The organism is Rhizobium bangladeshense (assembly GCF_017357245.1).
Classification (GTDB): domain Bacteria; phylum Pseudomonadota; class Alphaproteobacteria; order Rhizobiales; family Rhizobiaceae; genus Rhizobium; species Rhizobium bangladeshense.
Genome location: NZ_CP071613.1, coordinates 1 through 55,676 on the forward strand (window position 1 = coordinate 1; position 55,676 = coordinate 55,676).

Annotated in this window: 58 protein-coding genes and 1 pseudogene (1 of these 59 running past the window's edge); 41 read left to right on the forward strand and 18 right to left on the reverse strand. The window is 60.2% G+C overall.

What is annotated here, in order from left to right; translation table 11 throughout:
- From repA to repC, 3 genes are all read left to right on the forward strand, one after another.
- Entirely contained in the window at positions 1-1,194 is a 1,194-nt protein-coding gene (repA, locus tag J2J98_RS20960) for a plasmid partitioning protein RepA (protein ID WP_064709541.1), read from the forward strand.
- 1 nt (position 1,195) lies between these two features.
- A complete protein-coding gene (gene repB, locus J2J98_RS20965) occupies positions 1,196-2,197 on the forward strand; it encodes a plasmid partitioning protein RepB (protein WP_207603344.1) in 1,002 nt (333 codons plus the stop codon).
- 153 nt (positions 2,198-2,350) lie between these two features.
- The gene (gene repC / locus J2J98_RS20970) at positions 2,351-3,655 is read left to right on the forward strand and encodes a plasmid replication protein RepC (RefSeq protein WP_207603345.1); all 1,305 of its coding nucleotides are present in this window, start codon (positions 2,351-2,353) and stop codon (positions 3,653-3,655) included.
- 117 nt (positions 3,656-3,772) lie between these two features.
- Here repC and J2J98_RS20975 read toward each other — a convergent pair whose 3' ends face one another.
- A complete protein-coding gene (locus J2J98_RS20975; RefSeq protein WP_064709538.1) occupies positions 3,773-4,786 on the reverse strand; it encodes a substrate-binding domain-containing protein in 1,014 nt (337 codons plus the stop codon).
- Between the two features lie 268 nt (positions 4,787-5,054).
- Between J2J98_RS20975 and J2J98_RS20980 the strand changes: the two genes are divergently transcribed.
- The 6 genes from J2J98_RS20980 to J2J98_RS21005 all read left to right on the forward strand — a co-directional run bounded on the left by J2J98_RS20980 (position 5,055) and on the right by J2J98_RS21005 (position 11,152).
- Positions 5,055-6,317, forward strand: a complete 1,263-nt coding sequence (locus tag J2J98_RS20980) for an ABC transporter substrate-binding protein (RefSeq protein WP_138396605.1) — start codon at positions 5,055-5,057, stop codon at positions 6,315-6,317.
- Between the two features lie 70 nt (positions 6,318-6,387).
- Positions 6,388-7,374: a carbohydrate ABC transporter permease gene (locus J2J98_RS20985; RefSeq protein ID WP_138396604.1), complete on the forward strand. Its 987-nt coding sequence runs from the start codon at positions 6,388-6,390 to the stop codon at positions 7,372-7,374.
- Positions 7,374-8,204: a carbohydrate ABC transporter permease gene (locus J2J98_RS20990; RefSeq protein WP_207603346.1), complete on the forward strand. Its 831-nt coding sequence runs from the start codon at positions 7,374-7,376 to the stop codon at positions 8,202-8,204. Before J2J98_RS20985 ends, J2J98_RS20990 begins: the two co-directional genes overlap by 1 nt.
- 11 nt (positions 8,205-8,215) lie before the next feature.
- A complete protein-coding gene (locus tag J2J98_RS20995; protein ID WP_138396602.1) occupies positions 8,216-9,241 on the forward strand; it encodes an ABC transporter ATP-binding protein in 1,026 nt (341 codons plus the stop codon).
- A gap of 61 nt (positions 9,242-9,302) precedes the next feature.
- Positions 9,303-10,088 carry a ThuA domain-containing protein gene (locus J2J98_RS21000; RefSeq protein WP_207603347.1) on the forward strand — a complete coding sequence of 262 codons (786 nt, stop codon included), beginning with the start codon at positions 9,303-9,305 and terminating at the stop codon, positions 10,086-10,088.
- Between the two features lie 26 nt (positions 10,089-10,114).
- On the forward strand, positions 10,115-11,152 hold the full coding sequence (locus J2J98_RS21005; protein WP_064709532.1) for a Gfo/Idh/MocA family protein: 1,038 nt from the start codon (positions 10,115-10,117) through the stop codon (positions 11,150-11,152).
- Between the two features lie 28 nt (positions 11,153-11,180).
- Here the strand turns inward: J2J98_RS21005 and J2J98_RS21010 are convergent, their stop codons facing one another.
- From J2J98_RS21010 to J2J98_RS21030, 5 genes are all read right to left on the reverse strand, one after another.
- Positions 11,181-11,573 (reverse strand): DUF4112 domain-containing protein, encoded by a 393-nt coding sequence (locus J2J98_RS21010; protein ID WP_138396907.1) that lies wholly within the window; start codon positions 11,571-11,573, stop codon positions 11,181-11,183.
- A 158-nt stretch (positions 11,574-11,731) separates the two neighbouring features.
- Complete coding sequence (locus tag J2J98_RS21015; RefSeq protein WP_207603348.1) at positions 11,732-12,805, reverse strand: alcohol dehydrogenase family protein; 1,074 nt, start codon at positions 12,803-12,805, stop codon at positions 11,732-11,734.
- Positions 12,806-12,818: 13 nt separating this feature from the next.
- Positions 12,819-14,198, reverse strand: a complete 1,380-nt coding sequence (locus J2J98_RS21020) for an aspartate aminotransferase family protein (protein WP_064709529.1) — start codon at positions 14,196-14,198, stop codon at positions 12,819-12,821.
- Between the two features lie 26 nt (positions 14,199-14,224).
- A complete protein-coding gene (locus J2J98_RS21025) occupies positions 14,225-15,721 on the reverse strand; it encodes an NAD-dependent succinate-semialdehyde dehydrogenase (protein WP_207603349.1) in 1,497 nt (498 codons plus the stop codon).
- Between the two features lie 119 nt (positions 15,722-15,840).
- On the reverse strand, positions 15,841-16,338 hold the full coding sequence (locus J2J98_RS21030) for an Lrp/AsnC family transcriptional regulator (RefSeq protein WP_207603350.1): 498 nt from the start codon (positions 16,336-16,338) through the stop codon (positions 15,841-15,843).
- 97 nt (positions 16,339-16,435) lie between these two features.
- On the opposite strand from J2J98_RS21030, the gene ehuR reads away from it, so the two are divergent.
- From ehuR to doeB, 10 genes are all read left to right on the forward strand, one after another.
- Positions 16,436-17,821 (forward strand): MocR-like ectoine utilization transcription factor EhuR, encoded by a 1,386-nt coding sequence (gene ehuR / locus J2J98_RS21035; RefSeq protein WP_138396911.1) that lies wholly within the window; start codon positions 16,436-16,438, stop codon positions 17,819-17,821.
- A 122-nt stretch (positions 17,822-17,943) separates the two neighbouring features.
- Positions 17,944-18,729 (forward strand): ectoine/hydroxyectoine ABC transporter ATP-binding protein EhuA, encoded by a 786-nt coding sequence (gene ehuA, locus J2J98_RS21040; protein ID WP_138396912.1) that lies wholly within the window; start codon positions 17,944-17,946, stop codon positions 18,727-18,729.
- Positions 18,730-18,784: 55 nt separating this feature from the next.
- Positions 18,785-19,633, forward strand: a complete 849-nt coding sequence (ehuB, locus tag J2J98_RS21045; RefSeq protein WP_138396913.1) for an ectoine/hydroxyectoine ABC transporter substrate-binding protein EhuB — start codon at positions 18,785-18,787, stop codon at positions 19,631-19,633.
- Positions 19,634-19,711: 78 nt separating this feature from the next.
- Positions 19,712-20,371, forward strand: a complete 660-nt coding sequence (gene ehuC / locus J2J98_RS21050; RefSeq protein ID WP_207603351.1) for an ectoine/hydroxyectoine ABC transporter permease subunit EhuC — start codon at positions 19,712-19,714, stop codon at positions 20,369-20,371.
- Positions 20,372-20,375: 4 nt separating this feature from the next.
- Positions 20,376-21,035, forward strand: coding sequence for an ectoine/hydroxyectoine ABC transporter permease subunit EhuD (gene ehuD, locus J2J98_RS21055; RefSeq protein ID WP_207603352.1), 660 nt, complete (start codon positions 20,376-20,378; stop codon positions 21,033-21,035).
- A gap of 1 nt (position 21,036) precedes the next feature.
- Positions 21,037-21,816, forward strand: a complete 780-nt coding sequence (eutA, locus tag J2J98_RS21060) for an ectoine utilization protein EutA (protein WP_064709522.1) — start codon at positions 21,037-21,039, stop codon at positions 21,814-21,816.
- Between the two features lie 4 nt (positions 21,817-21,820).
- Positions 21,821-22,822: a hydroxyectoine utilization dehydratase EutB gene (gene eutB, locus J2J98_RS21065; RefSeq protein ID WP_207603353.1), complete on the forward strand. Its 1,002-nt coding sequence runs from the start codon at positions 21,821-21,823 to the stop codon at positions 22,820-22,822.
- Complete coding sequence (eutC, locus tag J2J98_RS21070) at positions 22,819-23,811, forward strand: ectoine utilization protein EutC (protein WP_207603354.1); 993 nt, start codon at positions 22,819-22,821, stop codon at positions 23,809-23,811. The genes eutB and eutC overlap by 4 nt, the downstream gene beginning before the upstream one ends.
- A 32-nt stretch (positions 23,812-23,843) precedes the next feature.
- On the forward strand, positions 23,844-25,025 hold the full coding sequence (gene doeA / locus J2J98_RS21075) for an ectoine hydrolase DoeA (protein ID WP_207603355.1): 1,182 nt from the start codon (positions 23,844-23,846) through the stop codon (positions 25,023-25,025).
- 7 nt (positions 25,026-25,032) lie between these two features.
- Positions 25,033-26,040 (forward strand): N(2)-acetyl-L-2,4-diaminobutanoate deacetylase DoeB, encoded by a 1,008-nt coding sequence (doeB, locus tag J2J98_RS21080; RefSeq protein WP_138396919.1) that lies wholly within the window; start codon positions 25,033-25,035, stop codon positions 26,038-26,040.
- A gap of 44 nt (positions 26,041-26,084) precedes the next feature.
- Here doeB and J2J98_RS21085 read toward each other — a convergent pair whose 3' ends face one another.
- Entirely contained in the window at positions 26,085-27,902 is a 1,818-nt protein-coding gene (locus J2J98_RS21085; RefSeq protein WP_207603356.1) for a methyl-accepting chemotaxis protein, read from the reverse strand.
- Positions 27,903-28,154: 252 nt separating this feature from the next.
- On the opposite strand from J2J98_RS21085, the gene J2J98_RS21090 reads away from it, so the two are divergent.
- Together J2J98_RS21090 and J2J98_RS21095 are read left to right on the forward strand one after the other, a co-directional pair.
- Positions 28,155-28,403, forward strand: a complete 249-nt coding sequence (locus J2J98_RS21090; protein ID WP_064709517.1) for a hypothetical protein — start codon at positions 28,155-28,157, stop codon at positions 28,401-28,403.
- Positions 28,400-28,813 (forward strand): type II toxin-antitoxin system VapC family toxin, encoded by a 414-nt coding sequence (locus tag J2J98_RS21095; protein WP_207603357.1) that lies wholly within the window; start codon positions 28,400-28,402, stop codon positions 28,811-28,813. Before J2J98_RS21090 ends, J2J98_RS21095 begins: the two co-directional genes overlap by 4 nt.
- 207 nt (positions 28,814-29,020) lie before the next feature.
- Here J2J98_RS21095 and J2J98_RS30690 read toward each other — a convergent pair whose 3' ends face one another.
- Complete coding sequence (locus J2J98_RS30690; protein WP_259664998.1) at positions 29,021-29,146, reverse strand: hypothetical protein; 126 nt, start codon at positions 29,144-29,146, stop codon at positions 29,021-29,023.
- A 234-nt stretch (positions 29,147-29,380) separates the two neighbouring features.
- On the opposite strand from J2J98_RS30690, the gene J2J98_RS21100 reads away from it, so the two are divergent.
- From J2J98_RS21100 to J2J98_RS21145, 10 genes are all read left to right on the forward strand, one after another.
- Entirely contained in the window at positions 29,381-30,028 is a 648-nt protein-coding gene (locus tag J2J98_RS21100) for a TetR/AcrR family transcriptional regulator (protein ID WP_207603358.1), read from the forward strand.
- Positions 30,029-30,452: 424 nt separating this feature from the next.
- Entirely contained in the window at positions 30,453-31,289 is an 837-nt protein-coding gene (locus J2J98_RS21105; RefSeq protein ID WP_207603359.1) for a transporter substrate-binding protein, read from the forward strand.
- A 163-nt stretch (positions 31,290-31,452) separates the two neighbouring features.
- Positions 31,453-32,115, forward strand: a complete 663-nt coding sequence (locus J2J98_RS21110) for an amino acid ABC transporter permease (protein WP_207603498.1) — start codon at positions 31,453-31,455, stop codon at positions 32,113-32,115.
- Between the two features lie 4 nt (positions 32,116-32,119).
- Complete coding sequence (locus J2J98_RS21115; RefSeq protein ID WP_207603360.1) at positions 32,120-32,779, forward strand: amino acid ABC transporter permease; 660 nt, start codon at positions 32,120-32,122, stop codon at positions 32,777-32,779.
- A 12-nt stretch (positions 32,780-32,791) separates the two neighbouring features.
- On the forward strand, positions 32,792-33,562 hold the full coding sequence (locus J2J98_RS21120) for an amino acid ABC transporter ATP-binding protein (RefSeq protein ID WP_207603361.1): 771 nt from the start codon (positions 32,792-32,794) through the stop codon (positions 33,560-33,562).
- A 249-nt stretch (positions 33,563-33,811) separates the two neighbouring features.
- Positions 33,812-34,561 carry a GntR family transcriptional regulator gene (locus J2J98_RS21125; protein ID WP_064713201.1) on the forward strand — a complete coding sequence of 250 codons (750 nt, stop codon included), beginning with the start codon at positions 33,812-33,814 and terminating at the stop codon, positions 34,559-34,561.
- Positions 34,562-34,565: 4 nt separating this feature from the next.
- Positions 34,566-35,351 carry a transporter substrate-binding domain-containing protein gene (locus J2J98_RS21130; RefSeq protein WP_207603362.1) on the forward strand — a complete coding sequence of 262 codons (786 nt, stop codon included), beginning with the start codon at positions 34,566-34,568 and terminating at the stop codon, positions 35,349-35,351.
- A 77-nt stretch (positions 35,352-35,428) separates the two neighbouring features.
- The gene (locus J2J98_RS21135) at positions 35,429-36,100 is read left to right on the forward strand and encodes an amino acid ABC transporter permease (RefSeq protein ID WP_207603363.1); all 672 of its coding nucleotides are present in this window, start codon (positions 35,429-35,431) and stop codon (positions 36,098-36,100) included.
- Positions 36,097-36,756 (forward strand): amino acid ABC transporter permease, encoded by a 660-nt coding sequence (locus J2J98_RS21140; protein ID WP_138396928.1) that lies wholly within the window; start codon positions 36,097-36,099, stop codon positions 36,754-36,756. The genes J2J98_RS21135 and J2J98_RS21140 overlap by 4 nt, the downstream gene beginning before the upstream one ends.
- A complete protein-coding gene (locus tag J2J98_RS21145) occupies positions 36,734-37,459 on the forward strand; it encodes an amino acid ABC transporter ATP-binding protein (protein ID WP_138396929.1) in 726 nt (241 codons plus the stop codon). Before J2J98_RS21140 ends, J2J98_RS21145 begins: the two co-directional genes overlap by 23 nt.
- A 61-nt stretch (positions 37,460-37,520) precedes the next feature.
- Here the strand turns inward: J2J98_RS21145 and J2J98_RS30415 are convergent, their stop codons facing one another.
- The 4 genes from J2J98_RS30415 to J2J98_RS30695 all read right to left on the reverse strand — a co-directional run bounded on the left by J2J98_RS30415 (position 37,521) and on the right by J2J98_RS30695 (position 40,093).
- Positions 37,521-38,009, reverse strand: coding sequence for a cupin (locus tag J2J98_RS30415; protein ID WP_138396930.1), 489 nt, complete (start codon positions 38,007-38,009; stop codon positions 37,521-37,523).
- Between the two features lie 270 nt (positions 38,010-38,279).
- A complete protein-coding gene (locus tag J2J98_RS21150; protein ID WP_207603364.1) occupies positions 38,280-38,942 on the reverse strand; it encodes a ZinT family metal-binding protein in 663 nt (220 codons plus the stop codon).
- Positions 38,943-39,150: 208 nt separating this feature from the next.
- The gene (locus J2J98_RS21155; protein WP_207603365.1) at positions 39,151-39,744 is read right to left on the reverse strand and encodes a TetR/AcrR family transcriptional regulator; all 594 of its coding nucleotides are present in this window, start codon (positions 39,742-39,744) and stop codon (positions 39,151-39,153) included.
- A gap of 226 nt (positions 39,745-39,970) precedes the next feature.
- Positions 39,971-40,093 (reverse strand): hypothetical protein, encoded by a 123-nt coding sequence (locus J2J98_RS30695; protein WP_259663932.1) that lies wholly within the window; start codon positions 40,091-40,093, stop codon positions 39,971-39,973.
- A gap of 203 nt (positions 40,094-40,296) precedes the next feature.
- Here J2J98_RS30695 and J2J98_RS21160 point away from each other — a divergent pair, with 203 nt between their 5' ends.
- On the forward strand, positions 40,297-40,689 hold the full coding sequence (locus J2J98_RS21160; RefSeq protein ID WP_207603366.1) for a nuclear transport factor 2 family protein: 393 nt from the start codon (positions 40,297-40,299) through the stop codon (positions 40,687-40,689).
- A gap of 132 nt (positions 40,690-40,821) precedes the next feature.
- Here the strand turns inward: J2J98_RS21160 and J2J98_RS21165 are convergent, their stop codons facing one another.
- On the reverse strand, positions 40,822-41,556 hold the full coding sequence (locus J2J98_RS21165) for a PspA/IM30 family protein (protein ID WP_138396933.1): 735 nt from the start codon (positions 41,554-41,556) through the stop codon (positions 40,822-40,824).
- Positions 41,553-41,999 (reverse strand): YjfI family protein, encoded by a 447-nt coding sequence (locus tag J2J98_RS21170; RefSeq protein WP_138396934.1) that lies wholly within the window; start codon positions 41,997-41,999, stop codon positions 41,553-41,555. Before J2J98_RS21170 ends, J2J98_RS21165 begins: the two co-directional genes overlap by 4 nt.
- A 100-nt stretch (positions 42,000-42,099) precedes the next feature.
- Here J2J98_RS21170 and J2J98_RS21175 point away from each other — a divergent pair, with 100 nt between their 5' ends.
- The 8 genes and pseudogenes from J2J98_RS21175 to J2J98_RS21210 all read left to right on the forward strand — a co-directional run.
- On the forward strand, positions 42,100-43,155 hold the full coding sequence (locus tag J2J98_RS21175; RefSeq protein WP_138396935.1) for an ion channel: 1,056 nt from the start codon (positions 42,100-42,102) through the stop codon (positions 43,153-43,155).
- Positions 43,152-43,811 (forward strand): DUF2491 family protein, encoded by a 660-nt coding sequence (locus J2J98_RS21180; RefSeq protein ID WP_207603367.1) that lies wholly within the window; start codon positions 43,152-43,154, stop codon positions 43,809-43,811. The genes J2J98_RS21175 and J2J98_RS21180 overlap by 4 nt, the downstream gene beginning before the upstream one ends.
- A 33-nt stretch (positions 43,812-43,844) precedes the next feature.
- On the forward strand, positions 43,845-44,246 hold the full coding sequence (locus J2J98_RS21185; protein WP_138396937.1) for a DUF350 domain-containing protein: 402 nt from the start codon (positions 43,845-43,847) through the stop codon (positions 44,244-44,246).
- Between the two features lie 11 nt (positions 44,247-44,257).
- Positions 44,258-44,851, forward strand: a complete 594-nt coding sequence (locus J2J98_RS21190; RefSeq protein WP_207603368.1) for a DUF1190 domain-containing protein — start codon at positions 44,258-44,260, stop codon at positions 44,849-44,851.
- A gap of 1 nt (position 44,852) precedes the next feature.
- Entirely contained in the window at positions 44,853-46,010 is a 1,158-nt protein-coding gene (locus J2J98_RS21195; RefSeq protein WP_207603369.1) for a glutathionylspermidine synthase family protein, read from the forward strand.
- Positions 46,011-46,208: 198 nt separating this feature from the next.
- On the forward strand, positions 46,209-46,712 hold the full coding sequence (locus J2J98_RS21200) for an arsenate reductase/protein-tyrosine-phosphatase family protein (RefSeq protein WP_138396940.1): 504 nt from the start codon (positions 46,209-46,211) through the stop codon (positions 46,710-46,712).
- A 312-nt stretch (positions 46,713-47,024) separates the two neighbouring features.
- Positions 47,025-48,917, forward strand: a complete 1,893-nt coding sequence (locus tag J2J98_RS21205) for a PhoX family protein (protein WP_207603370.1) — start codon at positions 47,025-47,027, stop codon at positions 48,915-48,917.
- 478 nt (positions 48,918-49,395) lie between these two features.
- Positions 49,396-49,649 (forward strand): annotated as a pseudogene (locus tag J2J98_RS21210) (PAS domain-containing protein); the annotation flags it as partial.
- A 117-nt stretch (positions 49,650-49,766) separates the two neighbouring features.
- On the opposite strand, the gene J2J98_RS21215 reads toward J2J98_RS21210, so the two are convergent.
- The gene (locus J2J98_RS21215; RefSeq protein WP_207603499.1) at positions 49,767-51,704 is read right to left on the reverse strand and encodes a methyl-accepting chemotaxis protein; all 1,938 of its coding nucleotides are present in this window, start codon (positions 51,702-51,704) and stop codon (positions 49,767-49,769) included.
- A gap of 554 nt (positions 51,705-52,258) precedes the next feature.
- Between J2J98_RS21215 and J2J98_RS21220 the strand changes: the two genes are divergently transcribed.
- Positions 52,259-53,023, forward strand: coding sequence for a DNA polymerase III subunit epsilon (locus J2J98_RS21220; protein ID WP_207603371.1), 765 nt, complete (start codon positions 52,259-52,261; stop codon positions 53,021-53,023).
- Between the two features lie 279 nt (positions 53,024-53,302).
- On the opposite strand, the gene J2J98_RS21225 is transcribed toward J2J98_RS21220, so the two are convergent.
- The 3 genes from J2J98_RS21225 to J2J98_RS21235 form a co-directional block, all read right to left on the reverse strand.
- Entirely contained in the window at positions 53,303-54,181 is an 879-nt protein-coding gene (locus J2J98_RS21225) for a sugar phosphate isomerase/epimerase family protein (protein WP_207603372.1), read from the reverse strand.
- Positions 54,182-54,755: 574 nt separating this feature from the next.
- Entirely contained in the window at positions 54,756-54,896 is a 141-nt protein-coding gene (locus J2J98_RS21230) for a hypothetical protein (RefSeq protein ID WP_167358991.1), read from the reverse strand.
- Between the two features lie 343 nt (positions 54,897-55,239).
- A protein-coding gene (locus J2J98_RS21235; RefSeq protein ID WP_246569442.1) for a hypothetical protein crosses the window boundary here: on the reverse strand, positions 55,240-55,676 show its 3' portion. Its footprint extends 82 nt past the window's final position; 437 of the gene's 519 nt are visible here — the last part of the coding sequence; the start codon falls outside the window, past its right edge; its stop codon occupies positions 55,240-55,242.

Genomic DNA, 55,676 nt, shown 5'->3' on the forward strand with positions numbered 1-55,676 from the left:
ATGCAGCCGAGTCTTGCTCTCCAAGACGATCAAGAGCATCTCCCGTCGCTTCTGGCAACAGATGCGAAGGAGTTGTCCTATCAACTCCAGCAGCATCAGGCAAAAATCTTTCCCCCGCTTTCCCAGAAGACGATCAGGACCTTCTCGCCTGCGGAAGCCGCAGCTTTCATCGGCATCGGCGAAGGCTATCTCAGGCAGGTGGCGGCAGACGGCCATGGCCCGGATCCGCTGGCAAATGGACGCCGACTCTATAGTGCAACCGACATGGACCGGATCCGCCGCGTCCTCGACGAGCGTAATGGCACGCCGAAATATGTGCCGGCCCGCAGGCCGGGCGAGAAGCTGCAGATCGTCTCCGTGATGAATTTCAAGGGCGGCTCGGGCAAGACCACGACCGCGGCCCATCTCGCGCAATTCATGGCGCTCCGGGGCTATCGTGTGCTCGCCGTCGACCTCGACCCCCAGGCGTCCTTGTCCGCGCTGTTCGGCCACCAGCCGGAGTTCGACGTCGGTGAAGGCGAAACGATCTATGGCGCGATCCGCTATGACGATCCGCGCCCCATAGCCGACATCGTGCGCGCCACCTACACGCCGAACCTGCATCTCATTCCCGGAAATCTCGAGCTGATGGAATTCGAGCACGAGACTCCGAAGGCGATGGCTTCGGGCACGGCGGAGACGATGTTCTTCGCCCGTATCGGCGAGGTCTTGACCGACATCGAAAGCCTCTATGACGTAGTGGTCATCGACTGCCCGCCGCAGCTTGGCTTCCTTACGATGTCGGCGCTCTGCGCGGCGACTTCGGTCCTAATCACGGTTCATCCGCAGATGCTAGATGTCATGTCGATGTCGCAGTTCCTGACCATGACAAGCGAATTGATGACGGTTGTGGAGAAGGCCGGGGGGCGCACCAGCTACGACTGGATGCGCTATCTTGTAACGCGGTTCGAACCGAACGACGGCCCGCAAAGTCAGATGACCGGCTTCATGCGGGCGATCTTCGGCAATCGCATGCTGCACAACGCGATGGTGAAGTCGACGGCGGTCGCCGACGCCGGCGTGACCAAGCAGACACTCTACGAAGTCGAGCGGTCGCAGTTCACACGTGGAACCTATGATCGGGCGCTTGAGTCGCTGAACCTCGTCAATGGTGAGATCGAAGCGCATATTCGCTCCACTTGGGGAAGGAGATAAGATGGCGCGCAAGAACCTCATCGAAGTTTCCGCACCGAGCCCGGCACGGGTGGAAGCGGTCGCGCCGCGCGACACTCGTCCGATTGCCGGCTTCGTGCCGCAGGAGCGCAGCGGCGGACCGGTTGGCGGCATCACCAAGACGCTCGGCAACATCACTGAAAAGATGGAACGCGCCAGCGAACTGGAACGGCAGCTTGCTGCTGGCCAGATGATCGTCGAGCTCGATCCCGGACTGATCGACGCTTCCTTCGTCAGCGATCGCCTGGCGATCGACGCGGCTGAACTCGCCGAGCTGGTCGAGCAGATCCGCGAGCATGGGCAGCAAGTCCCGATCCTCGTGCGTCCGCATCCGGAAGCCAAAGGCCGCTATCAGGTCGCCTATGGCCATCGCCGCCTGGCGGCGACGAGAGAGATCGGCGTCAAGGTGCGCGCGGTCGTCCGCGATCTGACTGACGGCCAGCTTGTCGTCAGCCAGGGGCAGGAAAACAGCGCCCGGACCAATCTCTCCTATATCGAGCGCGCGCTCTTTGCGTCGCGGCTCGAGGAACGCGGCTTCGGCCGCGACGTCATCATGGCGGCGCTAAGCGTCGACAAGGCGGCGCTGTCGAGGATGCTGATCGTCATACGGCAGGTTCCCTTGACGCTCATCAACGCCATCGGCGCGGCACCTGAGATCGGCAGGCGGCGATGGCTGGAATTTGGCGAGCAGCTGGAAAATGCGGATGTCGACAAGATCATTGCGGAGTTGTCCGCGGACGACACGCGCAAAATTTCGAGCGATGAGCGGTTTCACCGGGCGTTTGTCCTGGCAACGAAGAAGGCCGCGGCACAGAAGCCGACAATCGTCAAATCCGAGGTCGACGGCGTGCCGGTGACAGTCAAGAAAACGGCCTCTGGTGCCACCTTCGTCTTCGACAGCAAGAGCGCACCCGGCTTCGATCAATTCGTCCAGGAACGGCTGCAGGGGCTGTTTCAGGAGTTCAACAAGCACAGAGGAGCGTAGCGCGCAAAAGAAAAAGGCCCCCAACGACGCCGTCGTGGAAGCCCTTCTCAGATCCTAAGCACATCGAGAATCGCATTTCCACGAATCACAGTCAAGCGTCTTAGGCACCAAATTGGTGGATGGTTTTCTTTTGCCTGAACGAAGGTGAAGGCAATGGAGAGTGGATATGTGACGACGCCCTTTGGGCGGCGGCCGATGACGCTCGGCATGCTGGCGAACCAGCAACGGGCCGAGACAATCGAGCCGGGGATGAGACGCAGCAAGTGGAAATTGTTCAGGGCAATTTGCGAGGCGCGGCCGGCACTCGGCGTGACCGATCGAGCGCTGACGGTGCTCGATGCGCTTCTGACCTTCTACCCCAATGACGAAATTTCCGAGGAAAACGGCCTCATCGTCTTTCCCTCGAACGCGCAGCTTTCGCTTCGCGCGCGCGGAATGACGCCGGCGACGCTTAGGCGGCATCTTGCCGCGCTGGTCGAGGCCGGCTTGATCCTGCGCAAGGACAGCCCGAACGGAAAGCGCTATGCGCGCCGCGACAGGGAAGGAGCGATTGGCGAGGCCTTCGGCTTCAGCGTCGCTCCGCTGCTCGCACGTGCGGTTGAAATCGAAAGCCTGGCAGCCCAAGCCGTCGCCGACCGAGAGTTGCTGAGGGCGACCAGGGAGCGCCTGACGATCTGTCGGCGGGATATCTCCAAGCTGATTTCGGCAGCCATCGACGAAGCGGTTCCCGGCGACTGGGAGCAGATGACGATGATGTTTCGCGCACTTGTCGCCAGGATTCCACGTGTGGCAAGCGTCGAGGAGCTGACGGCACTGCTCGATGAGATGGGGTTGTTGCGCGACGAAGCTGTCAACCTGCTGGAAAGACATATTAAAACAGAAAAAATCGACGGCAATGAGTCTCAAATTGAGCGTCACAAACAGAATTCAAATCCCGACTCCACATCTGAACTTGAACCGAGCTTCGAAACGAAGCAGGGCGAAAAGGCAGTGCTCGACAAAGATCCGAATGCCGGGCCGCTTGGCGAGGCAAGACGTGAGCAGGCGAGGACGTCTACAGGAATGGGCAGCAAGGCTGCGGGCAGGACCGCTTCGCCGGCCGGCAATAGCCTGAAATCTTTCCCGCTCGGCCTCGTCCTCCAGGCTTGCCCTGGAATCGTAGACTATGGGCCGGGCGGAACGATCGGCAGCTGGCGAGACCTGATGTCGGCCGCCGTCATTGTGCGCTCGATGCTCGGCATCAGTCCTTCGGCCTACGAGGAAGCTTGTGTGGGCATGGGACCGGAGAACGCTGCGACAGTCATCGCCTGCATCCTGGAAAGGGGAGGGCATATCAATTCGCCCGGTGGTTATCTCCGCGATTTGACTCGCAGGACCGAAAAGGGCGAGTTCGCGATCGGCCCGATGCTGATGGCGCTTGTGCGGGCCAATGGTGGGCCAAGACGCTATGCCGGCTGATGGGTCGACGGCAGTGGTGTGGCTGCAGCATCCGGAAATGTTGTTCCAACTGGCGGCTTGGCGAATGGCTTCGGCTCAGGAAGTGGTCGCTACGACAGGCGTCAATGGGCTACTTGGTCAGCGCGGCGCTGTGGTGCTTTCCCGCAGGATCAGCTCGACCGGCCACAATTCGTGGATCTCGTCTGCGGCCCGCCCAGCGATAAGCTGGAGCGTTAGCTCAGCGCAGCGCGTTCCCGCCGCACGCATGGAGGATCGCGTGGTCGAGAGCGACGGCACCATGTTTTCGGCCGTCAGATAAGGGAAGACGTCGTCGTGGGCGATAACGGAAACGTCCTGTCCCACCGTCATCCCAAGCGAACGAACGGCGCGGTAGACACCAAGCGCTGTCATGGTGGAACCGGCAACGATGGCGGTTGGTGCATTCGTACTCTCGAGAAAAGAGCGGGCATGGCGAAAGCCGCTCTCGTCGGAGAATTTATCGCAGACCATCAGGTTGGGATCGGCGGTGAGCCCACGCTCCTGATGGGCTATGCGAAATCCCTGCTCGCGATGGATCGAATAGGTCTTGCCCCTCAGGCCATTGATCATGGCAACGCGGCGGTGCCCGAGATCGAGCAGGTGTTCGGTGGCTCGGCGCACGGCACCTTCATTGTCGATGTCGAGCCAGGCATGAACGTGCTCGGTCTCGGAGCGGCCGTGGACCAGGAAAGGCACGCCGAGGCTGTTCAGCATCTCGATCCGTGGGTCCCTGGGGCGTGGCGAATGAATGATCACTGCATCCACCCGGCGGCTTTCGACCAGGCGTCGATAGGCCTGGATCTCGTCGTCATCATTGTGTGCGGTAATAGGTGTGATGAGAATATCCGTATCGGCCGTTTCCAGGCGCTGCGCCATCCCAGACACGAATTCAGCGAAATGAATTTCTCCCGAACGTCCCATCATAACGCCTATCGCTCCGGCTCGTCCGGTCTTTAGGCGCACGGCATTGATATCGGGACGATAGCCGAGCCGCATTGCTTCGCTAGCAACCCGTGCGCGCGTGGCTTCGCTCACCTCCGGATAGCCGCTGAGTGCACGGCTGACCGTTGTCGGAGAAAGCCCTAGCTGCTTTGCAAATTCACGAAGTTTCATCGGTGTCTTCTTTGTCCGGGAAATCAATGGACGATGCGTTGGCGATACGCAACGGGCAAGTGCCAATTCGATGCAAATTGAAAACGATTTAAATTTTTTACTTTTAAATTTGAGCTACAGAGCTGAAAATCACGCCTTAAGCGTGGTCCCAGGATCAATTCCCGTCATTCACCTGCAACTCTAAAGAGCTGATTTGGTGTCTTGACGCCGCAAATGGCTTCTGTAATGGTCCGTTTGCCAAATCGATTTCAATTTCTGGGAGGAGATTATGAATAAGTTTGCTCTGGCTATATCCGCGCTTGGCGTCGCTATCGCTGCCGGCCAGGTCCATGCCGCTGAAATTTCGTTTGCCGCCAATACCACGGGGAAAAACGTCGAATTCCTGAACAAGCAGCTCGCAATTTTTGAGAAGAACACCGGCAATCAGGTCAAGCTCGTCACCATGCCATCGTCAAGCAGCGAGCAGTTCTCCCAATATCGCTTATGGCTTGCGGCCGGAAACAAGGACATCGACGTCTATCAGACCGACGTCATCTGGGCGCCACAGCTCGCCGACCAGTTCATCGATCTCAAGGAGTCCACCAAGGACGTGGTCGACCAGTTTTTCCCGTCCATCATAGCCTCGCAGACTGTCGGTGGCCGCCTCGTGGCGCTGCCGTTGTTTACCGATGCGCCGGCGCTGTTTTACCGAAAGGACCTGCTTGAGAAATATGGCAAGCAGCCGCCGAAGACCTGGGACGAGATGGCCGCAACCGCCAAGGAGATCCAGGATAAGGAACGGCAGACCGGACAGAAGGATGTCTGGGGCTACGTCTTCCAGGGCAATTCCTACGAAGGGCTTACCTGCAACGCGCTGGAATGGGTGAAGTCGTCGGGCGGCGGCCAGATCGTCGAGCCCGACGGAATGATCTCGATCAACAACGAGAAGGCAGCGGCAGCGCTTGAACGCGCCAAGGGATGGATCGGCACGATCTCGCCGCCCGGCGTGCTCGCCTATCAGGAAGAAGAATCGCGTGGTGTCTGGCAGACCGGCAACGCTGTCTTCATGCGCAACTGGCCCTATGCCTATTCCCTCGGCAATGGCGCCGACAGCGCCGTGAAGGGCAGGTTCGACGTGATGACGCTGCCGGTTGCGGCCGCCGGCGACAAGCCGTCCTCGACGCTCGGCGGCTGGAACCTGGCGGTTTCGAAATATTCCGAAAAGCAGGAAGCAGCGATCGCCCTCGTAAAATTCCTGACGTCGAAGGACGTTCAAAAGGCCCGTGCCATTGAGCTGTCCAATCTGCCGACACTGACCGACCTTTATGACGACAAGGATGTTGCAGCCGCACAACCCTTCATGCCGAACTGGAAGCCCATCTTCCAGGACGCGGTGCCGCGTCCTTCGGCGACAGCCAAGGTAAAGTACAACGAAGTTTCCTCGAAGTTCTGGACGGCAGTGCATAACACACTGTCCGGCAGCGGCTCAGCCGCCGAAAACCTCGAGCTTCTCGAAGCCGACCTGACGACCCTCAAGGGCGACGCCTGGTGAGTATCGGGACCGGCGGCCCTTCAGGTCGTCGGTCCAGTCTCCGCGCGGCTGAACAGGGGATAGGCTTTTCATGACTGAAATCGTAGTTCCACAAGCAGTTGAACCCAGGGTTTCCAACCTCAGAGCCTCTACGGAACTGCGATCTGAGCGCATCCGATCGGCCTGGGTGTTCCTCGCGCCGACACTGTTGATCCTGGCAATCGTCGCCGGCTGGCCGCTCTTCAGAACGATTTATTTCAGCTTTACCAATGCGTCACTCAACGACCTTGGCAATGCGCAATTCGTCGGCTTCGCCAATTATCTGTCGTGGGTGACACTGAAGAGCGGAAAGACCGTCTATCGCGGGCTGCTCGCCGACCCAGTCTGGTGGAATGCCGTCTGGAACACGGCTAAATTCACTCTCCTTTCGGTCGCGATCGAAACCATGCTCGGCTTGATCGTCGCGCTGGTGCTGAACGCGCAGTTCGTCGGGCGGGGAATCGTTCGGGCCGCAATCCTTATCCCTTGGGCGATCCCGACCATCGTATCGGCCAAGATGTGGGCCTGGATGCTCAACGACCAGTTCGGCATTCTCAACGATGTTCTGCTCGGCTTGGGCCTGATCAGCGAGAAGATCGCCTGGACCGCCAATCCGGAAACGGCGATGATCGCCGTGCTGATCGTTGACGTCTGGAAAACGACACCCTTCATGGCGCTTCTGATCCTTGCCGGGCTGCAGATGGTTCCGGGAGACATCTACGAAGCGGCCAAAATTGATGGCGTCAATCCGATCAAGGTCTTCTGGCGTCTGACGCTGCCGCTGATCCGGCCTGCCATCATGGTTGCCGTGATCTTCCGGATGCTGGATGCGATGCGCATCTTCGACCTGATCTATGTACTGACGCCCAACAATGCGCAGACGAAGACCATGTCGGTCATGGCGCGCGAGAACCTGTTCGACTTCGACAAGTTCGCCTATGGCGCTACCGCGTCGACGGTGCTTTTCCTCATCATCGCTTCCGTCACCATCCTTTATATCTGGCTCGGCCGCGTCAGGCTCGGCGGGGAGGAACGCTGATGCTGCTTTCGCTCACCAAGAATACGCTCTTCTACCTGCTCGTCACGATCATCGTCATCATTGCGGTATTTCCGTTCTATTACGCGATCCTCACGAGCCTGAAGACTGGGACGGCCCTTTTCAAAGTCGATTACTGGCCGACCTCGATCTTTTTCCGCAACTATGCTTCCGTGATGGGCCAGGGCGGCTTCGTCCGCAGTCTTGCGAATTCCGCGATGATCGCCTGCGTCGTGGTCTCAGCTTCGCTGTTGCTTTCGATTACCGCTTCGTTCGCTTTGGCCCGGGTGCACTTCCGCGGACGGGCGTTGTTGATGCTGACCATCCTCTCGGTCTCGATGTTTCCCCAGATTGCCGTGCTTGCGGGACTGTTCGAACTCATTCGCTGGATCGGCATCTTCAACACGCCCTTCGCGCTGATCTTTTCCTACATGATCTTCACGCTGCCGTTCACGGTCTGGGTGTTGACGACCTTCATGCGGGAGTTGCCGATCGAAATCGAGGAGGCGGCGATCGTCGATGGTGCATCGCCATGGGTAATTGTCACCCAGGTGTTCATGCCGTTGATGTGGCCGGCGCTGGTGACGACCGGACTGCTCGCCTTCATCACAGCCTGGAACGAGTTTCTTTTTGCGCTGACGTTCACATCCTCCGATACGCAGCGAACTGTCCCGGTCGCCATCGCCCTGCTTTCGGGCAACAGCGAATTCGAAATCCCCTGGGGCAACATCATGGCGGCTTCGGTGATCGTCACCGTGCCGGTTGTCGTGCTTGTTTTGATATTCCAGCGCCGGATCATCTCGGGGCTGACCGCCGGCGGCGTGAAGGGTTGAAGGAGTAGGACATGGCAGAAATCCGATTGGAAAATATCCGCAAGAGCTTCGGCGCCTTCGAGGTGATCAAGGGCGTAACGATGGACATCCGCCGAGGCGAGTTCATGGTGTTCGTCGGGCCTTCGGGATGCGGCAAGTCCACGCTGCTGCGGCTGATCTCCGGCCTCGAGGACATTAGCTCGGGAACCCTTTCCTTCGACAACGAGACCGTGAACCGGCACGCGCCCTCTAAGCGAGGGATCGCCATGGTGTTCCAGTCCTACGCGCTCTACCCGCATATGACGGTGTTCGACAACATGGCTTTCGGCATGAAACTTTCCGGGAGCAACAGAGACGAATGCCGCCAACGCGTCGAACAGGCCGCCGGCATGCTGCAGCTCTCATCCTACCTGGACCGCCTGCCGCGACAGCTTTCCGGCGGACAGCGTCAGCGCGTCGCCATCGGCCGGGCGATCGTACGCGATCCCAAGGTCTTTCTTTTCGACGAGCCGCTGTCCAATCTCGATGCGGCGCTTCGCGTCGCGACGCGGCTTGAGATCGCCAAGCTTCATCGCAGCATGCACGGCACGACGATGATCTATGTGACGCATGATCAGGTCGAGGCAATGACGCTGGCCGACCGGATCTGCGTGTTGAGGGACGGCGTCGTCGAACAGATCGGCACCCCGCTGGAGCTTTACGAAAGCCCGAATTCGGTCTTCGTCGCCGGCTTCATCGGTTCGCCAAAAATGAACTTTCTGTCTGGCGGGCTGGCACAGCCCTATGACAGCCATACGATCGGTGTACGTGCGGAGCATGTTTGCATCACAGCCGAGTCGCCGGTTTGGAGCGGCACGGTCATCCATTCGGAAATCCTCGGCTCCGATAGCTTCGTTTACTTGGATATCGGGGCCGATGAGCCGCTTGTCGTGCGGGAAGCCGGTGTCTCCCGTCATGAGCCGGGCCAGACACTTGGCCTGGCGCCACTTGCCGGCCACATCCACCGTTTCGACCGGTCCGGCCGGGCGCTCGAACGTGAATCCATGCGGGCTGCTTGATCTTCCAAGCATCGATGTCTTTCCCAGGCTCGATCCGCTTCTAATATAAGGAGAAAACGACATGACCATACGCACCGTTGTGTGGGGAGAGAATATTCACGAGAATACCAATGCGATCGTCCGGGGCATCTATCCCGAGGGCATGCATACGACGATCGCGAATGCGCTGAATAAGGATCCCGGCATCTCGGCGACGACGGCGACGCTGCAGGAGCCGGAACACGGGCTGAGCGAGGCCCGTCTTGCGCAAACCGATGTGCTGACCTGGTGGGGCCACAAGGATCACGGCGCGGTCTCCGATGCCGTCGTCGAGCGCGTCGCCAAGCGCGTCTGGGAAGGCATGGGCCTTCTCGTGCTGCATTCCGGCCATTTCTCCAAGATCTTCAAGCGGCTGATGGGCACGCCCTGTGCGCTGAAATGGCGTGAGGCGGGCGAGCGCGAGCGGCTGTGGACGATCAACCCGCGCCATCCGATCGCCGCCGGCATCGGCGAGCATTTCGAGCTCGAGAACGAGGAAATGTATGGCGAGCAGTTCTCAGTGCCGGAGCCGCTCGAAACGGTGTTCATCTCCTGGTTCCAGGGCGGGGAGGTGTTCCGCTCGGGCCTGACCTGGCGCCGCGGCGCCGGCAACATCTTCTATTTCCGTCCCGGCCACGAGACCTATCCGACCTATCACGACGCCACCATCCAGAAGGTGCTGATCAATGGCGTCAAGTGGGCCTATAACCCTGAGGGCGCGTTGACCGGCATTACCGACGCTCCAAATGTGCCGGTAGAAAAGGCACTGGAGCCGATCGCCGAACGCGGCCCGAGACTGCACCAGGCCGGCGAAGCCGGTTACCGCTGAATTCGACAAAGACCATGAGGACAGAAATGCGCTTGATCATTCTCGGAACCGGAGGATGGGCAAATACCCACGCCATGAATTTCTCGGAAATCGCCGGCGTCAAAATTGTCGCTGCCGTCGATACGGACGAGGTCCGGCTGCGGGCCTTCGCGCTCAGGCATGGTATCCCGCTCACTTTCACATCGCTCGATGACGCCCTTGCTTGGGGGGAGTTTGACGCTGTCACCAATGTCACGCCGGATCGCGCGCATTATTCCACAACAATGAAGATACTCGGCGCTGGCAAGCATGTGCTCTGCGAGAAGCCACTGGCGGTCAACTACCGCGAGGCCAAAGAGATGGCCGACGCCGCGGCGGCCTCCGGCAAGGTCACGATGGTAAACCTTACCTATCGTAATGTGGCGCCGCTGCAGGCAGCGCGAAGAATGGTACTGGACGGGCGTCTCGGCGCGATCCGCCACTTCGAAGCGTCCTATCTCCAAAGTTGGTTGGTGTCCAAGGCCTGGGGCGACTGGACCAAAGAGTCGCAATGGCTTTGGCGGCTGTCGACAAAGCATGGCTCCAATGGCGTGCTGGGCGATGTCGGTATTCACATTCTCGACTTCGCGGTCTTTGCGGCAGGAAGCGACGTCAAGGCGGCGGCATCGCATCTTAAGGTTTTCGACAAGAGCCCGGGGAATCGGATCGGGGAATATGACCTCGACGCAAATGACAGCTTCCTGATGATGGCCGAACTCGAAAATGGTGCGGCTGGCGTCATCCATGCAACGCGCTGGGCGACCGGCCATCTGAACGAACTGCGCCTGCGCTTGCATGGCGACAAGGGCGCACTGGAGGTGGTGCATACGCCTGAAGGTTCGACACTCAGGGTCTGTGAAGGCGCCGATGCCGACAAGGCGATCTGGCGCAAGATCGAGGTTGAGCCGGTCATCACCAATTTTGAGCGGTTTGCAAACGCCGTGCAAAAAGGGGAGCCGGATGAGCCGGGTTTCGGCCATGCCGCCAAGCTGCAATTTGTTCTTGATCACGCAGTCAAGACGGCGGGCGCCCTGACTGAGCTTTAGCCCGGTTATTGTTAGGGCGGCCGGCTCGTCAGATATGCCGGTTCAGCTCGTCCTCGCTGATGCCGAAATGCTCGAGGATGATGCCGACGTTCCGGCGGTGAGACTTGAAATAGACGTCGAACAGATCGCCGACCAGCGGAACCGTGCCGCAGGCGGCGTCGACGCCGAGATTGACCGCCATGCGGGCGAGCTTATGGGCGGGAAGGCCGAGACGCCTCGCTTCGTCGATGATGAAAAGGCCGATAAGGGAACCGGCAACGTCGCCGACGGCCGGGATGAGGCCGAGAACCGAGTCTGCGCCGATTCTTACGCCGAAAGGCAACCTGACCGCGGTATCCATAAGCCGAGCGACGGCGGCAGCGCGGCGAATTCTGACGAGTTCAGCAGAGGTGGGGTATCTCGTTGTATTGGAAACTGGCATCAGCGGCCTTGCTGCGCGACGGATCGCTGCGCCTCATTCATGACTGCAGGAAAGGCTCCCATCATCCGGCGCAACGAGGGCCTGAGACAATCGAAACGGTCTTTCATGGCCGTGAAACGCCGCAAGCCGAATAAGGTTCGCTGGCGGCGCGAGGGAAATCATCCCTCGTCGGGTACAACGACCAGTTTGCCTACGAAATTCTTCGCCATGAATTCGGTCTGTGCCCGGTGGAAATCCGACAGCGGATAAACGCCGCCGACGAGAGGTCGGATTTTGCGGCTCTCGATATAGCCGATGAGCCGGCGGAAATCGGCGCGGCTCCCCTGGCTCGATCCGTGCAGCTCGAGCTGCTTCAGATACATGGTCCGCAGATCCAGCTGGACGACGGGGCCGGCGATGGCCCCGGCCGTGGTATAGCGGCCTTCCGGACGCAGAACCTTCAGAAGATCGTTGAACAGCGGTCCGCCGACCAGATCGGCGACGACGTCGATCGGCTGGCCACGACCTGCGGAATGGACGGCTTCGACAAGATCGCCCTTGCCCCGGGTCACAACCGCTTCCGCGCCTACATCGATCATTGCCGCCTCCTTGCCGGGACCTGCGACCGCGATCGGGATGGCGCCGCGAGCGCGGGCGAGCTGGATGATCGCTGAACCGACGCCGCCCGAGGCGCCGGTGACGAGAACGCGCTCGCCGGCGACAAGCCTTGCCCGCTCCAGCATCCGTTCGCCTGTGAGATAGGCGCAGCAGAAGGTGGCGAGCTCGACCTCGCTCAGATCGGTCGCCACGACATGGGCATTCTCGGCCGGAAGAGCCATATATTCGGCGTAGCCCCCATCCCGCCCGTGGCCCATGTAATCGATGTCGGCAAGACTGTCGTCGTCGCGATTATAGATCGAGAAGTCGACCATGACGCGTTCGCCGATGCGTCCGGGCTCAACGCCCGCGCCGACGCCGACGATATGGCCGACGGTATCGGTGCCCTGGATGCGAGGGAATGTCAGCGTATTGCCTTGCCTGCGCCAGGTGGAGACAGCGGAAGGGTCGTCCTCTGTACCGTAGGCTCCTTCGCGCACCCAGACATCGGTATTGTTCATGCCGCAGGCCGTGACACGGATCAGCACCTCGCCCTGCGCTGGCTTCGGGACCGGGACGTCCCTGTCGTAGACGAGCTTTTCCAAGCCGCCATGGCCGGTGAGCAATACCGCCGCCATCTTTTCCGGGATCGTCATGCGGCTCTTCTCCTCAGATGGTTTTGAAAACACTTTTAATGGCGTCCGCTGCCGCCTTGACGACGACGTCTGCTTCTTCGCGGGTGAGGCAGAGCGGTGGAGCGAAGCCGAGAATATCGCCCTGCGGCATGGCGCGGCCGATGACGCCGCGGTCGAGAAGGGCGGAAGCGACCTGCGGACCGATTTTGCGGCCGGCATCGAAGAATTTTCGGTCGTCCCTGTCCTCGACGAATTCGATTGCCGCCATCAGCCCATCACCGCGGACTTCGCCGACGTTGCGATGGCTGCCAACCGCCTCTTGCAGTTGCGACCGGAAATAACTGCCGGTCTTGCCGGCATTTTCGACGATGCCGAGTTCGTCGATCAGTTCCAGATTGGCGATGCCCGCGGCGGCGCAGATCGGGTGGGCGGAATAGGTCCAGCCATGACCGATTGCGCCAAGCTGATCGGAGCCCTGCACCAGCACCTGCCACATCTTGGTCGAGACGATAGTGCCGGAAAGCGGAGCATAGGCTGAGGTGAGGCCTTTGGCGATGGTGATCAGGTCCGGCTTCATGCCGTAGTGATCCGAACCGAACATCGTGCCCAGACGGCCGAAGCCGGTGACGACCTCGTCGGCGAGAAGCAGGACGTCGTATTTGTCGAGCACTGCCTGGATTTTCTGCCAATAGCCTTTAGGGGGCGGAACGATGCCGCCGGTGCCGAGGATCGGTTCGCCAACGAAGGCGGCGATGGTATCTGGCCCCTCGGTTAGAATCATCTCCTCCAGTCTGTCGGCGCAATATTGCGAGAATTGCTCCTCACTCATCGACCGATCGGGCCGGCGGAAATAATAGGGCGCTTCGGTGTGGAGGATCGGGGCGCGCGGCAGATCGAAGGCATTGTGAAAAAGCGCAAGACCGGTGAGGCTGCCGGTCATGACGCCGGAGCCGTGATAACCGCGCCAGCGCGAGATGATCTTCTTCTTTTCCGGCCGGCCGAGAATGTTGTTGAAGTACCAGATCAGCTTGATGTTGGTCTCGTTGGCGTCCGAGCCGGAGAGGCCGAAATAGACGCGGCTCATGCCGGCGGGTGCGCGGTCGATAATCATTTTCGCAAGCGTAATCGACGCTTCCGTGCCGTGGCCGACATAGGCATGGTAATAGGCGAGGTTCTTCGCCTGTTCCGCAATAGCGTCAGCGATCTCCTGGCGGCCGTAGCCGACATTGACGCAATAAAGTCCGGCAAAGGCGTCGAGGCTTTTGCGGCCGCTCGTGTCTGTGATGTAGACGCCTTCGCCCCCGGCGACGACGCGCGTCGGTGTCTCACCGCGGGCGTGCGTGCCCATGTGGGTCGAGGGATGAAAAAAGTGGTCGCGGTCCCAGGCGGTGAGTTCGTTGCTTTTGTCGAGCATGTCCTATCCTCTTTTGAAACGGGCGCTCAGGCGGCAGTGTCGATGCAGAGATATTTGAGCTCGGTGAAAGCCTCGAGCCCGTGACGTGAGCCTTCACGGCCGAGACCGGACTGCTTCCAGCCGCCGAATGGGATGGGGCCACCGGTGATCTTCACGCGATTGATCGCCACCATGCCATATTCCAGCGCGCGGCCGAGGCGCATCTGGCGCGCGCCATTCTCGGTGACGACATAAGCAACGAGGCCATATTCGGTATCGTTGGCACGGCCGACGACCTCTTCTTCCGTGCCGAAGGTGGCAAGCGCCGCCACAGGCCCGAAGGTCTCCTCGCGCATGATCAGAGCATCCGCTGGCACATCCGTCAAAAGCGTCGGCTGATAAAAGAGCGGGCCGGCCTCATGGCGGCTGCCGCCGACAACGAGCCGCGCGCCACGCGCCAAGGCGTCGGCGACCTGGTCCTCGACCTTGCCAACGGCGCGTTCATGCATGAGCGGCCCGATCTCGCTTCCACCCTCGATCCCTGCGCCGACCTTCAGCTCGCCGATGCGAGCGGCAAAAGCCTTGGCGAAGGCATCGGAGATGCGCCGCTGGACGAAGATGCGGTTGGCGGCAAGGCAATCCTGGCCCGATGTGGCAAATTTGGCGTCGATGGCAATATCGACTGCTTTTTCGATATCGGCATCGTCGAAGACAATCAGTGGAGCGTGGCCGCCGAGCTCCATTACCAGCCGTTTCATGGTCGGCGCGCATTGGGCGGCGATCAGACGGCCCACCTCGGTCGAACCAGTAAAGCTCATGGCGCGCAGACGGCTGTCGCTGCACATCTGTCCGACGATCGTCGCGGCATGGCCGGTCACCACATTGAAGACGCCGGCGGGAATGCCGGCCCTCTCGCCGAGCTCGGCAAGCGCGAGGGCCGAAAGCGGTGTTTCCGAGGAGGGGTGGGCGACGACCGTGCAGCCGGCGGCAAGTGCTGCGGCCGCCTTGCGGGTGAGCATGGCAGAAGGGAAATTCCACGGCGTAACGACGCCGATAACTCCGAGCGGCTCGCGCCGGACGATCATTTCCGCACCCGCCAGATGGCTGGTGACGCTTTCGACGTTCAGGCGTTTGCCTTCTTCGGCATACCACTCGATGAAGGAGGCGGCGTAGTCGATCTCACCACGCGCTTCGGCAAGCGGCTTGCCCTGTTCGAGCGTCATGATCAGCGCCAGATCTTCTTTCGCGGCGAGCATCAGCGCGTGCCATCTCCGCAGGATCGCTGCGCGGTGCTGCGGCAGCATCGCGCGCCACTCCGCAAAGGCCCCTGATGCCGCATCGATCGCCATTGCCGTCTCCTCCGCACCGAGGCTTGCAACCCAGGCCAGCCTTGCCGATGAGGCCGGATCGGTCACGGCGAAACTCTTGCCTGTCTCTCCGGCAATCCAGCGCCCGCCGACATAGGCGAGATCGCGCAGGAGATGACGGTCGGCGAACCGCGACAACGCATCATGATAGGCGGCGCGGGCAAAAACGGCGGTCATGTCCAATCTCCTCGTGGCGTTGACGCAAGTCTTCCACGAGAGCGGGCGAGAGATTGTCCATTGCCGATGGTCGAAACAGACAGACGGTCTAAAGGACGGCCGCCTGCTGGAGAGAATGTCTACGAGGCGCTCTGTTCTTCGCCGGGGGCGGCGAAGGAAGAAACCGGAAGGACGGTGTCCTCCTTTACCGTTTTTGTGACGATGTAAGTGAAGTAGCGGTCGATGCCGAGCTCACGGTCGAGAAGCCCGTCGACGAGCCGCTGATAGGCATCGATATCGGCAGCCAAAATCTTCAGAATATAATCGACGCCGCCGCCGACCGACCAGCAGGCGACGATCTCGGGGGTTGCAACAACAGCGCGCTCGAAGCGTTCGAAATCAGCCTGGCGATGATTGGCGAGTGTCAGTTCCATCATCACGCTGGCGACCGGGGCGATGCGCCGCGGGGCGATCCGGGCATGGTAGCCGGTAATGATCCCCGCCTTTTCAAGCTTGCGCAACCGCATCCAGCACGGCGTCGGCGACAGCCCGGCCTTTTCGGCGAGCGCCAGCTTGGTGATGCGGCCGTCGCGCTGGACGGCGTCGAGAATGCGCAGGTCTATGGCGTCGAGCTTCATGGTGCTTTCTGAAAGAAATCATTTCAAACGCGGTGAAAAGACAATGGAAGCGCATTTTGGCATTGTCAATTGAACTGATTTTCATCAGTGTTAAATCATGACAAATTGGCGCCCCGATCCCTCGCAACTCCGCCGGCCTGCCTATCTCTCGCTCGCCGAGCAGATCGCCAACGCGATTACCGACGGCAAGCTCTCCGATGGCACGCAATTGCCGCCGCATCGCAAGCTGGCGGATGATCTGCATCTTTCCGTGCAGACTGTGAGCCGCGCCTATGACGAGTTGAACCGCCGGGGGCTGATATCGGGCGAGATCGGGCGCGGCAGCTTCGTGCAGACGCGGCCGCGCGAGCCGGAACCGCCTTATCTGCCGGAACGGCTGGGCGAGGTGATCGATCTGTCGATCCTGAAGCCGGTCTGCGAGCAGATCCATCTGGAAAAAATGCGCCAGGCCTTCGGCTGGCTTTCCGAAAACCTGCCTTCCAGCTCGGCCCTGTCATTCCGGCCGAATATGGTGTTCCCGCGTCACCGCGTCGTCGCCACCGAATGGCTGGCGCGCTGCGGGCTCGAGGCGTCGCCGCTGAACATCAGCGTGACGAACGGGGCGACCTCGGGCATGACAGTGGCGCTGATGAGTGTCGCCCCACCCGGTTCGACCTTAGCGACCGAGGCGATCAGCCATCACACGCTAGTGCCGCTCTCCAGCTATCTCGGCCTGCACCTTCAGGGGCTGGCGATTGACGAGGAAGGTATGATCCCCGAGGCGCTTGACGAGGCCTGCCGGACAGGGCCGATCCGGGCTATTTTCCTGCAGCCTTCCGTGATCAATCCGATGGCGGCGCTGATGAGTGCCGAGCGCCGGCAGGCGCTCGCCGCCGTGGCAGCCAAGCATGACATAGCGATCATCGAAAACGATATTCTCGGGCCTATGGTCGAGGACCGCCCGCCGCCGATGGCCGCCTTCGCGCCGGAGCGCACGCTCTATGTCACGAGCTTCACGAAGATCACCGTTCCCGGCCTAAGGATCGGCTATCTCGTTGCGCCCGACCGCTATGTCGCCGCCGTCGCCAACCGGCATCTCGTTTCCAGCTGGATGGCCACACCTGCCATGGCCGAGATCGCCAGCCGCTGGGTCAGCGACGGCACGGCGATGGAACTCGTCAACTGGCAGCGCCGCGCCCTTGTCGGACGCCACGCGATCGCGGCGGAGATGCTGGCCGGCCTGTCCTATCGAACGCACCCGCAAAGCCTGCATGTATGGCTGCCGCTGTCCGGCAGCCATACAGAGGATGGTTTCGTGTCGCAGGCAAGGCTGCGCGGCGTGGCGATCGCGCCGGGCAAATCCTTCCACACCACCGATCACGGCTGGACGCCGGCGGTGCGCATCTCGCTCGGCTCGACGACGGAAGGCGAACTGCGGACAGGACTCGGGATCGTTGCCTCGCTGGCGCAGGGAAATCCGGAGGAACTGCTGCTTGCGATTTGACGCTGCCGCCGCATTTGTCGGCAGGTGCAGAATAATTGTCATGATATTATTTTACGAATTGACATGATTTTCGTAGGCCGTCATCGTTAGGTCATTGCTTGTCTCAACAAGGAGAGACATGAATGCCTGCGCCCATCATTCGCATCGACAACATCGTCAAGAGATACGGTCCGCTGACCGTGCTCGACGGCCTGTCGATGAATGTCATGCCGGGCGAGAAATTGGCGCTGATCGGGCCGTCCGGCTCCGGCAAGACGACGATCCTGCGCATCCTGATGACGCTGGAGACGATCAGCGGCGGCCACATCGAGGTCGACGGCGAGCAGCTCTACCACATGCCTGGTGGCAGCGGGCTGGTGGCGGCCGATGAGCGGCACCTGCATCGCATGCGGGAAAAGATCGGCATGGTCTTCCAGCACTTCAACCTGTTCCCGCATAAATGCGTCCTCGACAACGTCACGCTCGCGCCGATGCTGACCAAGGGCATTAAGCGGCCGCAGGCCGAGAAGCGGGCGATGGAGCTTCTGGATATGGTCGGCCTTGCCGACAAGGCGAAAAGCGTGCCGGCGCAGCTTTCCGGCGGGCAGAAGCAGCGCGTCGCCATTGCCAGGGCGCTGGCGCTGTCGCCGAAGATCATGCTGTTCGACGAGGTGACCTCGGCACTCGACCCGGAGCTGGTCGAGGAGGTGCTGAACGTCATGCGCCGCCTCGCCTCCGAGACTGACATGACGATGCTTCTCGTCACCCACGAAATGGGCTTCGCACATGACTTTGCCGACCGCGTGCTGTTCTTCGATCGCGGCAAGATAGTCGAGGAAGGCAGGCCCGGCGATATTTTCCGCAACCCGACGCAGGAGAGGACGCAGATCTTCCTGCGCAAGATCATCGCGGCAGGGCACCGCGTCTGACGTCAGAGATTGCCCGCAAAACAGAGCGCAAGGAAAGCCAGAGGAGTTGGGAACGATGAAAGCAGGATACCTTTTGAGCGCCGTCAGCCTGTCGGTGCTGCTGGTGACGGCCGGCGGGCAGGCTTACGCCGCCGACGACAAGCTCGAGCAGTTGAAGGAACAGGGCTTTGCCCGCATCGCCATCGCCAACGAGCCGCCGTTCACGGCCGTCGGCGCCGACGGCAAGGTTTCGGGTGCCGCGCCCGATGTGGCGCGGGTAATCTTCGAAAAGCTCGGAGTCAAGGAAGTGGTCGCCTCGATCTCGGAATACGGGGCGATGATTCCCGGCCTGCAGGCCGGCCGACACGACGCGATTACGGCAGGCCTCTTCATGAAGCCGGAACGCTGCAATGCCGTTGCCTATTCCGAACCGATCCTCTGCGACGCCGAAGCCTTTGCTCTCAAGAAGGGCAATCCGCTGAAGCTGACGAGCTACAAGGATATCGCCGACAATCCGAACGCCAAGATCGGCGCGCCGGGCGGCGGCACGGAAGAGAAGCTGGCGCTGGAAGCCGGCGTGCCGCGTGACCGCGTTATCGTGGTTCCGGATGGGCAGAGCGGCATCAAGATGCTGCAGGACGGCCGCATCGACGTCTATTCGCTGCCGGTCCTGTCGATCCACGATCTGATCGCGAAGGCGAAGGATCCGAATCTCGAAACCGTCGCCCCCGTCGTCAATGCGCCGGTCTATTGCGACGGCGCCGCTTTCCGCAAGCAGGATGTCGCGCTGCGTGACGCCTTCGACGTCGAGCTGAAGAAGCTAAAGGAATCGGGCGAATTCGCCAAGATCATCGAGCCCTATGGCTTCTCGGCCAAGGCGGCGATGTCGACGAGCCGCGAAAAGCTCTGCGCCGCAGCCAAGTAACTTGGTGTGAACAGCCGGCCATGCGTTCCACCATGGCCGGTTCGCCTCTCGCACGATCCATAGAGAAGTGAGTTGCCGATGTCGGTGTGGTCCGGCTATCTGACGCTGATTCTTCAGGGCGCCCTGGTGACGCTCGAGCTAACGATCATGGGCTCGGCGCTGGCACTCGTCATGGCCTTCCTGGCCGGCCTCGGCCGCCTGTCGCGCTTCTTTGCCCTCCGGGCTCTGGCGACCGCCTATATCGAATTCTTTCGCGGCACCTCGATCTTCGTCCAGCTCTTCTGGGTCTATTTCGTGCTGCCCTTCGCGGGATTGACGTTGACGCCGCTGCAGGCGGGCGTGCTGGCTCTCGGTCTGAATGTCGGCGCTTACGGAGCGGAAGTGGTGCGTGGCGCCGTCAAGGCGGTCGGGCGCGAACAGTCGGAAGCCTGCATCGCGCTCAACCTGTCGCGCTACCAGCGCATGCGCCACGTCATCCTGCCGCAGGCGCTGCCGCTGATGCTGCCGACCTTCTGCAACAACGCGATCGAGCTCTTGAAGGGCACGGCCGTCGTGTCGCTGATCTCGCTGACGGACATGACCTTCCAGGCGCAGGTGGTGCGGGCGCAGACGGGCAATACGCTCGTGCCTTTTGCGGCGATCCTCATCCTCTATTTCCTCATGGCCTCCGCCATTTCGGCGGCGATGCGCCTGCTGGAGCGGCGGATGACACGCGGCCTCGACGGCATGAGGACCTGATCATATGGAATGGGATTGGGATTTCGTCTGGCAGATCATGCCGACCCTTCTCGAAGGGTTTAAGATCACCATTCTTGCCACCATCCTCGGCGCTGCGGTCGCCATGGTCGTCGGGCTGGCGCTCGCCATCGCGCGGCGATCCCCGGTCGCCGCCATTTCCCGGGCGGTCGGCTTCGTCTCGGAATTCATTCGCGGGACGCCGCTGCTGGTACAGCTCTACTTCATCTTCTACGTGCTGCCCGATATCGGCATCCGGCTGTCACCGCTCACCGCCGGTGTCATCGGCATCGGCATTCACTACGCGACCTATACGGCGGAGGTCTATCGCGCCGGCATCGAGAACGTCTCGCGCGGACAATGGGAAGCGGCCAAGGCCACCAATCTGACGACGCGCCAGGCTTGGATCCACGTAATCTTGCCGCAGGCGATCCCGCCGATGATCCCGGCGCTCGCCAATTATTTCATCGCCATGTTCAAGGAAACGCCGCTGCTATCGGCGATCACCGTGCTCGAGTTGATGAACCAGGCCAAAAGCATCGCCAACAGCAACTATCGCTATATCGAACCGATGACGCTCGTCGGCATCTTCTTCCTCGTCATCAGCCTGGTCTCGGTCGTCGGATTGCGCAGGCTCGAGGAACGCTATGCTAGGATGGATGATTGATATGACCGCAGGAATCGAGATCATTCCCGCCGGCCGACTGCCACGACTTGACGAACGGCCGCTGGAAAAGCGCATCGGCCTCGTCATTCTGTCGACCGACCATACGACGGAGGTGGACTTCCGGCGTATGGTCGCCAGCGACCGGATCGGCGTCTATGTCAGCCGCATCCACTACGCCAACCCGGTGACGCCGGAAAATCTCCTGAAGATGCAGCCGTCGCTGACGCAAGGCGCAGGGCTCATTCTGCCGGATGAAGCGCTGGATGCGATCATCTATTCCTGCACCTCCGCTTCGGTCGTCATTGGCGACCGCAATATCGAGGCGGCGATCCATGCGACCAAGCCGGGTGTTTCAGTGGTGACGCCGACGGCGGCGGCGGTGAAGGGCCTGAAGGCGCTCGGCGCCCGCCGGATTTCGGTGCTGACGCCTTATACGATCGAGACCAGCCGGCCGATGGCGGAATATTTCGCGGATCTCGGCTTTGCGATCGACCGCTTTACCTGCCTCGGCCTCAGCGACGACCGCGAGATGGCGCGGATCGCGCCGGATGAGATCGCGGCCTTCGCGCGTGAGGCGCTGGCGCCGCAGTCCGATGCGCTGTTTATTTCCTGCACGGCTCTGCGCGCCGCACAGGTCGCCGCCCGCATCGAAGGCGAGGCCGGCAAGCCGGTGGTGACCAGCAATCTCGCAACCGCCTGGGCCTGCCTGAGGCTTTGCGGTGATGATCGGGTGCGGCCCGAGCTCGGTCAGCTGATGACCATGCCCTATGGGGAAGGCTGAGATAATGGTGAGCGCCTTGCCGGTTTCACTGGAGGATATTCGCGCAGCGACGCGGCGGATCGCCGGCCGGGTCGTCGAAACACCGATGGTGCTGTCGGCATCGCTTGCCGAGATTGCCGGCGTTCCGGTCTGGCTGAAGCTCGAACATCACCAGACGACGGGCAGCTTCAAACTTCGCGGGGCGACCAATGCGGTGCTGTCCTTGTCACCGGCAGAGCGCGCGCGCGGCGTCGTCGCCGCCTCGACCGGAAATCACGGCCGGGCGCTTGCCCACGCCGCGAAGGCGCAAGGCGCGGTCGCGACGATCTGCATGTCGCGGCTGGTGCCGGAGAACAAGGTTGCGGAAATCCGCAATCTCGGGGCCGATGTGCGCATCGTCGGCCGATCGCAGGACGAGGCGCAGCAGGAAGTGGACCGGCTGGTGCGAGAGGAGGGTCTGGTGATGATCCCGCCTTTCGACCATCCTGACGTCGTCGCCGGGCAGGGGACGCTCGGGCTCGAAATCGTCGACGCCTTGCCTGAGGTGGCCACGGTGCTGGTGCCGCTTTCCGGCGGCGGCCTTGCGGCGGGCGTCGCCGCCGCGGTCAAGGGCGTCAATCCCAAGACGAAGGTGATCGGCCTGACGATGGAACAGGGCGCGGCGATGAAGGCGAGCCTCGATGCCGGACGGCCGGTGCAGGTCGAGGAGGTGAGGAGCCTTGCCGACTCTCTCGGCGGCGGCATCGGCCTCGACAATCGCCTGACCTTCGCCATGTGCCGCGCGCTTCTCGACGACGTCGTCCTGCTGACGGAGGCCGAGATCGCCGCAGGCGTGCGCCATGCCTTTGCCTGCGAGGACGAGATCGTCGAGGGGGCTGGAGCGGTCGGAATTGCGGCGCTGCTGGCGGCAAAGATCAGCTCGGGCGGCCCTGTCGTTGCAATCCTTTCGGGGCGGAATGTCGACATGGAACAGCACCGCCGAGTGATCAACGGCGAGGGTGCGGCGTTCGCGGAGGATAGACCATGAGCCGCATGATCATTCTGACGGAAGCGGAATTGCGCAACGTGGTGGTGCTCGATCGCGATGCCGTCGCCTGTATCGAGCAGGCTTTCGCCGCGCTTGCGACGAAAGCGGTCGCCATGCCGCCGATTTTGCGGCTCGACATTCCGGAGTATCGGGGTGAGGTCGATGTGAAGACCGCCTACGTGCCCGGCATCGAGGGTTTTGCGATCAAGATCAGCCCCGGCTTCTTCGACAATCCAAAAATCGGTCTGCCGAGCACCAATGGCATGATGGTGCTGCTGTCGAGCCGAACCGGATTGGTGCAGGCGCTGCTCCTCGACAACGGCTATCTCACCGACGTGCGCACGGCCGCGGCCGGCGCCGTCGCGGCGAAGCATCTGTCGCGCCAGAATTCCAGCGTGGCGGCGATCTTCGGCGCCGGCATGCAGGCGCGGCTGCAGCTGGAAGCGCTGACGCTGGTGCGGCCGATCCGTGACGCCAGGATTTGGGCGCGGGATGCGGCGAGGGCCGAGGGCGTGGCTGCGGAGCTGGCGGCCAGGCTCGGCTTTCCCGTCAACGCGATATCCGACCCGCGGCAAGCAATGTCCGGCGCAGACATCATCGTGACCACAACGCCGGCAGAAAAACCGATCATCGACGCCGGCTGGCTCGAAGCCGGGCAGCATCTGACGGCCATGGGATCGGATGCTGAGCACAAGAACGAGATCGATCCCGCGGCCATAGCCGGCGCCGGTCTCTATGTCGCCGACAGCCTGAAGCAGACCCGCCGGATGGGCGAGTTGCACCATGCGATCGAAGCAGGCCTCGTCAATAGGGATGCTGATTTCGCCGAACTCGGCCGGATCGTTTCCGGCCTGATGCCGGGCAGGACGAGCAGCGACCAGATCACCATCGCCGACCTCACGGGAACTGGCATTCAGGACACCGCCATCGCCACGCTCGCCGTTGCCCGCGCCGGCGCGACGAATGCCGGCACCACATTCGAAAGCTGACCGGCGCGGCGCCGGACAAGAAGGGAAGAGATATGACCCAGCCCAATCTGAAGTTTTCGCTCGGCGAATATGCCGCGCGGCTGGAAAAAACCCGGCGTGCCATGGAGGCGAAGGGTGTGGATCTGCTTGTTGTCAGCGACCCCTCGAACATGGCCTGGCTGACCGGCTATGACGGTTGGTCCTTCTACGTGCACCAGGCCGTGATCGTACCGCCGCAGGGCGAGCCGATCTGGTTCGGCCGCGGTCAGGACGCCAACGGCGCCAAGCTCACCGCCTATCTCAAGCATGATAACATCGTCGGTTATCCCGATCATTACGTGCAGTCGACCGAGCGTCATCCAATGGACTACCTCTCCGGCATCCTGACGGAGCGCGGCTTCGCCAAGATGACGATCGGCGTCGAGATGGACAATTACTGGTTTTCGGCCGCCGCCTTCGCAGCGCTGCAGAGGCATCTGCCCAATGCACGTTTCGTCGACGCGACCGCGCTGGTCAACTGGCAGCGCGCGGTCAAGAGCGAGACCGAAATCCGCTACATGCGCAATGCGGCCCGGATCGTAGAAGCCATGCACGCCCGCATCTTCGACAAGATCGAGGTCGGCATGCGTAAATGCGATCTGGTGGCGGAAATTTATGATGCCGGCACGCGCGGCGTCGACGGCATCGGCGGCGACTATCCGGCCATCGTGCCGCTGCTGCCGTCCGGCGTCGAAGCATCCGCACCGCATCTGACCTGGGACGACCGGCCGTTGAAGAAGGGGGAGGGCACTTTCTTCGAGATCGCCGGGTGCTACAACCGCTATCATCTGCCGCTGTCGCGGACCGTCTTCCTCGGCAAGCCGACGCAGCCTTTTCTCGACGCTGAAAAAGCCACACTGGAAGGCATGGAAGCGGGTCTTGCCGTCGCGAGACCCGGCAATAGCTGCGAGGATATCGCCAATGCCTTCTTCGCGGTGCTGAAGAAATACGGGATCGTCAAGGACAACCGTACGGGTTACCCGATCGGGCTTTCCTATCCGCCGGACTGGGGCGAGCGCACCATGAGCCTGCGGCCGGGCGACCGGACGGAGTTGAAGCCCGGCATGACCTTCCATTTCATGACCGGCCTCTGGCTCGAGGACATGGGTTTCGAAACGACGGAGAGCATCCTCATAACCGAGAGCGGTGTCGAATGCCTCGCCAGCGTGCCGCGCAAGCTGATGGTCAAGGATTGAGGCTGTCATGACAGAGACTGGCTTGCGGCCGTCGCCGATCAGCGCGACGGTGGATTTCGCCGCCGAAGGCGTCCAACACGGTTTCCTCAGGCTGCCCTACAGCCGCGACGATTCCGCTTGGGGCTCGGTGATGGTTCCAATCACGGTCGTCAGGAACGGCGAGGGACCGACGGCGCTGCTCACCGGCGGCAATCATGGTGATGAATATGAAGGGCCGATCGCGCTTTTCGATCTCGCCCGCACGCTGCGGGCCGAAGAGGTGAGAGGCGCGGTCATTATCGTGCCGGCGATGAATTATCCGGCATTCCTGGCGGGAACCCGGACCTCGCCGATCGACAGGGGCAATATGAACCGCAGCTTCCCGGGTAGTCCGGACGGCACGGTGACCGAGAAGATCGCCGATTATTTCCAGCGCGTGCTTCTGCCGATGGCCGATCTTGTGCTCGACTTCCACTCCGGAGGCAAGACGCTCGATTTTCTCCCGTTCTGCGCGGCCCATATCGTGCCGAACAAACAACAGGAGGCCCAGGCTTTCCAATTCGTGACAGCTTTTGCCGCACCCTTTTCGATGAAGATGCTGGAGATCGATGCAGTCGGCATGTATGACACGGCGGCCGAGGAAATGGGCAAGATCTTTATCACGACTGAACTCGGCGGTGGAGGTACCGCCACGGCGAGAAGTGCGGCGATTGCCAAACGCGGCACTATAAACGTTCTGCGTCATGCCGGTATCGTCGGCGGCGCCGTCGATACCGGTCCTACGACCTGGCTGGACATGCCGGACGGCCGCTGTTTCTCCTTCGCAGAAGAAGGCGGACTGATCGAACCTATCGTCGATCTCGGTGAAGCGGTCGCCAAGGATGACGTCATCGCTTGCATCCACCCGACCGGTAGGACGGGTGAGGCGCCGCGCGAGATCCGTGCAGCAATGGACGGCATTCTCTGTGCGCGGCATTTCCCGGGCCTGGTCAAATCAGGCGACTGCGTCGGGGTCGTGGCGGTTGTGACGAATTGAAATCACGGCAGGCGCGTGAGATGAATGTCACTGGCCGATCAAGGTCAAGCCACCTTGCGCGATTTTGATTCTGCAGCTGCCGCATCGGTCTGGAAGCGACTGACAATTCCTTCCAGCGTCTGCGTCTGGCTGCCGAGCGCACGGCAGGCTGAGACCGTTTCCGCGGCCATGGCGGCGTTGCGCTGGGTGACCTCATCGAGCGCGTTGACGGAGGCATTGATTTCCCCGATTGCGAGCGCCTGCTCAGAAGAAACCGAAACGATGCGGGCGATCAGCCCGGCGACCTGCTCGACCTGGCCTTCGATTTCCATAAGCGCCTTGCCGGTGCGGTTGACGAGCTCCACGCCGGTGGAAACCTGAGACGATGAGGTTGAGATCAGGGATCTGATCTCCTTGGCGGCATTGGCTGAGCGGAGAGCTAGCTCACGCACTTCCTGCGCCACAACGGCGAAGCCTTTGCCGGCCTCGCCTGCGCGGGCGGCTTCGACGCCGGCGTTGAGTGCCAGAAGGTTGGTCTGGAAGGCGATCTCGTCGATGACGTTGACGATCTCGCCGATCTGGGTTGACGAACCTTCGATCTTTTGCATGGCGGCGATCGCATCGCGAACGATGGCTGCCGAATGTTCGGCGCTGCTGCGGGTCTCGGCCATCATGCCGGTCGCCTTGCCGGCATGGTTCGAGGCGTCCTTGGCCTTGGCGTTCATTTCGCCCAGCGCGCTCGTAGCCTCTTCAAGCATCGCCGCCTGCTGTTCGGTCCGCAATGCAAGGCTGTCGGCGGCATCCGTGATGCCGGAGGAGGAACTGCCGACCTGCCTGGAGGTCTGGGCGACCTCCGCCATCGAGACGCAAAGCGCATCCAGGCTGTCGTTGAATTTGGCACGCAACGTTTCATAGGCGGGTGCGAAGGCTGTGGTGATGCGGCAATTGAGATTGCCGAGCGAAAGCTGGTCCAAACCGTAGGTCAGCTCCTCGATCACCGTTTCGCGTCGTTGCTCCTCGGCGGCCTTTTCAGCCATCTGGCTGCGTTCGCGCTGGAATTCATGGTCGCGAAGCGCCGTCTCTCGTTTTTGAGCATCTTGTCGTTCCAGCGCATTGCGGCGGAACACCGCCACGGCCTTGGACATGGCGCCGATCTCGTCGGAGCGGTCGGAATAGGGAACCTCGGTCGAAAAATCGCCTTCGGCGAGGTTGCCCATATAGGCCTTCATGCCATCCAGCGGCACGATGGCCCGACGGCGCAGAAAATAGAGGCCCGCGAGCAGCAGGGCGAAGGAGCCGAAGCCGGCAGCTCCCGCATAGATCGTCCAGGTTACGATTTCCGAAGCGGCGTTCTTTTCCTCGCCCTTCAGGAAAGCGTCGGAGTGTGCGACGAGTTTCTCCACAGCATCCTGGTGCGTATGGAAGGCGACGCGCAATTGCTCGATCGCACCACGCGCCTTGTCTTCATCCTTTGCCTTCAGCGCGGGGATGATCTCGCGGTTCATCACGTTCCAGAATGCATCGCCCTTGGTCAGCACACCATTTTCGAGCTCCTCCTTCAAAGCCTGCGGTAGCCGGGTGGTTTTCCAATAGGCGCGGCGGTCGTCGTAAGCGGCCTTCAGACTTGCGATCTTGGCAAGATTGGTCTCGGTGAGTTCGGGAAATTTGCTGGCTTCGAAAGAGAGCATGTAGGATTCGACCACGAAAAGCGGCGGCGGCAGGATATCGGCGATGAGATCCTTGCCGTAGACCACCTGCTCGTAAACCGGACCGTTGACTTTCAGCCGCTCGAGCGCCGATTGCTGTAATCCGATCGACATGAAAAGGCCAGTCGAAACAGCGACGCCGAAGGCCACCAAGCTGCGCGCAATAGTAAGTGCCAAGACTGTCTCCAAATAACTTTGCGGCTCTCTTCTTCGAGACGCCTGATCTACGTAGAGCATTATTTCTCAAGAACGCTGAAATGTGGTTAATTTCTTATTCGGATGAGAAGTCGACTAACCGTCCTGGCAAGGAGGCAGCCGTCCAAAATTGGGATGGTTGAAGACAACCAACATATTTTTGGTACCAAGCCATCAGTTGCCATCTTGATGGCTAAACGGGAGGTCGCTATATGTATCGCAAAGGAGATGAACATGGCTGAACCTCAGCTTTCGGTACGAAGCGCGAGGGCGCGTGATCTTGCCCACCGGCTGGCACGCCGTGAAAACCGCTCGATTGCCGACATCGTCGAGCGGGCGCTCGAATCCTATGAAATACGCCAGGCCGGCCGGGAGCCGGCGTCATCTTTCTACACCAGGCTTTCGCAGCAAAGCGGAACGGATATCGACCTTGAGACTGTCCTCAAGGAAGGCCGGCAGGCGCATAAGGGCATCGAGCTTTGATTTTTCTCGATACCAACATTGTTTCGGAAACGTTGAGAAAATCACCCGATGAAGCGGTGATCGCATGGCTCGTTCGTCATGATGCTGAATTGGCTCTGCCGACGGTGACGATTGCCGAGATCGCCTACGGTATCCAGAAGATCCGGCCTGATCAAAGAGCCGAGCGCCTCGAACAAGGACTGTCCGATTGGCGTCGCCGCTTCGCGGACCGGATTTTTGGCCTGACCGAGGAGGCCGCTCTTGCCTATGGTGAGATCATGGGAACCGCAACTCGCCAAGGACGCGGCATGTCAGCGCCGGATGGCATGATCGCAGCTATTGCGCGGGTCAATGGCGGTCGACTTGCCACCCGAAACCTGGGCGATTTCCTCACCACGGACCTCGAATTGATCTCCCCTTGGGAGTTTTGATTTCCCGAAGCACTGACAGCGGGAATTAATCCGCCGACGGGTTTCTGTAGATTGCTGAAAATCATGCTCTGCGACGGCGCTCTCAGGCCAATCGCATCAGCATATCGTGGAGCTTGCCGATCTATCGCAGCAGTTCAATCAGCCTGTCCGTATCTTCCTGGCAGAGCCGGCCTGTCTGACCTTCCCTGACGTCCGACGGCCGGCCCGTCACGAGTTAAGCCTTGCCGCCTCGGTATCCAGATCGGCAACGTCCATGCCGGCGCCGCCGCTATCCTCGCTGCCGGAGCCGGACTGATCGAAGCGGTTTATCGCCAGCGTCATCAGTTGGGGCATCAATTTGTCGGCGCTGCTGGACGTGTCTTAGTCGACCTGCCCGCTCGTGGTTGATTTTTTTGCTGAAACCGTACTACAGGACAGAATGCCTTAAGATGCGGACGTCGTATTGCAAACTGACGAGTTCTCTAAATCGAAATTGCTAATGCCACGACCGAAAAAATCGTTCATCCGATATTCCCGGCTGCTTTTTAGGATCGTCGGCATGCATTCCGGCAAAGCGGCCTGATCGTCATGAATATCACCGACGAGAGCTCAGATGAGCCGCGCAAAAGGGGCCGGCCGAAAGTCTCCAGCGACGAAGACAAACGCACTCATATCGTCGAAGTCGCCCGCCGCGTTTTCGTAAAATTTGGCTATGCCGGAAGCGCCACGGCGGTAGTCGCCTCGGAGGCGGGTGTTTCCAAGCAGACGCTCTACAAGCTGTTTCAGAGCAAGGAAGAGCTGTTTGCAGCTGTGGTCGGCGCGCATCGGCGCCTGATGCTTGACCTGCCGCGGCCACCTGAAGATATCTCGATCGCGGAGAGTCTCGAGCGTATCTTCATGATCGACATGGACGAGGATTTGGATGCGGAACGCGCTGGCTTCCTGCAGCTTGTCTTTCGCGAAGCCGCGCAGTTTCCCGAGCTTATCGAAATTCTCCAGCGCGAAGGCATACTCGCCAGCCGGCAGTATCTCGCCGATTGGCTTAGAGATCGCCGTGCGGAAGGCAGGCTGTCGCTGGATGATCCGGAGAGCGGCGCCCGCATGCTGATGGATATGATCTTTGGCGGCATGGGCCCGCCGGAAGGCCGCGTGCAAGCCTGGCCGGACCGAACCCTGATGCTTGCCCATCTTCACCGCTGCATCGCAATCTTTGCCGCCGGCGTCGGGGCCGCTTGAAGCGGTCGATCGCGCAGCAAGCCTCGTTCTTATGCCGCGCAATCCTGGATCAAGTGATTGCCGCTTGCGGCTCATCCACTTGGCGGCGCCTTCTCCTGTAAATGAGGCGGCGGGGATGCTGCAGCCTCTCCGTCCCCATTAGCCTCTCGAAGGGCGCGTCTGCGCCGCAAGCCGAGAGAAGGTTAGGGCGAGGGGAAAAGCCACGCAGGCTCGCCGGTACGCGGTGGCTGGTGGCCGACGCGGCGAGGGATATCGAATGCCAACGCAAAAGTGCTGCCGAAAACATCGGTAAGCATTCTGCTGCGCGTTTTTCGGCACGCCCCATTGACAATTCATCTCCGATAGCACTTGATATCAAAATCCAATAAAATAGACATATGTCCGGTATATTGGATCACCCAAACATCCACAAAAGGGGAACGCCATGATCATTTCCTTTCGCACCGGCCTAATGTCACTGGCCGTCGCCGCCCTGATGTCGACGCCTGTGCTCGCCGATGGCAAGCTTGACGAAGTGCTGGCCCGCGGCCACCTCGTCCTCGGCACGGGCAGCACCAATGCGCCCTGGCACTTCAAGAGCGCGGACGACAAGCTGCAGGGCTTCGATGTCGACATGGGCCACATCATCGCCAAGGCCCTCTTCGGCGATCCGGATAAGATTGAATATGTCAACCAGTCGTCGGACGCCCGCATTCCGAACATCACCACCGATAAGGTCGACATCACCTGCCAGTTCATGACCGTTACGGGCGAGCGCGCCCAGCAGGTTGCCTTCACCATTCCCTATTATCGTGAGGGCGTCGGCCTGATGCTCAAGGCGGACGGAAAATATGCCGATTATGCCGGCCTGAAGGCTGCCGGCTCCTCGGTCACCATCTCGGTTCTCCAGAACGTCTATGCCGAAGCGATGGTGCATGCCGCATTGCCGGAGGCGACCGTCGACCAGTACGAATCCGTCGACCTGATCTATCAGGCGCTGGAGTCGGGGCGTGCCGATGCCGCGGCCACGGACCAGTCGTCGCTCGCCTGGTACATGACGCAGAACCCGGGCCGCTACAAGGACGCCGGCTACGGCTGGAACCCCCAGACCTATGCCTGCGCCGTCAAGCGCGGTGATCAGGACTGGCTGAACTTCGTCAACACCGCTCTTCATGAAGCGATGACGGGTGTCGAGTTCGACTTCTACGCCAAGTCGTTCAAGACCTGGTTCGGCAAAGATCTGACGCCGCCGCAGATCGGCTTTCCCGTTGAGTTCAAGTGACCGCGATGCGGGGCGGGAGCTCAATCCCGCTCCGCTGGAACAGGATGATCTTGGCCCAGGTCGGGCCGAGATCTGAATCCGGTTCGGAATCGAATGGTTGGAGCATGACGTCGTCGGGGCCGCTGGTAGGTTCGGCGGCATCCTCTGGTCTGAAAGGACCCGCATGGGTTACACGCTGAATTTCGCTGCCGTCTGGCGCAATTTCGACTTTCTGTTAAGCGGACTTGCCCTCAGCCTCGGCCTTGCAGTGATCTCGATCCTGATTGGGGCCGCGATCGGTCTTGTCGTGGCTTTCGCGCTGACGTCGAGGAGCCGCTTCGCGCTCGTGCCGGCGCGCTTCTATGTCACTGTTATTCGCAACCTGCCGATTCTCGTCCTGGTGCTTTTCGCCTTTTTCGCGCTGCCGCAGATGGGTTTGCGCCTCGACAAGATGAATAGCTTCGTGCTGGTTCTTTCGCTCTATTCCGGCGCTTATCTGGCCGAGGTGTTCCGCGCCGGACTGCTGTCCATCCCTAGAGGACTGACGGAAGCCGGCCTCGCCATCGGCCTGACGGGGATGCAGATCCGCGGCTCGATCATCGCACCGCTGATGCTGCGGAACGTGCTGCCATCGCTCTCCTCGACGATCATCTCGCTGTTCAAGGACACCTCGCTCGCCGCCGCCATCGCCGTGCCCGAGCTCACCTTCGCCGCCCGCAAGATCAATGTCGAGAGCTTCCGCGTCATCGAGACATGGATGGTTACTTCAGCCCTCTATGTCGCGACCTGTTTCCTCATCGCCGCCTTGATGCGTTTGGTCGAGCGCCATCTGGCCCTGCCGAGATAGTCCCATGTCTCACACATTTCTCGAACAGCTCTGGATCGCCCGCTATGTCGTCATGAACGGCATGGCCATGACGGTGTCGATCTCTCTGCTGGCCATTTTCGCAGGTTCCATTCTCGGCGTTTTTGTCGGCCTGGCGCTGGTTTACGGCGGCGTCGTCCTACGTCTCCTCGTGCGTGCCTATACGGACATTGTTCGCGGTACGCCGGTGCTCGTGCTCGTGCTGGCAAGCTATTACGTCTCCGCTGCGGTCGGTCTCGATCTCGGACCTTTCTCCGCCGGAGTCCTCGCCCTTGCCGTCTTCTGCTCTTCCCACGTCGGCGAAATCGTGCGCGGAGCGCTTCAAGCGATCCCGAAGGGCCAGACCGAAGCCGCCAAGGCGATCGGCCTGACCTTTACCCAGACTTTCACCTCGGTGTTGTGGCCGCAGGCCATGCGCCAGTGTCTGCCGGCCTGGGTGAATACGGCGGCCGAGATGGTGAAGGCCTCGACGCTGCTTTCCGTCATCGGCGTCGCGGAGCTTCTCCTGCGCACGCAGGAGATCATTTCCCGTAATTTCATGAGCCTCCAGTTCTATTTTCTGGCCGGCGGTCTCTATTTTATCGTCAACTACGGCATCGAGCACTTCGGCAAATATGTCGAGCGCAAGACCGCCCTGCCGTCCTGAGGAGACTCCCCGATGGCCAAGACCATTCTCGACATCAAGGGTCTGCGCAAGACTTATGGCATCCACGAAGTTCTCAAGGGCGTCGACTGCGCCGTGCAGGAAGGCGAGGTCATCTCCATCATCGGCTCGTCTGGTTCCGGCAAGACCACCTTGCTGCGCTGCGTCAACATGCTCGAGGAGTTCCAGGGCGGCACGATAAGCCTCGACGGCGAGGAAATCGGCTATCGTGTCGACGGCGGGACGCGGCGGCGCAAGAGCGAGAAGGAAATTGCGCGCCAGCGCGCGCTGACCGGCATGGCTTTTCAGCAGTTCAATCTCTTCCCGCATATGAGTGCGGCCGAAAACGTCATGCTCGGCCTCGTCAAGGTAAAGAAGATGACGAAGCCTGAAGCCCGCATCATTGCCGAAAAATGGCTCGACCGGGTCGGCCTCGCCGCCCGCACCAACCATTATCCCGGTCAACTCTCCGGCGGGCAGCAGCAACGTGTCGCAATTGCCCGCGCTATCGCCATGTCGCCGCGGCTGATGCTGTTCGACGAGGTGACCTCAGCGCTTGACCCGGAATTGGTGGGCGAAGTCCTGCAGGTTATCAAAGGGCTTGCCGCCGACGGCATGACCATGTTGCTCGTCACCCATGAGATGCGCTTCGCCTACGAGGTTTCGTCCCGCGTGATCTTCATGAATCAGGGCGTCATCTGCGAGGAGGGCGATCCGAAGGAAATGTTTGTGCGCCCGAAGACCGAGCGGCTGGCGGAATTCCTCAAAACCTCGAGCTTCAATTAAAGCGGCGATGCGGTTGCCCGTCAAAACTGTCGTCGGCGCCGCTGGACTGATCGAACCGTTGGCTTCGAGGTCGGTCGAGCCTTGAGCGGCGGCACCGGCGACAGGGCCCAATGCCCGGCGAGGGGTGCGCGCTCGCACAAATTTCGTTCAGTCTGCATTCCCCGAAGGCAAACTTCCCGCGAAACATCCGAGACAGCTTGAAAATCCTGAGCGCGGGATCTTTGGCACGAGCCTTGCTTTCTGCCTTGTATGCAAGACAGCCGCACATCCGAGACCACGCAAAAATCTATCGAGGCAACGATCGTCTCCGGGATCCTTTCGGCCAAGATTCGGCCGGGCACGCGTCTTGGCGAGAACCAGCTGGCAACGCTCTTCGGCGTGTCCCGAACCCGCGTCCGTGAAGCGATGATGCGCCTGGAGACACGCGGCATCGTGCATGTCAGCCCCCGGCGGGGCTGGTTCGTCGTCGAGCCGTCCGCTGAGGATGCGATCGCCGTCTATGAGGCGAGGCGCGTCGTCGAGGCCGGATTGCTGCGCAGCATGGGCGTGCTGACGGAGGAGGGACGCAAGGCGCTCGACACCCATCTGAACGAAGAGAGGAATGCAATGGCGGCGGGCGACCGCCAGCGCCTGACCTATTTGATGGGCGATTTCCATATCCGTATCGCGGAATTGAGCGGGAACGCCATCATCGTCGAGATCCTGCGCGACCTGACCGCAAGGACGGTCCTCATTTCAATGCTCTATCAATCCGAATTTCATGCGGCGCAGTCCCACGACGGACACTGCCGCATTTTCGAGGCCATGCAGGCAGGTGATTTTATCAGAGCTGCGGAGCTCTCCGTCGAACATCTTGATGAAGTGGAAATGGGTCTCGACCTCACCGCGCGCCCGGATCCGCTTTCGGATCTGCGCGATTCGCTATCGCTTCCGCCCAGGACCGCATCCTCCATCTCCCAACAGTCAGACCCCAAAATCACAACTTCAAAGGAGCAATGAACACATGCTGACAAGACGAATCTTCTTCGCAATTGCAGCCCTGACCGCAACCTTCAGCTTCAACTCGCCGTCTCAAGCCGATGCTCTCGCCGACATTACGGCGCGCGGGACGCTGCGTGTCGCGGTCCCGCAGGATTTCCCGCCTTTCGGCAGCGTCGGCACCGATATGGCGCCCATGGGTTATGATATCGACATGGCCAATCTCATTGCCGAGAAGCTTGGTGTCAAAGCCGAGCTCGTGCCGGTCACCAGCGCCAACCGCGTACCCTACCTGCAGACGAACAAGGTCGATCTCGTCATATCGAGCCTCGGCAAGAATCCGGAGCGCGAGAAAGTGATCGATTTCTCGGTCGCCTACGCGCCCTTCTTCAACGGCGTGTTCGGGCCGGCCGATCTTTCGGTTGCCAAGGCGGAAGATCTCGCGGGCAAGAGCGTCGGCGTCACGCGCGGCGCCGTGGAGGACCTCGAACTGACGAAGATCGCGCCGGCCGATGCGACGATAAAGCGTTATGAGGACAATAACGGCACCATCTCGGCGTTCCTGTCCGGCCAGGTCGACATCGTCGCTACCGGCAACGTCGTAGCGGCGGCAATCCTTGCCAAAAATCCTCCCAAACGCCCTGAGCTGAAGTTCCTCATCAAGAACTCGCCCTGTTATATCGGCCTCAATAAGGACCAGTCCGCGCTTCTGGAGAAGGTGAACGGCATCGTCGCCGCAGCTAAAGCCGACGGCACGCTGACCGCCATATCGCAAAAGTGGCTCGGCACCGATCTGCCGTCCGATCTGTAAGGAAATCCGGGTCTTTGCGCATGTCTCCCGCGCCCGCGGGATGACATGCGCTCCGTCACCGCAAGAGGGGACAATCCTTGAGCTACCATTTCGAATTCGGCTGGCTGCTTCAATATTACCCGGAGATCATCAAGGGCATACTGATCACTCTGGAGCTCATCGCAGTCGGCGGGGTGCTCGGCATTTCTCTCGGGATCTTTTGCGCCTGGGTGCGGGCGCTCGGCCCGATCTGGCTGAAGCCGGTCGTTGCGGCCTATGTCGAACTGATCCGCAACACGCCGTTCCTGATCCAGCTTTTCTTCATCTTTTTCGGTCTGCCATCGCTTGGCCTCCAGCTTTCCGAATTGACGGCGGCTAATCTCGCGATGGTCATTAACCTCGGTGCCTATAGCTGCGAGATCATCCGTGCGGGCATCCAGGCCACGCCGAAAGGCCAGTTTGAGGCAGGCGAGAGCCTCGCCATGACTCGCTTCGAAACCTTCCGGCATGTCGTTCTCGTACCGTCGCTGCAGCGCATCTGGCCGGCGCTGTCGTCGCAAGTGGTCATCGTCATGCTCGGCTCAGCGGTCGTTTCGCAGATCGCCGCCGAGGATCTGACCTTCGCCGCGAATTTCATACAATCACGAACCTTCCGGGCCTTCGAGGCCTATATCGTCTCGACATCAATCTATCTCGCGCTGGCGATCCTGCTCCGGCAGGTGCTGGGTCTGATCGGCTTGTCCATTTTCCCGAGGAGAGCAGCACGATGATCACCTTCACACTCTGGGACATCCTGCGCAACCTGCTGCTCGCCACCCGCTGGACGATCCTTCTTTCGCTGGTCTCGTTTATCGGCGGCGGTATGGTTGGCCTGTGTCTGCTATTTCTGCGCATCAGCAGGCGCAAAGCCGCCAGGGTATTCGCAAAATATTACATCGAGCTCTTTCAGGGAACGCCGCTGCTGATGCAGCTCTTCATCGCCTTTTTCGGCCTTGGCCTCTTCGGAATAGACGTGCCGGCCTGGCTTGCGGCTGGATTGGCGTTGATCCTGTGGAGCGCCGCCTTCCTCAGTGAAATCTGGCGAGGCTGCGTCGAAGCGGTTGCGAGGGGCCAATGGGAGGCATCCGCCAGCCTCGGGATGGGCCGTCTGCAGCAGTTGCGCTACGTCGTCCTTCCGCAGGCGCTGAGGATCGCTATACCGCCGACCGTCGGTTTCTCCGTTCAGATCATCAAGGGGACCGCCTTGACCTCGATCATCGGCTTCGTCGAATTGTCGAAAGCCGGCACCGTGGTCACCAACGCCACCTTCCAGCCCTTCACCGTCTATGGGCTCGTCGCTCTCATCTACTTCGCCCTTTGCTGGCCCTTGTCGAAAAGCAGCCAGATCCTGGAAAGGAAGCTCAATGTCGCTCATCGAAATCACTGACGTTCGCAAGAGCTACGGAACCAACGAGGTGCTAAAAGGCATTAACCTCAACGTCGAGCCTGGCGAGGTCATTGCCATTATCGGCAAGAGCGGCTCGGGCAAGTCGACCCTGCTTCGCTGCATCAACGGCCTGGAGACCATCACCGACGGATCCATCTCCGTCGCCGGCGCGCAGCTTCTCGATGACGAAGTCCATCTGAAGGCGCTGCGCCTCAAGGTCGGCATGATCTTTCAGCAGTTCAACCTATTCCCGCACCTGACCGCCGGCGGCAATGTCATGCTGTCGCAGACGGTGGTCAAAAAGACTCCCAAGGCTGAAGCAGAGGCGACCGCTCGCAGGATGCTGGAGCGGGTCGGGCTGGGGCACAGGTTCGACGCCTATCCGGATGAGCTGTCGGGCGGCCAGCAGCAGCGCGTCGCCATCGCCCGCGCGCTCGCCATGCAGCCGACAGCACTTCTCTGCGACGAGATTACGTCGGCGCTCGATCCTGAACTGGTCGCCGAAGTGCTGGCCGTGGTGCGCGAACTTGCCGCCGAGGGAATGACGCTGCTCATGGTCACCCACGAGATGAAGTTCGCCCGCGACGTCTGCAGCCGCGTCGTGTTCATGCATCAGGGCCGGGTCCATGAAGCAGGCCGCCCGGAGGATGTCTTCGCCAATCCGCAGACTGCCGAGCTTAGGCAGTTTCTCGGTGTCAGCTAGGCGCGCTTCGCGCATCCCATTCTCGAACCGGTCTTGCGGCCGCACGATTGTTGGCGAATGGCTACCGCCAGCTCTCGGTGAGAAATCCCGACGGGCCTTGGACGGGGTCGCTGTGTGGGATGGGTACTGACGAGATTCTTGCGAGCATTTCGCTTGATGCAGCCGAGGTCTGAATGTCGGCATGCTGTCCCTCAGGATAAGCGCCGACAACCTGGAAGTCCGACGTACAGCCGAGATTCTGGTGCCCTGTCCCGGCTGGCAGCACCAGACAGTCCCCCGCCGTGACCTTCATTGCTTGACCGCCGGGACCGCCAATTAGAAGAGTGGCGCTACCCCATGCCACTCCGAGTGCCTCATGTGCGCTGGTATGGTAGTGCTGATAATCAAAGACACCGTTCGTCCAGATGCCTGCCCAACCGCTTGCTGCGAAGCGACCTTTGAAGTCACAATGTCCGTGGTCGCCAAAAACCCCCTTGTAAAGTATCACAGGAAGGCGCTGATTGTTCGGGACCCAGTCGCTCGGCTCGAAAATTGTCGTTTCGACGTGCATGTTGAATGCCTAGTTTGTCACCGATGCCGCGGCGCGAGGGCGCAGAGCCGTTGAAGCTGTTCACACAGGTAGATTGCGGCTCTTTTGACTGAAGTCATTGACGATCACGTACTTCAGAAACTTCTGTGATTGCCAAAGGTTCCTCGCGCGCTGCAGCCTAGGTGAGGATAGCGGAGACCCGGCAGCTGCCGCCGGATGCTCCACGCTCCAAGCAAGCACATGAGAGGCGCTTTGGCCCCCGCTCCGCCTATGTGCGGTCGCCTCGGCCAGTCAGTGACTCAGCATCTCTTCAGCGATCTGCTTCCCAGTCAGCCTCGCGGGGTAGTAGGTCGGCCAGTTGGTGACCTCATTCAGCAGCGCGGCGCGGTCATTGCCCCAATAAAGATGGTAGTGATCGGCCTTCTCGGGAGCGACGATGTGGTCGCTGAACTGGATGAATCGAGGTGCGGCGTCATGACCGGCGATTTTCCTGAAGATGAAACGAACCCCTCGATTGCCCTTCTTGTAGGTAAGGATTTCGTGCCCATCCGTCTCGTAGTCTCCGGTCGCCGAGTCCTTGCCTTGGAAAAACGTAACCTTTTTTCCATTGATGACGATCCGGTCGACGTCAGTCTTGTATCCGGTGTCGTAGTAGGCACGATATTCTCCGGCGCTCTTGTCGCCATGTTTCGCCTTGTCCACCATCACAGGATCCAAGGTTCCGTCAAGAAGATAGGGGTAGACCGACTGCCAGTCGCCTTCCCAGTCTGACAGTTCACGCGCCTTTACCTGATCGTCATCGAAATACCCATCATACACCGACCCCTTGTTATCGTGGGAATGGCTGTGGCTGTGATTGCTTCCCGAAGATGTCTGGGCGCCTGCCGTTCCTGCAAAGGTCAATGTTGCGGATACAGCCAGTGCGTAGCTGAGTGTTGTGATCGCCTTGGTCATTCACCGAAATCCTTTCGATTGGCCGGCACGGCCTTCGCCTGTTCGTGATGTAATAACATTACAAAAGCCGATTAGCGTGCTTTGACTGCAAGCGCAAGGGGGAAACCGCTGATGCGCGTCGCGTGGTGATCACCATTCAAATGCATGACATCCAGGGCTCAGAAGGCGCCCACCGCTGCAAGCTCCGGTTCAAACCCGCATCGGGCCGTCACCTTCTGCTTTCGGGCATGAGTGCCAATCGCAAAACCCGCATCAACAGCCGTATGGAGTCATCGGATGAGCCATCGGCGCGGAAATTGTGCTTTATTCCATCCATCGCAGCCGCAATAAGGGCAGCGAGGTCGGCAGGTCGGGCTCCTGATGCCGCCAAATCGATTTCCCCTCGATCTTGGGCGTCCTCCACGGCCTCTGACAGTAGCGAGATGAGCTTCGATCGGGCGGCGATCGTTATGTCCTCGGCGAGCTCCATGTTCGCATCGAACAGTTCCTTGGCGTTTTCGCTTTTGCCGAACGGGGCGATCAACCCTTCCTGGAAGGCGGAAATGGCAGCTGCAATGCGATCAATTACGTCTCCCACCCGATCAAGCACCGCCTCCACCTCGGCCATCGTCAATCGGTGCGCACGGACTGAACCGGCCCGAAACAGTTCTTCCTTGCTGTTGAAAGCAAGATAGAGCGAAGCGCGCGATATCCCCGCCGTGCGCGCAATATCCGCCATAGTGGTCTTCTGAAAACCGTACCGGGCGAACACTGGTAGCGCCGAATCCAGGATGTGGGCTAATTTGCGATCTTCATCCTTCATATGGACACATTGACATTATTTGTCAGAGGTGTCAAAAGCCACATGGACAAATTGAGTCCAATTGTCTAATTGGCGCCATCGTAGGAGTAGGATGATAAACCCGTCGGCATTGCCGAAAGATACACGGCCCTCGTCACAGGTATCAGTGGCTTCCTCCGCGGGCATGTGGCGCTGCAGTTGCTGCAACAAGGTTATCGCGTTCGTGGAAGCATTCGTGGGGATCCATTCAGCGCCGGAGATCCGGTCGCGCTTCCAGCCGTTCGCCAAAAGTCTCAACTTCGTCGAAGCCGGCCTCGACCAAGACCTCTGCTGGGCGGACGCGGTCGAGGGCTGTGATTATGTCATCCATACGGCGTTTCCATTTCCAAGCGGCGTGGTGTGGGATGTGGCAGGACTCATCCGGACAGCGCGGGAGGGTGCTCTCCGCGTGTTGCGCGCGGCCCATTCCGGGAAAGTGCAAAAGGTCGCCCTTACCTCATCCATCGGGCCTTGTGGCCACCGCTCGTCGAAATTGACCGCGCCGCGAAAAGCAAATGCATTCAGGAGTTGAGAATGACAAGCGATGTTCAAACTGAGGCTGACAACATCCGTGAGATCGAGCGGACCCGACTGCGTGCACTGGTCGAAGCCGATATATCAGCAGCCAAACCTCTTCACGCCGATGATTTTCAACTGATCACGCCAATCGGCGTGGCCCTCTCGCGCGATGAATATCTAGGCGCCGTCGCAGCCGGACACATCAAATATCGGGTTTGGGAGCCGGGTGACATTGCGGTTCGCCTCCATGGACCCGTCGCCGTGATACGGTATCGTGCGCGCCTCGAAGTTTTCTTCAACGGACACGCCGTGCCGCCTGCGGAATATTGGCACACAGATACTTATGAACACCGCGAAGGCGAATGGATGGTTGTCTGGTCGCAGGCAACAGCCGTCGGGCGCCAATAGCCACGGGATCGGCTTTTCACTGCCGTCCGTGACGAAAGAGATCTTCGCCTTTGCGAGATCCAGCGAAGTTCCTCGTGCGGCCGCTCCGTCTTCAGGAATAAATTTGTCGACGGGCCGCCGCTCCGGGAATTTTCAGTCTTTGTTGCCGGCGGGCGCTGGCAGCAAGACCGGGTCGGCGGAATGCCTCGGTATCATCAGCTGTGCAAGGATGTCGTCGGCCGATTCACTCGAACTGCCAATGCCGGCCTCGCGCAGCTGACGATCGAGATCGCTGCCGTTTTCCAGCGCTGCCAGTTCAGCGCCGGCTTCGATGCGGCCGGCGGTGATTTCCTGGCGCTTCTTGATGCGTTCGAGACTTTGGACGGCGCTGCCGAGACGGGTGTTGATGCCCGACTGGCTATGGGCAATCGCCGACTGAGCCCGCAGCAGCGACTCATTGGCTTTGACATTCTCCACCTCGCGCTTCATCTGCGCGATACGCGATTCGGTCTCCTGGATCGTGCGCAGCATCTGCTGCTGGCGAGGCAGCAGCCGATCGAGTTCGTCCTGGTCTCGCTGCATTTCGGCGCGACTGTTGGCAATGCGCTGCGCGAGACCCTGCGCGAGATCCGTGCGGCCCGCTGAGATCGCCGCCCGGGCGCTGTCGGTGTCCTTGGCTTCCTTCGCACGGTTTTCTTCGAGCCGGCGCATGACGCTCTTGTTCGACGCCATGATGCCGGCCAAATCGGAGCGCGCCCGGCGCAGCGACTGTTCGGCATCGCGGATTTCTTGGTCGAGGATGCGCATCGACTGGCTGTCGGCGGCCGCTTCCGCTGCCTCGTTAATGCCGCCGCGAATGGCGGTAAAAATCTTTCCCCAGGTGCTCACGCTGCAATCTCCCCGCTTTTCCATTCTTCAATCATGTGCGCCGCATCGACCGCATTGGCAGCCAGTATGGCGACTTCCTCGACCACGGTCTCGCCCGACGAGCGCGCCGACAGCGAGCCGAACAATTCATACCATTCCTCGCCATCAATCGTGGTGATGCCGAAGCTCGACAGCGGCACGAACTTGTGCGTCTTGAGAACCATCCGTTCGAAGGCTTCCCGGTTGGGCACGTCTTTGCATGGTGCAAGGACAACGCTGACGAGAATATCGCGCTCTCCGCTCACCGTGACGAAGACGTCCAGATCGCCTCTTTCCTTAAGGGTTACGCAGATGACGTCTCCATGTTCGGGTACGGCTACATCAACATCGCCCAGCGCTTCCGGATCGGCCGCGAATAGGCGCGTTAAAGTCGTAAGGTTCCAGGTCTCCAAAAGGTCCTCCATCGGTTGGCGTCGCAAATATCTGGGTAGTCGGATTACAACTTAAAGGTCTGGCGCGCGAAATAAATTCCGGTAGGCTACAGCTTAGAACGGGGGGAATCGCTTGCCATTTATCGCTTCATTACTGCGGCGTGTATATCTGTCGCTCAGCGAATTGGCGTGGTCAGCCCTTCTGCTTATCCTTGTTGCCCATCTGGTTGCTTCCTACCTGCTCTTTTTGCTGGCCGGCGAGGACGATCTCGTCGGCAGCCCGGTCGATTTTCTCTATTACTATATGGTTACGGCAACGACTGTCGGCTATGGCGATCTTTCCCCGAAATCAGGACTCGGCCGCATCATCACCGTTCTGGTCGTCCTGCCTGGTGGCATTGCCATCTTTACCGCTGTTCTTGGCAAGTTGTTGACGGCTATCGGTACGATCTGGAGGAATCGCATGCGCGGACTGGGTGATTACAGCGAACGTACCGGTCATATCATCGTTTTGGGCTGGCAGGAGGGGCAGACATACCAAACGCTGCGGCTGCTGCATTCCGAGCGGCATGCCAACGAACCGATGACCGTTCTGGTCGCCAAGGACCTGCCGGAAAATCCCGCCAGCAATTATGCCGACTATATCAGAACGGAGCGGCTGGCCGATGCCGACGCTTTGCTGCGGGCCGGAGTGGCCAAGGCGCGTGCGATCATAGCGCGCGGAGCAAATGACGATGAAACGCTGGCCGCCGTCCTGATTGCCGAGGATCAGGCGCCCAATGCCCATATCGTAGCCTATTTCGCCGATGATCGCACAGCGCAGATGGTCAAGCAGCGTCGGCCGCGTGTCGAGGCTGTGGGTTCGCTCGCCGAGGAGCTTCTGTCGCGCTCCGCACGGGATCCGGGCTCTTCGGAAATAGCCGCACGGTTGTTATCGGCCGCATCCACTGACACGGCCTTTTCCCTGGCGGTGCCGCCCTTGGAAACGCCCCTGTCCTATGGCGACGTGTTTTTAAGCCTCAAGCGTCGGCATAATGTAACGCTCGTAGGCATGCTGAGCCACGGCGTAACGGACCTCAATTGCCGGGACGAGACGCTGATGCAGGGCGGCGAGACCCTTTACTACATCAGCGGAATGCGGCTAGATCCCGCTGTCATTGCCTGGGCTCGATTGGGAGACGTGACATGATCGGCTGGTTCGGCGGAAACAAGAATGAGAAGCCCTTGGCCGAAGAGCTTGGCCCGCTGAGCGCGGCCATAGGCGGGGCGCTCGAGATCGATTTCCTCTCCCTCGAAGCCTATGCTTTGGGCGGTGAGCCGGCCATGCCGCTGCCTCGAAGCGGGCCGTTCATCATCGCCGGCTACGGTGAGGTTTCACTCGATGCCGCAACCGTTCTGTCGCGCTATTATGATGAAGAGAACCGGATGATTCAGGTGATGTCGGCGGCGGGCAAGCCGGGTGAAGCGATCGACGACATCAGCTTTTATCAGCCTTGGGACAGCGTCGTGCCCGTCAGCCAAAGCGAATGGAACCGCTGGACCGGGCCGAATGGCCTGATCGGCCAGCCATCTTATGATGCTGATGGGATCCTCTATAACCGATTCTGGGGCGACGGGCCGGAACGGGCGCAACTAGTGGAATTTGTCGAAAAGGTCGACGATGGTGAGGCGCAGCGCTCCATCCATCAGACCTGCATGTTGTATTACCGCCCACTTGGCTCGACGCGGGAGATGCTTCTGATCAACGTCGAGCGCGACCTCGATCTCGGACAGAGGCAGGCGGGCAGCTCGGTGGAATTTCTGATCGGTTATGGATTGGCTCCGGCCGACGTTCGTCGCGTCTGAGAGACTTGTCGATTTCAATGGAGGACTTTTTCGATGCTCGACTACGTGGCGGGGCTGCCTGCTTTCCTCGGTTATTTCGCCGTCGGTCTTGCCGCATACGCGGTTTTCGCGGTGATCTATACCTGGTTGACCCCGCAAAAGGAGGTTCAGCTTATTCGCGCCGGCAATCTTGCGGCCGTCACGGCTTTCTTAGGCGCACTTGTCGGCTTCAGCCTGCCTCTGGCTTCGGCCGCAGCCAATTCGGTCAGCATCGTCGACTATATCATTTGGGCGGTGATAGGCACTCTGGCGCAGATCCTCGCTTTCTACATAGCAAACTTCACCATGAAAGATCTGCATGACAAGATCACTGCCGACGACATCGCTGCCGGTATATGGGGCGGCGGAATCGCGCTCGTCGTCGGTATTCTCAACGCCGCCTGCATGACCTATTGAGGGAGGGAAAGATGCGCAGACGCATGAGCGGGCACAGGCGACCTTTCCTGGCCCTTGGCACCATCGCTGCCTCAACCCTGGCGCTGTCCGGCTGCGGCGAGGAGGCTCCTTCGGATATAATGTTCACTTCCGTCGACCAATGCGTGGCCGCTGGCATGGATCGGCAGGTCTGCCAGACCGGCTATCAGGATGCCATGCGCGCCCATCTCGCCGCAGCGCCGCGTTTCAATGGCATGGCCGCCTGCGAGGCCGAATACGGCAAGGGCCAGTGCACCGAACAGCCGGCCAACACTGTCACCAACAATGGCGGCGGAGGCGGCAACTTCTTCGTGCCGTTCCTGGCAGGCTACGTGCTGTCTTCGGCACTCAACAATATCAGCGACTATTACGACTATCGCCGGCGCCAGGAGGCGAGTGGTTCCTATTACGGCTCGACGCCTATCTATCGCAACCGCTCGGGGCAGACGGTCACAACCACCGTTCGTTCGGGCAGCGACAGCGTGACGGTGCCCTCGCGCCAGAGTGTCAAGCCGGTCAACGTCAATACCCGCACCGTTGCCCGGCAAGGCTTCGGCGGCCGTTCGTCCTTCAGTTTCGGCGGCTGACATGAATCGCATCACCCTTCCGGCGCGTCCTGACTGGCGTGACAAGGCGCGGGCCGTCGGCTTCGGATTTCACGTCATGTATGGCGAGCCCTATTGGCTCGATGATGCCGCTTATACGTTCACGCTCGATGAGATCGAGATGCAGATCGAGGAGCCGAGCCAGGAACTGCATGATATGTGCATGGATCTGGTCGGCGAGATCGTCAGCAGCGAAGAGTCGCTCGACAGGCTGGCCATTCCGGAGGATCTGCGGGATGTGGTGCAGCGATCTTGGCAGCGCCGCGACCGGCACCTCTATGGCCGTTTTGATCTTGCTTATGACGGCAACGGCCCGGCCAAGTTGCTCGAATACAACGCCGATACCCCCACCTCGGTATTCGAGACGGCCTATTTCCAGTTCAACTGGCTGACCGATCAGGTTGCTTTGGGTGTTCTGCCCAAAGATTCGGACCAGTATAATTTCCTGCAGGAAAGCCTTGTCGAGGCGTTCGACCAATTTCCCAAGGAGTCAATCTTCCACTTCGCCGCGATAACCGACAATGAGGAGGATCGAGGCACGACGGTCTACCTCATGGATTGTGCGGTGCAGGCGGGCCATCGCGTCGAGCTTCTGGACATTCGGGAGATCGGCATCGATGCGCAGGGTCGCTACACCGACCTCAAGGATCGGGTGATCGACCGTTGCTTCAAGCTGTACCCATGGGAATTCATGCTGCGCGAGCCCTTCGCTCGCGAACTGGCGCGCTCCGGCGATGTTTTCGTTGAGCCCGCCTGGAAGTCCGTGCTCTCCAACAAAGGGCTTCTGCCGCTGCTCTGGCGGCGCCACCCTAATCACCCGAACCTGCTGCCGAGTTATTTCCACGATGACCCGGCCGCTTCGACCCTGACCGACTACGTGCGCAAACCACTCTTGTCGAGAGAAGGCGAGAACGTGACGATATTTCGAGAGGGGAGGGAGCTGATTTCCGCGCCCGGCGATTATGGCGACGAAGGGTTCATCGTTCAGGCCTATGCACCGCTTTTCGAAAGCGACAGCGGTTTTGCCGTGCTTGGCAGCTGGATCGCCGGCGACCGTGCCTGCGGCCTTGCCGTCCGCGAGGACCGCTCGCGTATAACCGCAAATCTATCGCGTTTCGTGCCGCACGTCATAGTCGGGTAAATGGATCGGCGAAGCAGTCGTCCGTCTCCCATGGTCTCAAACGCGAGGCCGTTTTTGAGCGTCGGACACCGGCAGGATTTTGGACTGCTTTGCCTGCCCTTGTCGTCGGGGAGGCCACAGTCGTTCCGCTTCATAAAACTGTCACCGAACCTTGGCATAGCTCTATCGATTTCCGATATCGCTATCCGAGGGGGATTGATGCAGGACGGAATCTATCGCGTGCTCTTTCTATCACGGCGCAATTCCGCACGTAGCGTGATGGCTGAAGCAATCCTGAACAAGATCGGCAAGGGACGATTCAAAGCCTTCAGCGCTGCTGTCGATCCGGCGCCGGTGATCGAGCCCACCGTCCTGCAGCTGCTTCGGAACGAAGACTACCCGATTGAAGACATCAAGCCTCGGCATTTCCGGGATTTTGCGGATGCTGGGGCGACCGACCTGGATTTTGTCTTCACCCTCAGTGATACCGCCGCCGGCGAAGCGCTTCCGGAATGGCCGGGCCTGCCGATCACCGGGCATTGGCGCTGTCCTGACCCGATCCTTGTCGAAGACGAGGCTTGGCAACGCAAGCAGGCCTTTATGCAGGTCCTGACCGGGTTGGAGAGGCGCCTGAACATCTTTATCAACCTGCCATTTGCTTCGTTGGATCGGATGAGCCTGCAGCACCACATCAAGGACATTGGTGACGCGGAGAAGGCTTAGGGCTCTGACGCTGGAATAGTTAGCGACGTTCAGAGAACAGGCAACCTGGCCAGCTACAGGGTGGTTCGTGTGGCTGCATCGAGCGCCGTTTCCTGACAATGGGCAAGCAGATCCCCGTCCACCGTGATCATCTTCCGGCTTGCATTTCGGAGGCGGAAAGTTGGTTGGAGTTGGCCTTTTGCAGAGAATGACGCTCCAGAGACAGCTTCACCCACCTCATGCCGACGGTCACTCGTTCATCATCCGGTTGTGATCTTACAAAGATAAAGCCGCTGTCGGAATTGTTCCAAGAAACAACAAAGGAGAAGCACCATGGCTAATATCGACACCAGCAAATTGTCCTGGGACGAATGGGACGAACTGCAAAACCCACCGCCGGCCGAAACCGATTTCGACCGCGTCGTCGAATCGGCTGTTTCACGCCGCGGTTTCCTCGGTGGCATCCTAGCCGTCGGTTCAGCTGCCGCCGCAATGGGGACGCTCGGCAATCTGATGTCCTCCACCTCGGCGCAGGCGCAGGACACCGATTCGCGCTTCGCGTTCAAGCCGATCCCTGTCTTCACCGACAACACCGTGCATGTCCCGGAAGGTTATGCCTGGAAGCCGCTCGCGAAGTGGGGCCAGCCGCTGTTTTCCAATATCCCGGATCTCGATCCTGCCAACGGCGTAAGCGTCGAAAACTCCGACAAGGTCTTCGGCGAGAACACCGACGGCATGGAACTGTTCGTGATCGGCGACCGTCAGGTCATCGCCGTCAACCATGAATATGTAAACAACGAAATCAATCTTCCGCACAATGAAAAGGGCATGCCGAAGAGCGCCGACGATGTGAAGATCCTACAGAACCTGCAGGGTGTCACCGTCATGGAAGTCGCCGAAGGCGAAAAGGGCTGGGAAATCGTGGTCGACAGCCCGTTCAATCGCCGCATCACCCATCTGACCCCGATGAAGATCTCCGGTCCGGCCGCCGGTTCCGATCTTATCAAGACCGAAGCCGATCCGAACGGCACCGACTGTCTTGGGACCTTCAACAACTGCGGCGCCGGCAAGACGCCGTGGGGCACCTATCTCACCTGCGAGGAAAACTTCAACGGATATTTTGGCTCGTCCGATCCGAACTTTGCCATGCCCGACGACTTCAAGCGCTACGGCATCGCAGCCGAAACCCGGTATGGCTATGAGGTCTTCGATCCCCGTTTTGACGTGTCGAAAAACCCGAACGAACCCCGGCGCGCCGGTTATGTCGTGGAAATAGATCCGTCCAATGCCACGTCCACCCCGATCAAGCGCACCGCGCTCGGCCGCATCAAGCACGAGAACGCCGCTGTCGTGATTGCCCGCAATGGTCGCGTGGTCGTCTACATGGGTGACGACGAACGTGGCGAGTTCCTCTACAAATACGTTTCGAACGGCATCTACGTGCCGGGCGTCGACACCTCCAAACTGCTCGACGAAGGCACGCTCTACGTCGCCAAGTTTGTTGATGACGGCAATGGTGAGTGGCTGGCGCTGACGCCGGAAACGACCGGCATGAAGATGGACGAGATCCACGTCTTCACCCGCCAGGCCGCCTCGAAGGTCGGTGCCACGACCATGGACCGTCCGGAGTGGGTCGCCATCAACCCGGTCGCCATCGAGGCCTATTGCGCGCTGACGAACAACACCAATCGTGGCGTGAAGAATAATGCCGGCGGCGACGAAATGCCGGTCGGCGGTGCCAATCCCCGCGAGAAAAACGCCTACGGCCAGATCGTGCGCTGGTATCCGGAAAATGAGGACCATGCCAGCGGCAAGTTCAAGTGGGATCTGTTCGTCATGGCCGGCAATCCCGACGTTCACAAGGATGCCTATGCCGGCTCGTCCAACATCAACTCCGGCAACATGTTCAACTCGCCTGATGGCATGATGTTCGACTCGACCGGTCTCTTGTGGATCCAGACGGACGGCGAAGACACCAACGAAGGCGACTTCCTCGGCCAGGGCAACAACCAGATGCTTGCCGGCGACCCGGCGACCGGCCGCATCGAACGTTTCCTGACCGGCCCGAAAGGCTCGGAAGTCACCGGCATGACCTGGTCGGCGGATAAGCGGACGATGTTCGTCGGCATTCAGCACCCCGATGCGCCCTTTCCAGACGGCGAAGGCAAATTGCCGCGCTCGACCATCCTTGCGATCAAGCGCGCCGACAATGCGCTTGTCGGATAGCCACTGAGCGTCACAACGACAGATTGGGAGGCGCTGGTTTCAGCGCCCCCTCGCAGGTCTCGAACATCGCCTTTGATCGCGGTTCGTCGACTTCTCGATGTCCTCGCGCAAATGGTCCATGGTTCCTGAAGGCGCGTCTGCATCCTTGCAGACGGCGCCGAGCCGTCACATGCCAGTACCTTGGACGAGAGGAACTTCGCGATCATGCCAGTAGTTTCGACGACGCTCACGGCAGAACGTCGAGCGGTCACGGCTGAGGGTGCGTGCGATCTCTGCCTGACTGATCTTCCTCGCATGCATCTGCGCGTTCGTCCAAACTCAACTGCACGAAAGAGCGGGCCATTCCATCCTCCTGTAACTATGGCGGTTATTCTCCTAGCTGCATTTGAAAATGGAATCCGCCCCCTACTTTAAAAAGTGGCATAATACTATTTATGGAACTTAGTCTCCGATTTTCTTTCGACGTCCTCAATGATGGAGGCAATACCAAGAGGCGGAAGCCCGCACCATCCGCTCCACCTTCCGCAGCATGAACGAGGGTATCGCGCTGTTCGATCCGCGCGGCCGACCGATCACCATGAACCGCCGTGTGATCGAGTTGGTCGGCTGGTCTGGTTCGGTCAGGAAATTGACGCTCCGCAGTTCGTAACGTCGCTGCCAGAGATCGATCCGGCACTCCTGCCGGCCGAGAACGATGCCGGCCTCCTGTCCGACCGGTCAGTGCTACGCCACTCGGACGCGCCTGGGTGGCTTTGGCCACTCGAGCGCCGGCCGCGAGTTGCGAAGCGGTTCTTCAGGAACCGTGATACTCGGGCGGGACCTCTCAAGCTCCCGCCTGAAATTTACCACTTAAAACTCTTCCCAGCTTTCGTTCGCCACTGCGACAGCCGCAGACCCCTTCACCGCGAATGCGTTCGCGACCTTGCCGATCATGCCGCGGACAGGCGAGGCAACGGGAGCTGGGGTCACTCCGGCTTTCGCGAAGGCGCTTGTTCGCCGCTGCGACGCGAGCGGATCAACCGTCTGGGTACCGAGCTGAAACTGTCCAATCAAGCCGCGCAGTCGACTCGCCTCATTTGCAAGTGTGGCTCCGGCGGCATTCGCTTCCTCGACCATGGCGGCGTTCTGCTGGGTCACCTGGTCCATCTGATTGACGGCAGTATTGACCTCGGACAGCCCTACCGACTGCTCGCGCGACGAGGTGGCAATCGCGTCCATATGTTGGTTGATGGTGACGATGTATGTTTCGATCGTCCTCAGCGCTTCGCCTGTGTCGCTGACGAGCTTGACCCCATTTCCGACCTCGACAGATGAGTTGCGGATCAGATCTTTGATCTCCTTGGCAGCAGTGGCCGAACGCTGGGCCAGTTCACGGACTTCCTGAGCGACCACGGCAAAGCCCTTGCCCGCGTCTCCTGCGCGCGCCGCTTCCACCCCCGCATTGAGCGCCAAAAGGTTGGTCTGGAAGGCGATGTCATCAATGACGCCGATGATGTTGGAGATCTGGTTCGAGGATTGCTCGATCTTGCCCATGGCATCGACCGCATTGGCGACAACCGCACCAGACTGGCGGGCGCTGTCGTTTGCCTGTATCGCGACGCTGCGGGCCTCTTCGGCACGTTTGGTGGAACTGGCCACATTGATGGTGATCTGGTTGAGGGCCGCAGCCGTTTCCTCGAGCGAGGCGGCCTGCTGCTCGGTGCGTTTCGAAAGATCCTCAGCGCTTTGGCCAATCTCACGGGATCCGGAATCGATCGAGCCGGCCGCCTCCGAGACTGAAGCCATCGTCTCCCTCAGCTGGGCGACGGCCTGATTGAAGTCAGCACGCAGGCTCTCAAACTCCTCGGCAAAGGACTTCGGGAGCTGGAAGGCGAGATTGCCGGCGGCAAGCTGCTTCAGGCCATCCGCCAAGCCGGATGTCGCCTCAAACATCGCCTCGGCGCGAATGCGTTCCTGCTCGGCAGTCCTGCGGCGCTGCTCTTCGGACTCGTTGCGCTGCGCGTTCGCTTGCTGCTCAAGGCGCCGGTTCTCCAATGCGTTGGTGCGGAACACTTCGACCGCAGCTGCCATCTCGCCGATCTCATCGGCGCGTCCTGCGTAGGGAATTGGCGCGTCAGCATCACCACCTGCAAGTCTCTTCATAGATGCGGTAATCGCTTGGATTGGTCTGATCAAGGTTGAAGACAACAGCACCAGTGAGACTGCTATGACGATGATGGTGGCCGCAATACCAAAGACGATGCTCCAAAAAGTGCGGTTGGCTGCAGCCGCAGAAGCCGCTGCACGCTCGTCGAGCAGCGAGGCTTCTTCGTCAGATATTTCTTTCGCGATCGCACGGATGGAGTCCATGTACTTCTTACCAGCGCCAGAGATCTCCATGTCGCGAGCTTGGTCGATGGTCGTGGCCTCGCGCATCAAGGCGATTTCCTCGCTCATCACCTCGTTCGTCCAACCATCGACCTGAACTTGAAGGTCCGCCAGCCTCTTCTGCTGTGCGGCATTGTCAGACGTTAAGCGCTTGGTCAGTTCAAAGGCTACCCTGAACTGAGTTTCCCCCGCCTTTTGCGGATCGAGAAACTGCTCGTCGCCTGCCAGCAGATAACCACGCAAGCCAGTCTCTTGATTGACCATCCCCGCAATCATTTCATCGACTGCCCGAAGAACCTTGTACGTATGCTCAGTCCAGCCCGTCGCTTCCTGTTGTGTGCTGGACGATCCCATGCTGATAAGGTTGACGGCAAGTCCAACCAGAAGGATCAGACTGAACGATATAACGAGCTTAGCCATCGTCCGAAGATTGGCAATGAATGCGAACAAAATACTCTCCAGTGCGTGCGGGATGCTCCCGCCTCGCGCATATTCATCTGCATTGGGGAACAGCTAAGACCGATTTCATTCCGGACCCCTAAAATTTGAGGGATTTGATTTAAGGCTTGGTAAAGCACCCGCCCGAATTCTTGTAAATACAAGCGCTTAGACTGTATCGTCGGTACGATAACGGACAGAAGAGGACCGCACGCCTGGATAAATCGAGTGTAATGAGCTGAAAATATTCTTTCTGGCCGAACATTCGACCACGCAGGTGAATGGAAGCGTCCCGATCTCGCTGATGCTGCCAAGAATGGCGGCGACCCCAAGTGCGACGCGGAGCATTGCGGCGACTCCGCGTTGCAATGTTTCATCATTCGCAGGCTTGTCCAAGACCGCCTTAAACAAATGATTGTTGGCCTCCGGGGATCCGGTTTACCGGATTGCAATCGTCGCCCGGCATGGCAATGGGAAGGAGGAACAACCGCGGCTCGATCTTGATTTATAATGGAAGCAGTGATCCAGGATAGCAGGTGACCGCCATCGAGACCTTTAGACCTAGAGTTCGCGTTATCGATCTTGAGACCGGCGGTAACGGCCCGAACGACGTTTGCGAGATCGGATGGCAGGACGTCATCCAAGATAGCGATGGCACCTGGGAGGTCACTGCCGAACGCGGCGCGCTGCTAGTAAATCCCGGCCATCCGATCTCGGCGGACACTATGGCGGTCCACCATATCCTCGACGTTCAGGTCGCAGACGCACCCTTCTGGAAAGAGATTGCCGCAAGCATTCTTCGGCCACCCGGCCGCATCGACGCGCTCGCAGCCCACCGAGCAGCCTTCGAGCAGCGCTATTGCACACCAAGATTCACCGGCGGCACACCATGGATCTGCACATGGAAGTGCGCGATGCGGGTCTGGCCGGATCTGCCGCGGTTCTCCAACCAGATGCTCCGGTATCAACGCATGCCTTCGGGTCTCGTCCATGAGATCGGCCTGCCAGCGCATCGCGCCATGCCGGACGCCTATGTGACCGCGCACCATCTTCGCGATCTCCTGAACGCGTCATCACTTCTGCAGCTTCTGAGCTGGAGCAACGAGCCTGGACTCCTGCCTCGCGTCCCATCGGGACCGGATCGGGGAAAGGGCTGGGATCGGCTGACGGACGAAACGCTGCAAGAGTTTGCTCGAGACCGGGATGCTGACATCCGCTTCAGTGCACAGACCGAACTGAGGCGTCGGGGTGAGTACACCGAGCAGTCGGTCGTCGAGTCGGCGCAGAAGTCCTTTCTCTGAGCTCGCCGGCGAACGACCGATCGCTATACGCCCGGCGGTCGTAGTTCGTCGTCCGGAGCCCTCTTGCGCAGGAGCAATCCTATTCTAGATCTAAGCTGGCGGTCGACTCGAGGCCTGACGCCACCGTCCTCAACGTCTCGGTCGGCCATCAGCTCCGTCAGTGGCCGCGTAGCGTCGGCCTTGGCGAGCGTCACCCCTAGCGTTCAACCAAGACACCATGGCTGCTTGGCTATTACGCACTGACGACCTTTCGTCAGCCAAATGCCGAGTGGTGCGTCCCTACCCCGCAATAAGTCCGGCCCTGCGCGCCACCGCCTTGATGTGTGCAAGACCGCGACGGTAGCCCGGGACATCAAAGTGCTCCAGCATCAGGGGAACCTCACGTTTCAGCTTGGCGATTTCAGTTACATAGGCATCGTAATCCAGATTGCCTTCGCCAGGCACGACTTCATCCAGATGAAAGGAGATTGTTCCCGGCCCTCCCTTCATCACCAGGTCCTTGGCGTGGCATGAGACGACCCAAGGACCGAGAAGGGCGAAGCAATCCCGTATCATCTTGCCTGTGTTGAAATACAACCTGGGTGTTATGACCATGTTTGCAGCGTCGATGTGTGCGCCGAACTGAGGCCGGTCGATCGCCTTTAGCAGTTTCAGATAGTTCTCTGGCGTGTCCGTCACCAGCCATGGAACCATCTCCAGGCAGAACTTGGTACGCTTCGGCTTCACCATGTCGATGACATAGCGGGCGGTGTCGACGGCTCGCTGGAACCCAGCCTCGCTTTGATTGTCCGGATGCGGACCATAATCGTAATTGTCGCTCAACTGCCAGGGATCCCCCGGATGTCCGACAGTACCGTGGAATGCGACAACGGCGCCTGCCCCAATTTCCTCGCCGAGGGCTAGCTGATGTACGGCGTACTCCAGATTAGCTTTTCGCGTCGCCTCATCGTGAGCAACGAGGTTCTTCCATGCGCCGCCTTCGGCAACGACAACATCTGCAGTGGCGAATGCCTTTACCAGTGCAGCGATCTCTTCGCGGCTCTCAAGTTTGATGTTTGGCATATACGCGGCATTGTAGCCAAATTCGACGTGCTCTCGCGCGTAGGCTTCGGGATCACCGTTGTAATCGATCCCGTAGCCACCCAGTCTGAAGGTCATGATCAGTCTCCCAAATCTAATAGCCTATCGGGCCGTAACACCTCGAACGCTCTCCGATGTCGGCGGCGCTCAGCCTTTTGGGGCGCCGCCAGGGTAAAGCAGGACCTTCCCGCAATTTGCTGTTTCCTGAAGTGCAGATGCAGCGCCAACCTTGGAGATCGCATATCTGCTTATCAACGAGGGGCCTCGAGTCGCGCACCCGCTCCAACAATTCGTCTGCATGGACATCGTAATTCCAGTGCCAGCATCCAAAGATGTCGATGCCCTTGCCGGTGATGCTGTTGACTGGCAACGAGCCGCTCCAGGTAACGAATGAGAGCTTTCCACTGAGCGCGCACCAGCTCCAAAACGACAGCCGGAGCCCCTTCGGATTCCTCGCTGCACAATCGATAGCGGCGTACCCGAAGAACAATCCCCCGATCACATCACCGGTGCGGGAAACGACGGGAACTGCCAGATAACTGCACACGGGAAGATGCCTCTCCGCCACCACCTTTGCCCTTGCATCGTTGAGTTCGCCGCAAGCAAGCCTGCTGCATCCATATACGGTGGAAAGATCTCGAGCAGGATAGCATCATTCACTCCAAAGGAGATTGCTCGCCCCTTTGCTCCAGCTGATAACAATGCCGTCGGGATCAAGGATGATGATGCCGGTGTCCACCGCACTGTCGAGGATCTGCTGGAGCCGCTCGGCGGGCAGGTACGTGGAGCTCATCTTATACCACTGGGAGTAAGTATGCGGATCGTTCGCACTGAGCCTATCACAAGCGCTTGAGAGGAAAAGGGCCCGCCCCTGGCGATGTCACGTTGTTTTATCAACGCCCGGACAAGGCGTTCGTCAGTGAACTCACGGAGTTGCGCCGGTCACGGTGCGCTCCGGTCTGCCGCAGGAGCTTCGCCTGTTCCTCACGACCAGTCTTCTCGGCGGATTCATGATCTCGCTCGACAGGTCAGCCTCTGAGAGCGCGGACAATGGATCAGCGGGGTTTGCTGCCCTCACGGCAATCTTCGCCAAGGTCGGTGTGGGGAACGTCAATTCCAACCGGGATTTCCACAGGCTATTTCGAATAACCGCGATGCCTGCCGTAGGCCGCGATTTGGTCGGCGCCGAGAACCCGTGTCACCTCAAGATGTGCCGCGAGGTGAATGAACCTCAGCCGCGATCGGCTCACCTCGGCCTTGGCGATCAGGTCTTGAAGCATGGATTCCGTAATGGTCCGATTCCTGAATGCGTTGTCGAGCGCCCGCTCGGCTTCGACGAAGGTCCTGCCCTCCTCCAACGCCCGAGCCTGCATGAGGTCGAAGGCTTTCTGCACCTCGCGGAGCTGATCGTCCCTCAGTCCGAGCCGATCTTTCATCTGCAGCACATGCGAGGGGCCCGGATAGTCGTTGAGCTCGGCCGCCTTCGCAAAACCCCACCCGCCCCCTCTTGTCAATTCGTCGACGTCCGTTTCCGACAAGGACTTGATCTCCCTTCCCGCCTCCTGAGCGTATG

Excerpts from the sequence above, each read along its gene's own strand:
- J2J98_RS21015 (WP_207603348.1), bottom strand. The coding sequence starts at position 12,805 with ATGACGATCCCGGAAAAGATGGCGGCGGTATTGCTCACCGGCCATGGC.
- J2J98_RS20995 (WP_138396602.1), top strand. The coding sequence starts at position 8,216 with ATGGCAGAAATCCGATTGGAAAATATCCGCAAGAGCTTCGGCGCCTTC.
- J2J98_RS20985 (WP_138396604.1), top strand. The coding sequence starts at position 6,388 with ATGACTGAAATCGTAGTTCCACAAGCAGTTGAACCCAGGGTTTCCAAC.
- J2J98_RS20990 (WP_207603346.1), top strand. The coding sequence starts at position 7,374 with ATGCTGCTTTCGCTCACCAAGAATACGCTCTTCTACCTGCTCGTCACG.
- J2J98_RS21230 (WP_167358991.1), bottom strand. The coding sequence starts at position 54,896 with ATGAGCTCCACGTACCTGCCCGCCGAGCGGCTCCAGCAGATCCTCGAC.
- ehuA (WP_138396912.1), top strand. The coding sequence starts at position 17,944 with ATGCCTGCGCCCATCATTCGCATCGACAACATCGTCAAGAGATACGGT.
- J2J98_RS21145 (WP_138396929.1), top strand. The coding sequence starts at position 36,734 with ATGTCGCTCATCGAAATCACTGACGTTCGCAAGAGCTACGGAACCAAC.
- eutA (WP_064709522.1), top strand. The coding sequence starts at position 21,037 with ATGACCGCAGGAATCGAGATCATTCCCGCCGGCCGACTGCCACGACTT.
- J2J98_RS21130 (WP_207603362.1), top strand. The coding sequence starts at position 34,566 with ATGCTGACAAGACGAATCTTCTTCGCAATTGCAGCCCTGACCGCAACC.
- J2J98_RS21170 (WP_138396934.1), bottom strand. The coding sequence starts at position 41,999 with ATGGAGGACCTTTTGGAGACCTGGAACCTTACGACTTTAACGCGCCTA.
- J2J98_RS21030 (WP_207603350.1), bottom strand. The coding sequence starts at position 16,338 with ATGAAGCTCGACGCCATAGACCTGCGCATTCTCGACGCCGTCCAGCGC.
- J2J98_RS21105 (WP_207603359.1), top strand. The coding sequence starts at position 30,453 with ATGATCATTTCCTTTCGCACCGGCCTAATGTCACTGGCCGTCGCCGCC.
- doeA (WP_207603355.1), top strand. The coding sequence starts at position 23,844 with ATGACCCAGCCCAATCTGAAGTTTTCGCTCGGCGAATATGCCGCGCGG.
- J2J98_RS21115 (WP_207603360.1), top strand. The coding sequence starts at position 32,120 with ATGTCTCACACATTTCTCGAACAGCTCTGGATCGCCCGCTATGTCGTC.
- J2J98_RS21110 (WP_207603498.1), top strand. The coding sequence starts at position 31,453 with ATGGGTTACACGCTGAATTTCGCTGCCGTCTGGCGCAATTTCGACTTT.
- J2J98_RS30415 (WP_138396930.1), bottom strand. The coding sequence starts at position 38,009 with ATGCACGTCGAAACGACAATTTTCGAGCCGAGCGACTGGGTCCCGAAC.
- J2J98_RS21155 (WP_207603365.1), bottom strand. The coding sequence starts at position 39,744 with ATGAAGGATGAAGATCGCAAATTAGCCCACATCCTGGATTCGGCGCTA.
- J2J98_RS21100 (WP_207603358.1), top strand. The coding sequence starts at position 29,381 with ATGAATATCACCGACGAGAGCTCAGATGAGCCGCGCAAAAGGGGCCGG.
- J2J98_RS21160 (WP_207603366.1), top strand. The coding sequence starts at position 40,297 with ATGACAAGCGATGTTCAAACTGAGGCTGACAACATCCGTGAGATCGAG.
- ehuC (WP_207603351.1), top strand. The coding sequence starts at position 19,712 with ATGTCGGTGTGGTCCGGCTATCTGACGCTGATTCTTCAGGGCGCCCTG.
- J2J98_RS21205 (WP_207603370.1), top strand. The coding sequence starts at position 47,025 with ATGGCTAATATCGACACCAGCAAATTGTCCTGGGACGAATGGGACGAA.
- J2J98_RS21125 (WP_064713201.1), top strand. The coding sequence starts at position 33,812 with ATGCAAGACAGCCGCACATCCGAGACCACGCAAAAATCTATCGAGGCA.
- J2J98_RS30690 (WP_259664998.1), bottom strand. The coding sequence starts at position 29,146 with ATGCCCCAACTGATGACGCTGGCGATAAACCGCTTCGATCAGTCCGGC.
- ehuB (WP_138396913.1), top strand. The coding sequence starts at position 18,785 with ATGAAAGCAGGATACCTTTTGAGCGCCGTCAGCCTGTCGGTGCTGCTG.
- J2J98_RS30695 (WP_259663932.1), bottom strand. The coding sequence starts at position 40,093 with ATGGATGACATAATCACAGCCCTCGACCGCGTCCGCCCAGCAGAGGTC.
- J2J98_RS21120 (WP_207603361.1), top strand. The coding sequence starts at position 32,792 with ATGGCCAAGACCATTCTCGACATCAAGGGTCTGCGCAAGACTTATGGC.
- J2J98_RS21005 (WP_064709532.1), top strand. The coding sequence starts at position 10,115 with ATGCGCTTGATCATTCTCGGAACCGGAGGATGGGCAAATACCCACGCC.
- J2J98_RS21020 (WP_064709529.1), bottom strand. The coding sequence starts at position 14,198 with ATGCTCGACAAAAGCAACGAACTCACCGCCTGGGACCGCGACCACTTT.
- J2J98_RS21025 (WP_207603349.1), bottom strand. The coding sequence starts at position 15,721 with ATGACCGCCGTTTTTGCCCGCGCCGCCTATCATGATGCGTTGTCGCGG.
- J2J98_RS21195 (WP_207603369.1), top strand. The coding sequence starts at position 44,853 with ATGAATCGCATCACCCTTCCGGCGCGTCCTGACTGGCGTGACAAGGCG.
- J2J98_RS20980 (WP_138396605.1), top strand. The coding sequence starts at position 5,055 with ATGAATAAGTTTGCTCTGGCTATATCCGCGCTTGGCGTCGCTATCGCT.
- J2J98_RS21140 (WP_138396928.1), top strand. The coding sequence starts at position 36,097 with ATGATCACCTTCACACTCTGGGACATCCTGCGCAACCTGCTGCTCGCC.
- J2J98_RS21150 (WP_207603364.1), bottom strand. The coding sequence starts at position 38,942 with ATGACCAAGGCGATCACAACACTCAGCTACGCACTGGCTGTATCCGCA.
- J2J98_RS20975 (WP_064709538.1), bottom strand. The coding sequence starts at position 4,786 with ATGAAACTTCGTGAATTTGCAAAGCAGCTAGGGCTTTCTCCGACAACG.
- eutB (WP_207603353.1), top strand. The coding sequence starts at position 21,821 with ATGGTGAGCGCCTTGCCGGTTTCACTGGAGGATATTCGCGCAGCGACG.
- J2J98_RS21185 (WP_138396937.1), top strand. The coding sequence starts at position 43,845 with ATGCTCGACTACGTGGCGGGGCTGCCTGCTTTCCTCGGTTATTTCGCC.
- eutC (WP_207603354.1), top strand. The coding sequence starts at position 22,819 with ATGAGCCGCATGATCATTCTGACGGAAGCGGAATTGCGCAACGTGGTG.
- repB (WP_207603344.1), top strand. The coding sequence starts at position 1,196 with ATGGCGCGCAAGAACCTCATCGAAGTTTCCGCACCGAGCCCGGCACGG.
- doeB (WP_138396919.1), top strand. The coding sequence starts at position 25,033 with ATGACAGAGACTGGCTTGCGGCCGTCGCCGATCAGCGCGACGGTGGAT.
- J2J98_RS21010 (WP_138396907.1), bottom strand. The coding sequence starts at position 11,573 with ATGCCAGTTTCCAATACAACGAGATACCCCACCTCTGCTGAACTCGTC.
- J2J98_RS21180 (WP_207603367.1), top strand. The coding sequence starts at position 43,152 with ATGATCGGCTGGTTCGGCGGAAACAAGAATGAGAAGCCCTTGGCCGAA.
- repC (WP_207603345.1), top strand. The coding sequence starts at position 2,351 with ATGGAGAGTGGATATGTGACGACGCCCTTTGGGCGGCGGCCGATGACG.
- J2J98_RS21090 (WP_064709517.1), top strand. The coding sequence starts at position 28,155 with ATGGCTGAACCTCAGCTTTCGGTACGAAGCGCGAGGGCGCGTGATCTT.
- J2J98_RS21215 (WP_207603499.1), bottom strand. The coding sequence starts at position 51,704 with ATGGCTAAGCTCGTTATATCGTTCAGTCTGATCCTTCTGGTTGGACTT.
- ehuR (WP_138396911.1), top strand. The coding sequence starts at position 16,436 with ATGACAAATTGGCGCCCCGATCCCTCGCAACTCCGCCGGCCTGCCTAT.
- J2J98_RS21225 (WP_207603372.1), bottom strand. The coding sequence starts at position 54,181 with ATGACCTTCAGACTGGGTGGCTACGGGATCGATTACAACGGTGATCCC.
- J2J98_RS21190 (WP_207603368.1), top strand. The coding sequence starts at position 44,258 with ATGCGCAGACGCATGAGCGGGCACAGGCGACCTTTCCTGGCCCTTGGC.
- ehuD (WP_207603352.1), top strand. The coding sequence starts at position 20,376 with ATGGAATGGGATTGGGATTTCGTCTGGCAGATCATGCCGACCCTTCTC.
- repA (WP_064709541.1), top strand. The coding sequence starts at position 1 with ATGCAGCCGAGTCTTGCTCTCCAAGACGATCAAGAGCATCTCCCGTCG.
- J2J98_RS21000 (WP_207603347.1), top strand. The coding sequence starts at position 9,303 with ATGACCATACGCACCGTTGTGTGGGGAGAGAATATTCACGAGAATACC.
- J2J98_RS21200 (WP_138396940.1), top strand. The coding sequence starts at position 46,209 with ATGCAGGACGGAATCTATCGCGTGCTCTTTCTATCACGGCGCAATTCC.